A 55226-nucleotide genomic window follows, 5' to 3' on the forward strand; every position below is an offset into this window, starting at 1 on the left:
GGGCAAGCCGGCACAGTCACTCGCGCGTCGCACGGCAGCTTCGTGGACGAGGGCGAGCCTGACGCCCTCGCGTACGGGCTCGTTGGGCCACACCCGCAAGCCAAGTCACTTCTGTTCACTCAAGTCTCACTATTGACCTCTTACATCGCGGTGTGCCAATCTGCGTGATCATTCCGATCGGGAGTGTCTCTTCCGGCAGTCGGTCAGATACGAGTAGATATCTGGTGACGCATGGTGCAGCGCTCAGTTCCGCATCCCTCCCTCCCCCCTCTCATCGGCGACAGCACCCCTGCGACGGGGACCCTCGCACCTCCGTCCGGGACAGGCGTTGAGCCCCTGTCGCGGCTACCGGACGAGGACCTCGACACCCTGCTGATGATCCGACACTTCGAACTGGCCGTGCTGGAACTGTTCTCGCAGGGTCTGCTGCACGGCACCACACACACCTGCCTCGGGCAGGAGTACATTCCCGTCGCGCTCTACGCACTGCTGGACGAGGACGACTTCGTCTTCAGCAACCACCGCGGGCACGGCCACTACCTGGCCCGCTTCCGGGACCCGCACGGCCTGCTGGCGGAGATCATGGGGCGCGAGGGTGCCGTGTGCCACGGGGTGGGCGGCAGCCAGCACATCTACCGCGACCGCTACCTGTCCACCGGCGTACAGGGCGAGAGCCTGCCGGTGGCCGCGGGTGTCGCCCTGCACCTGCGACGGGCCGAGCCCGGACGGATCGCGGTGGTGCACACCGGCGACGGCACGTGGGGCGAAGGCGCCGTGTACGAGGCGCTCAACATGGCCCAGTTGTGGCAACTGCCCCTGCTGGTCGTGGTCGAGAACAACAAGATCGCCCAGTCCACCCCGACCGAGCGGCAGATGGCCGGCACCGTCCAGGCGCGCGCGGCGGCCTTCGGTATCCGGCACCACCACGTCACCTCTCATGATGTCACCCGGGTGCGCCGGGAGTTGTCCGGCCTGATCGACGACATCCGCACCCGACACCAGCCCCTGGTGGTGGAGTTCGCCACGAACCGCGTGGGCCCGCACAGCAAGGGAGACGACTCCCGCCCCGCCGAGGTGATACGGCACGCGGCCACGCACGACTGGTACCACCGGTACGAGGAGCATCACCCGGAGCATTTCGCCGCGGCGGACCGGACCCAGCGTCAGGCGATCGCCGAGGCCGTGCGCGAGGTCCAGGCCCGCCCCGCGTCCCGCTGGGAGCACGCATGACCAGGCCGGAGCGGGTGATCGGCAACCTCAACCGGGCCCTGCACACCCTCCTCGACAACGATCCCCGCGCCTACGTCATCGGCGAGGACATCGCCGACCCGTACGGCGGCGCCTTCAAGGCCACCCGGGGCCTGTCGGACCGCCACCCGGAACGGGTGATCTCCACGCCGATCAGCGAGGGCGGCCTCGTGGGCGTCGCCGCCGGGCTCGCCCTGACCGGCAACCGCCCGGTCGCGGAAATGATGTTCTCCGACTTCGCCGCCCTGGCCTTCGACCAACTCCTGAACTTCGCCAGCAAGTCCGTGTCGATGTACGGCCGCACCGTTCCGATGAGCATGGTGGTCCGCTGCCCCACCGGCGGCAACCGGGGCTACGGGCCGACCCACAGCCAGAGCCTGCAGAAGCACTTCATCGGCATCCCCGCGCTCAGCCTGCACGAGATGTCGCCGTTCCACGACAACGCGGACGTCCTCACCGCCATGCTCTCCTGCGAGCAGCCGTGCGTGCTGTTCGAGGACAAGACGCTCTACACCCGCACGATGCACCAGGGCGGGGTCGTGGACGACCTCTTCCGGTACGAGCTGCTCGACGACCCGAGCCGGACCGCGCGCGTGTTCCCCGTGGACTGCGCTGACCCGGACTGGACCATCCTGGCCCCCGGGGGCCTGACCGAGCGGGCCGTCGCCGCCATGCGCACCCTGCTGCTGGAGGAGGAAGTCACCTGCGAACTCCTGGTGCCCTCCCGGCTCTACCCGTTCACCGTCGAACCGCTGCTCGATACGCTGTCCCGCGCCCGCCGCATCTGTGTCGCGGAGGACAGCACGGCAGACGGCACCTGGGGCGAAATGCTCGCCCAGCAGCTGCATGAGCACCTGTGGCGACGGCTGGCCCGCCCCGTCCTGCTGCTCAGTGCCCAACCGAGCGTCATCCCCACCGCCGCCCACCTGGAGAGCACCGTCCTGCTCCAGGCGACCGCACTCCACCGTGCCCTCACGGAGGCTTCCCAGTGATCAGCGTCAAGCTGCCCACCCTCAACACCAACGACGCCGGCTACGTCTTGACCGAATGGCTCGCCGAGGACGGCGCACGCGTCGAGAAAGGGCAGCCGCTGGTGGTGATCGAGACCTCCAAGGCCCAGGAAGAGATCGAGAGCACCGCCGACGGCGTCCTGCACACCCTCGTCGCAGGCGGCGCCGACTGCCGCCCCGGTCAGACCGTCGCCCACCTCTTCGCCTCGGCGGACGAACGCCACGCCTATCTCTCCGCACCGGCCGTCGCCCCCACCGCACGGCCGGAGCCGGCAACCGATGCCGGCCTGACGCTCACCAAAGCGGCGCGCGCCCTCGCGGACCAGCACGGCCTGAGCGACGACGAACTGCGCGGACTGGGCCGCACCGTGATCCGCGCAGCCGATGTCGAAGCGCTGCTGCCACACCCCGCGCAAGCCGGTGCCCCCACCGACGACCGGCGACTGTCGGCGCAGCAGCGGGCGGTGGGCGCCGTGGTCACCGAGTCGATGCGCACCATCCCGGCCGCCGCCGCCTACGCCAAGGTCGATGTCGGCCAGGCCCAGGACCTCGCCCGGCAACTGCGCACGCGCACCGGCAGCGTCGTCTCCCTGCTCGGCCTCCTCATCAAGTCGGTGGCGGACCAACACCCGGCACACCCGAGCCTGTTCACCCGGCTCCTCGACGACGGCACCGTCCAGCCCGCCCCCTGCCCACACGTCGCGGTGGCCGTGGACGCCGGAAAGGGCCTGTACACCCCGGTCGTACACAACACCGCCGCGCTGAACGTCGCCCAGATCGCCGACGCGATATCAGGATTTCGCGCCAAAGCCGAGCGCGGCACTTTCCGGGCCGGCGAGCTCACCGGCGCCAACATCATGATCGCTCCGCACACCACCGACGGTGTGGTCTTCGCCACCCCCATCGTCTTCCCCGGCCAGACCTGCGCGCTCTCCCTGGGCGGCATCGACGAACAGCTCGTCCTGGGCCAGGGGGGCAGGCCGGAAGCCCGCCGGTTCGCATACCTCGGTCTGGTCTACGACCATCGCGTGGTCAACGGCCGCGACGCGATGGCCTTCCTTGGCGACCTCAAACAAGCACTGGAGTCTCCAGCCGCCCTCGCGGCCGGTGCCGAAGGCGACGAGGACGCGCCAGAGAAGGCGTGCGAGCCCCCGGCCTGACAAGGGGCCTCCACGCGCGCGGCGCGCCGGCCGGAGCACGGCGTCCGCGGCCCACTTCCCCGGCATCCGACTGCGGGTGCCGGGGAAGTGGCCGCTGCCCGACCGGTCTCCGTCAGGACCGGACGGCGTCCCTCCTGAACGACGGCCCGGCTGTCGGGCGGCCCGGGAACCTCCGGCGCCCTGGGGATCTCGACGCACGGTCATCGTCCCCAGGGGTCCTCCGCCCGTCCGAAGACCGCGAGCGCCACTTCACGTAGGCATGAGCGACCGCGGAGAGCACAGCCAGGCGTGTGCTTGGACAGACAGGTGGTGCCCGGCAGGTGTGGTCAACCGCGCGGGCGAGCACAGACAGGGGCCCGGCAGGTGCGGTCAGCCGCGCGGGCCCCCGGGATGCCTCATCCGGCGGGACGCGCGCCGATGACTGAGCAGACCGTGGCGTTGCGGTATCCGAGCCGGACCTGTTCGGGCAGGACGCGAACCGTGAAGTCCGCGGGGAGCGAGGCTACCTGAAGCCCCGGGGCGTCACCGTAGGGCTCGAAGCCGCAGCGGCGCAGCCGGTTGATCCAGGTAGTGGCCGCCTCGTGCCGCTCGAAACGCTGGGCGTCGGTGCGCGAGCCGACGATGTTCATGACCTCGCGGGCGAAGAACGTCTTCATGTGGTCCTTCTCCTGCCGGGTGGCAGACGCGGCCTCGATGGCGCGAAGGATGGTGCCGAAGAACCGCCATGAGTTGAAGAACCGCTGCGGGAAGGACACCTCATGGTGGTCGGTGTCGAACTCGTTCAGCACCACCCCGCACGGGTCCAGCATGCGCAACCGCTGGAAGAACTCGTCCCGGGCGTCGTGACCGGGACTCGGATCCTTCATGTGGTGGAGCGACAAAGAGGCGTTGACCACCAAGGGGACGTCAATACGGGACAGGCTCATCCAGTCGTCATCGTCGAGTTCCTCAGCCACCTTCGCCAGGGGGAGGAAGTCCAGTTCGACACCGTGCTCGGCCGTGGCCTTCCGCAAAGTGCGCTCGGCCGTGGCCAGGCTTTCCCGGTCGGGGTCCACACCGATGACCGTGCAGTGACGCAATCCCGGGCGTCCGGCCGCGAGATCGTGCAGCAGCGCGCTCTCCTGGCGGCCGTGCCCGATGCCGACCGACAGCAGGGCGAAGTCGTCCGCGGCGCCCACCTGTTCGGCGAGCAGCTCGTTGACGACCCGGCTCGTGTCCATGAACGGCAGGTGGGTGGTGAGCAGGTAGTACAGATCGATCTGCGGCTGGTCGTAGTCCTGTGTGTACAGGTTGGTCTCCGAGGGGCTGCCGTGCTCCTCGACGCGGTTGACCAGTGCGGCACGGTAGAGCTCGTACGCCGCGTCCTGCGGTCGTACTTCGGGCCCGATCAGCTTCTCCAAGGTCTCCAGCGCGGGACGGGCCTGGGCGGGGCGACCGGCGTGGATGTGGGCGACGGCGTCGCACAGCAGGGCGAACTTCTCCATGGGGCAGCTGCCTCCAAAGTGCGGGACGACCAGAACCGAACCGAGGCAACATTAGCAGTGTGATCATATGCCATGTCCATGGCTGCGCACGGCGCGAACGGCCTGGTTCCGCGCCCGGTTCGGCTGTCCTGCGCGGCGCATCCGAGGCGCGCCCGCCAAGTGCGGTAAGGGATCCGGAAGTTCATGCGTGGCAGGGGCATGGGCGCGGGGGCTGGGCGGGACGCGGCAGGGGCGGCCCGCCCCACCGCCTACCGTTCGTCCAGGAACGACGTGATGTGCCTGCCCTCCCGGAAGACCGGGTCGGCGAGGATGTCGCGCAGCAGGGGCACGGTGGTGTGCACCCCGGGGCCGGTGATGCGGAACTCGCCCAGGGCCCGGTCCATGCGGTCGAGCGCCCCGTCGCGTTCCGGGGCCCAGCAGATGACCTTGGCGAGCAGCGAGTCGTACTGCGGGGGCACCTTCCATCCGGCCCGCCCGTGGGTGTCCACCCGTACGAAGGGGCCGCCCGGGGGGACGAACTCCTCCAGGGTCCCGGGGGCCGGCGCGAAGTCGCGGGCGGGGTCCTCGGCATTGACCCGGCACTCGACGGCGACGCCGCGCGGGACCAGGTCCTCCTGGCCCATGCGCAGCGGCTCCCCCGAGGCCACCCGGATCTGTTCGCGTACCAGATCCACGCCGTAGACCGCTTCGGTGACCGGGTGTTCGACCTGGATGCGGCAGTTCATCTCCATGAAGGAGAAGCCCTCGTCGTGCACCAGGAACTCGAAGGTGCCGACCCCGGTGTAGCCGATGGCGCGGGCGCCGCGTACGGCCGCGCGGGCCATGGCCGACCTCAGCTGCGGGTGCAGCCCGGGGCCGGGGCTCTCCTCGATGAGTTTCTGGTGCCTGCGCTGGACAGAGCAGTCCCGCTCGCCCAGGTGCAGCACGGTGCCGTGGCCGTCGGCGAGGACCTGCACCTCGATGTGGCGGGCGCTGTCGCAATACCGCTCCAGGTAGACGCGGTTGTCGCCGAAGACGGCCTGCGCGGTGGCGCGGGTCTGCCGATAGGCGGGCAGCAGGTCGGTGGCGTGCCGTACGACGGTCATGCCGCGTCCGCCGCCGCCCGCCGCCGCCTTGATGATCAGCGGGTAGCCGATGCGGGCCGCCAGGTCGCCGGCCTCCGCGGCGCTGTCCACGGTGCCGGGGCTGCCAGGGAGCACGGGCAGTCCCGCGTCGGTCATCAGCGCCCTGGCCACGGCCTTGTCGCCGAGCCTGGCCAGTACCTCGGGGCGCGGCCCGATGAAGGCGAGGCCGTTCTCGGCGCAGATCTCGGCGAAGTCCGGGTCCTCGGAGAGGAATCCGTAGCCGGGGTGCACCGCGTCGGCGCCGGTGCGCAGCGCCGCCTCGATGACGGCCGGAGCCGAGAGGTAGGACTTGCGGGGCGCGCCGGGCCCGATCTGCACGGCGGCGTCGGCGGCCCGTACGTGGCCGCTGTCGCGGTCGGCGGTGGAGTGGACGGCGACGGTGCGGATGCCCATCTCGCGGCAGGTGCGCATGACGCGGATCGCTATCTCGCCCCGGTTGGCGACCAGGACGGTGCCGAATCCCATGGTCAGGCCCCCTCGGCCGGGTCGGCGGAGCCGGGCTCGGGGTCGGGGTCGATGAGCACCAGCGGTTCGCCGTACTCGACCGGCTCCCCGTCCCCGACCAGCACCTCGACGACGCGTCCGGCGCGGGTGGCGGCCAGCGGGTTCATCAGCTTCATCGCCTCGATGATGCCGAGCTGCGCTCCCGCCTCCACCCGGTCGCCGGGCTGGACGAACGGCGGGGCGCCGGGCGCCGGGGCGGCGTAGAAGGTGCCCACCAGCGGGGCGCACTCGCGGTGGCCCTCGAAAGCGGGTCCGCCCCCGGCCCCGGCGCCCCCCGCGGCGTCGGCGCCGGCGAGGTGCCCTCCGGCGGGGGCCGGGGCGCCGGGGGCCTGGTGCCCGTCCCACTCGACCTCGACGCTGGCGGCGCCCAGTGCGATGCGCACCCGGCGCGGCCGGTCGGGGCCCACGCGGACGACTTCGGCGATGCTCCGGCAGATGTCGGTGAGGGCGAGGCCGCTGTTGTCGTAGTCCAGCCCGGCGAACGCGTCGTCCCGCTGCGCCCGCGGACTCTCCTGGGTCAGCTCACTCATGTGTGCCTCTCGATCGGTACGGGGTTTGTGTTGCGGTCTCGCGCACGGAGCGGACGGGTCAGGGGCGCCCCCGAAGGGGCGCGGGGAACTGCGCTCCCCCAGCCTCCGGCCGGGAGGTACCCCCAGAGCCACACCCCACCCAAGGCCCGCATACATCGCACAGGGCACCCCCTTCCCGGAACGGCCGGCAGACCGGCAGACCGGCAGACCGGCAGACCGGCAGACCAGGACAACCGGAACGGCCGGCACGACCTAGCCGCCCTCAAGGCCGAAGGCCCGAAAGCGCCGCCTCCGTGCGCTCACCAGGCTCGCCTCCGAGCCCTCCGCGGAGCGCAGCCCCCGGAGGGCGACGACGACCGCGCGCCGCACGGCGTCGCTCATCGTCGTCGTGTCGGTGTGTCCGCCGCCCTCGGGCTCGGGGATCACCCCGTCCACGACGCCGAGGCGCAGCAGCGAGGCGGCGTCCAGGGCGAGTTCGTCGGCGGCGACGGCGGCCTCCGTCGCGTTCTTCCACAAGATCGCGGCGCAGCCCTCCGGGCTGATCACCGAGTAGGTCGCGTTCGCGCAGATCAGCACCTGGTCGGCGACGCCCAGTGCCAGCGCTCCGCCACTGCCGCCCTCGCCCGTGACGACGGTGACGACCGGTACCGGCAGCGAGCCCATCAGCCGCAGGTTCTCCGAGATCGCTCCGGCTTGCCCGGTCTCCTCGGCGGTGAGGCCGGGGTAGGCGCCGGGGGTGTCGATGAGGGTGACGACGGGGAGCCGCAGCTTGGCCGCCAGCCGCATCAGCCGGGCGGCCTTGCGGTATCCGGCGGGCGAGGGCATGCCGAAGTTGCGGTGGACGAGTTCGGCGGTGGTGTGGCCCTTCTGGTGCCCGATGACCATCACCGGCAGGTCGTCCAGCCGTCCGATGCCGCCGACGATGGCCGCGCACTCCTCGCCGGCGCGGTCCCCGTGCAGTTCCACGAAGCCGTCCAGCCAGGAGCCGATGTGCTCCAGCGCGGTGGGCCGCTGGGCCTCGCGGGCGAGCTGGACGCAGTCCCAGGCGGGGAGTTGGTCCAGGAGTTGGCTGTCCCGTACCACCGGGTCACTCTCGCCCGCGCCCCAGTCGGGGCCCGGCGTATCGGCGACGGCCAGCAACCTGGCCAGTTTGGGCCGCAGTTCGCCGCGCTCCCACACTCCGTCCACCAGGCCGTGGTCGCGCAGGAATTCGGCGGTCTGGAAGCCGTCGGGCAGCTTCTGGCGGATGGTCTGCTCGATGACGCGCGGCCCGGCGAAGCCCATCCGGGCACCCGGTTCGGCGACCACCACGTCGGAGAGGGTGGCGAAGGAGGCCGCGACTCCGCCGTAGGTGGGGTCGGTGACCAGCGTGACGGTCAGCAGCCCGGCCTCGTCCAGCTCGGCCAGCGCGTTGCTGGTCTTGGCCATCTGCATCAGCGACAGCGCGCCCTCCTGCATGCGGGCTCCGCCGGAGGCGGTGACGAGGAGCAGGGGGGTGCGATCGCGCAGCGCGGTCTCGGCCGCCGTGGTGACGGCTTCGCCCGCCGCGACGCCCAGGCTGCCGCCGAAGAAGCGGAAGTCCATGACGGCCGCTGTGACCGGGCGGTTCTCGATGCGGCCCCGGACTGCCAGTACGGCGTCCCGCTGGCCCGTCCGGTGCCGGGCCTGCGTCAGGCGCTCCGCGTAGGGGCGCTGGTCCACGAAGTCGAGGGGGTTGTGGGCGGTCGCCCCTACCGGCAGCTCTTCGACGCTCCCCTCGTCGAAGAGCTGGGCGATGCGGGCGGGCGCGTCCAATCTGGCGTGGGCCCCGCATTCGGGGCACACGTTCAGCAGCCGCTTGTACCGCCTGCCGTACACGAGTGAACGGCAGCTGACGCAGGAGACCCATGAGGGCTGTTCCGTCGGCAGTGCTGTGGAGGTTGTCATTGGTGTCCCCTGTCCCCGGGTTCGCCGAGTCCGGCACCGCCGGTCGGGTTCGTTCGTCGCTGGCCGCTCACCGCCGCGGTGAGGAGGGATCCCCCTGCGGCAGGGAAGGGTCTCCCCGCGGCGCGGGGTATTCGGCATCCACCTCGTAGATGCCGAACGGCACCTTCAGGCGGGTGTCGCGGTAGGGGCGCAGCGGGGCCGTGTCGTCCTTGTGGGCCGCGCCCTCTTCCCACGCGCGGAAGGCCGCCATGCCGGACCAGCGGCTCACGACGACGAGCGCGGTCGGGTCGGCCGGGGAGCGCAGCAGCTCGTTGCCGAGCAGGCCGGGCACCTCGGCCATCCGCTCGCTGACCAGGTGGTACGCCGCGCGCACGGCGGCCAGTTGCGCCTCGTCGTAGGCCGCCTGGTGGACGAGCACCCGGACTTCACCGCTCATGCGCCCTGCCCGCGAGGTGCCTCGCCGCCCGGATGGGACTCGCCGCCGAGATGGGCCTCGCCGCCCGGATGTGCCTTGCCGCCCGGATGTGCCTTGCCGCCGATGTGGGCGACCACGTGCATGGTGTGGAAGGAGCCCTGCGAGCGGTAGGGGTGCAGGCGCTCGCGGTGGGCCAGGTGGGCGTCGCTCGATTCGAAGGCGCGGAAGCCGGGCTCGTCCGTCCAGTCGCTGACGATGTAGTAGACGGCCTCCTCGTCGGTGGACTTGGACAGCCACTGGCCCAGGCAGGCGGGGTGGCCCGTGACGGCCTCGGTGCTGCCCCGCCAGACCTTCTCGAAGTCGGCCTCCATACCGGGGTTGACCTGCATGCGCAGCAACACCCGGTAGGCGCCCCCGGTGCCGGTGCCGGTGTCGGTGCCGGTGCCGGTGCCGGTGCTCATCAGGAGATCCCTCCGTCCACGCCGATGGTGGCGCCGGTGACATAGCGGGAGAGGTCGCTGGCCAGCCACAGGATGGCGCCGGCCACCTCGTCGGGGGTGCCGAGCCGGCCGAGCGCGGTCTTGGCGCTGTACCGCTCGATCATGAGTTTCTGCTGGTCCTCGGGCATCTTGTGCAGGTTCTCCGTCTCGACGACGCCGAGCGCGACGACGTTGAACCGGATGCCCTTGCTCCCGAACTCCTTGGCCAGGGAGCGGTTCAGGCCGACGAGCGCGGCCTTGGTTGCGGTGTAGTGGGAGCGCAGCGGGATACCCGCCTCGACGGCCTTGGAGCCGATGCTGATGACCGAGGAGCCCTCGCGCAGCAGCGGCAGCGCGCCCTGGGTGATCAGGTGGACGCCGGTCAGGTTGGTGTCCAGGATGCGCCGCCACTCGGCCAGCGGGAGTTCGGCGTACGGGATGTGGCTGATGGCTCCGGCGTTGTTGACGACGACATCGAGGCGGCCCCAGCGGGTGCGGGCCTCGGCGAGGAGCACGTCCACGCTGTCGGGGTCGGAGACGTCGGCGCACACCACGTGGTGGTCGCCGCCGGTCTCCTTGAGCGCGGCCTCCAGGGAGGGCACGGCTTCGCTGTCGTTCCGGTAGCAGGTGAGCACGTCGGCGCCGGCCGCTGCCAGGGCGAGCGCGATGCCCCGGCCGACGCCCCTGGTTCCGCCGGTGACCAGGGCTTTCCTGCCCTTGAGGCCGAGATCCATGAGATTCCTCCAAGTGAGTCGGGGTCTTCCGGGTGAAGGTGTCGGGAGCTTGCGTCACAGCAGGAGCGTGAGGGCCGCGCAGTTGACGACCAGGGCAAGGCCGGTCAGTGCGCTGCGCCGCTGGTTCCAGGCGCCCCAGCGCCATCGCGGGTCGCGTTCCGCGAAGTCGTCCGGCAGGTCGTCCGGGTCCAGCTTCTGGACCCATTTGTTGACGGGCACGTTCTTGGTGAGCGAGATGGTGATGGTGGCCGCCGCCAGGGCCGCCCCCGCGACGAACAGCGCGCGGGCCGCCGGGCCGGGGCTGATCGCCGCCAGCCAGAGGTCACCGGCCAGGGTGCCCAGCAGGCAGAGGGGCATGGCCGGGTCGTAGCGGGTGGCGAAGAACGCGTGGGCGTGTACGTAGCGGTCGGCGGGGAGCGCCGCCAGCAGGGGCCAGCCGCCGAGCTGGGTGCCGAGGAGCACCCCGGCGGCCAGGCCGTTGAGCAGCACCACCACGGGGGCGAGGTACGCGATCACCGCCGCACCGCAGCGGCTGCCTCGACCTTCTCCTTGATGAGCTTCATCTGCACGGCGGTGTTGCGGTTGAGGTGTTCGGTCATGCCCGCGTCGGTGACGGGCGCCGCTTCCTTCATGTGGAAGTCCTGGACCCAGCGCATCTTCACGCCGTCGCCCTCGGGCACGTACTCCCAGTAGATGTTCATGTACTCGAAGGGCCCGGTCTCCACCCGGTGGGCGTTCACCGTGCGCCCGGCCGGGTCGGGGAGGCGCTTGGAGACCCAGCTCCAGGCGTTGCCGTCCTCGTCGGGGTGCATGGTGAGGCGGAAGGTGATCTCCTTTTCGGTCTCCTCCAGCACTTCGACGGCGGCGTACTCGCTGAACAGCCGGGGCCAGCTCTTGAGGTCGTTGGTCATGTCCCAGACCAGGTCCATGGGTGCGTCGATGACGATGCTGTTGTCGGTGTGGCCCGCCATGTCGTCCTCGTCTCCTCTCACTTGTCGCTTCTGGCCGGATCGGTCACTTCTCGCCGGGTGCCGGGGCGTCGGGGTGGCCCAGCACGAGGGCCGCGTTGAAGCCGCCGTAGCCGCGTGCGACGACCAGCGCGGTGCGCAGTTCCCGGGGCCGGGGCTCGCCGAGTACGAGGTCGATCTCGTAGCCGGGCGCGGGCGCGGCCGGTCCCACGGTGTGCGGAATGGTCTGGTCGCGCAGCGCGAGCAGCGCGGTGGCGGCGTCCAGTGCCGCTCCGCCGCCGTAGAGCCTTCCGGTCAGGGTCTTGGGCGCGGTGACGGGCACGGCGCGCGGCCCGAACACCTCGGCGAGCGCGGCGGCTTCGGCCCGGTCGGCCGCCGGTACGCCGAGCGCGTCGGCGAACACCACGTCCACCTCGCCCGGCTCCAGGCCCGCGTCGGTGAGCGCGGCCCGGACCGTACGTGCCAGCACGGGGCCCCGGCCGGAGCCGGGCGGCGGGTCGAACCCGGCGGCGTAGCCCAGTATCCGGCCGTAGCGGTGCTGGGCGCCGCGTGCCTCGGCGGCGTCCGCGTCCTCGACGACGAGCAGCGCGCCGCCCTCGCCGGGCAGGTAGCCGCCGGCCTCGGCGTCGAAGGGCAGGTAGGCGCGTGCCGGGTCCTGCACGGTGGACAGCTGCCCGGTGCTGAGCTGGGCCGTCAGCCCGTAGGGGCACAGCGAGGCGTCGGTGCCGCCGGTCATCACCAGCTTGGCGCCGGTACGGACGAGCCGGCGCGACTGGCCGATGGCGTCCAGCCCCCCGGCCTGCTCGCAGCACAGCACCCCGCAGGGGCCGCGCATGCCGTGCCGGATGGAGATCTGGCCGGTGGTGGCGGCGTAGAACCAGGCGATGGACTGGTAGGCGCCGACCCACTCGGGGCTGTGCTGGTAGAGGTTCTCCATCTCATGCTGCCCGAACTCGGTACCGCCCGACGAACTGGCGGTGACGACGGCCATCTCGTACTCGGGCAGTTCGCCCGGCTGCACCCCGGCGTCGGCCAGCGCCGCCTCGGCGGCGGCCAGGCCCAGGTGGGTCCAGCGGTCGGTCTGCTGGATGAGCCTGCTGGGCACCCGCTCCTTGGCGGCGAAGCCGGGCACCTGGCCGGCGAGCCGGACGGGGTAGGGCGAGGGGTCGAACAGGGTGATGCGGCCGAGGGCCGAGGCGCCGTCCAGGACCGAGGCCCAGTGGGTCGCGGTGTCGGCGCCGGTCGGCGCCACGACGCCCAGGCCGGTGACGACCGGGGCGCGAACGGCGGTGGTGACCCCGGTCGCGGACATCGGCGCGGGCCCGGGGCCGGGGCGCGGTGCGGACTCGGTGGCGGTGGTCATGCGGCGCTCGCCTCCCTCTGGTGGTCCACGACGCCGGGCCTGGCCAGCGCCGTGGCGCTCTGGAAGCCGCCGAAGCCGCTGCCGACGCTGAGGATCACGTCCATGGGGTGCTCGCGGGCGGTCAGCGGTACGTAGTCCAGGTCGCATTCGGGGTCGGCCGTGCGCAGGTTGGCGGTGGGCGGGACGACCTGCCGCTCCAGCGCCAGGGCGCAGGCGGCCACCTCGATGGAGCCGATGGCGCCCAGCGAGTGGCCCACCATCGACTTGATGGAGCTGACGGGTACGCGGTAGGCGTGCTCGCCGAGGCTGCGCTTGAACGCGGCGGTCTCGTGGCGGTCGTTCTGTTTGGTGCCGGAGCCGTGCGCGTTGATGTAGTCCACGGCGGTGGGGTCGAGCCGGGCGCGGTCCAGGCACACCCTGATGGCCTCGGCCATCTCGCGCCCGTTGGCCTTGAGCCCGGTCATGTGGAAGGCGTTGCTGCGGCCCGCGTAGCCGACGATCTCCCCGTAGATCCGCGCCCCGCGCGCCTCGGCGGCCGACTTCTCCTCCAGGACGAGTACGGCGGCGCCCTCGCCGAGGACGAAGCCGTCGCGTCCGGCGTCGAAGGGGCGGGAGGCGTGTTCGGGATCGTCGTTGTGGGGCGAGGTGGCCTTGATGGCGTCGAAGCAGGCGGAGGTGATCGGGGACAGCGGCGCGTCGGTGGCCCCGGCGAGCACCACGTCGCTGGTGCCCTCCTCGATGAGCTGCACGCCGTGCCCGATGGAGTCCAGGCCCGAGGTGCAGCCGGTGGAGACCAGCGCCACCGGGCCCTCGGCGCCGACCTCCCAGGCGACCTCGACGGCGAGCGTGGAGGGCACCATGTAGCCGTACAGGTGCGGCACTCCGTAGGTGTGATCGACCAGCCAGTGCTTGCCAGCGTCCGAGAGCAGGACGTACTCCTCCTCCAGGCCCATGGTGCAGCCCACCGCGCTGCCGAGGCTCACTCCGGTGCGCGCGGGGTCGGCGGCGGCGAAGTCGTAGCCGCTGTCCTCGACGGCCTCCCGGGCGCTGACGACGGCGAACTGGGCCGCGCGGTCCATCCGCCGGATCTGACGGGGGCTCAGCCCTGCGGCCACCGGGTCGAAGTCGGCCTCGGCCGCCATCTGGGAGCGGAAGGGCGTCGGGTCGAACAGCGAGATACGGCGGGTGGCGGTGCGCCCGTCCGACAGGAGCTTCCAGAACGCCTCCCGCCCCACGCCGCCGGGCGCGACCACGCCGACTCCGGTGATGACGGCCCTACGGCTCACGAGGCACCGCCGACCGCGGGGTTGGGCTGCTCGGGCCGGCTGACCTGCTCGGTGTCCACATGGCCCAGGTCGGGCCGGGGCGCGAGCGGCGAGAGGTGGAAGGCGGCGTGCGCGGTCTCCGTGCCGGTGTTCACCAGCCGGTGCCGTACGCCGATGGGTATCAGCAGCGAGTCGCCGGGGCCCAGCGGCACCGCCTGGCCGTCCATCGTCATCTCCAGCCGGCCCGTGACAAGGTGCAGGAACTCCTCCGAGTACGGGTGGTAGTGCTCGGTGACGTGTTCGCCCGGCGCCAGGGTCAGCACCCCGCCGAAGCCGCTGGTGCATCCGGTGGTTCTCGGGCTGAGCGTGGTCCTGATGTCGCCGCCGCGCCGGGTGTTGGCCTCGACGTCGTCGGCGTGCACCCGGACGGTGCGCGTGATCTCGGTGGTCACTGACCCCGCCTCCTGAATCCCTGGTTCTCGGCTCGCATCTCGCGGGTCCGCGGCGCAGAGCACCGTCGCAGCCGCGCCTACACATCCGCTCGAACCGGCGTCGATGACCGACGCGGGCGGCCCTGCCCGCCCGCTCCCCAGCGGTGTTCGAGTCCGTGCCGAGCGGTGTGCGGCCAAATGCCCGGCCAGGGAGCCGAATCCGCGACCATCCAGGAGCAGCCCATGCCGTTCGCCGCGATCACCTACGACATCAAGGCGGGCTACGAGAAAGAGATCTCGGAGATCTTCGGGAACTTCCGCCGGGTCGGGTCGCCCGTGGTCAAGGGCGACGACGGGGAGGAGGCGGCGCGCATTCTCGCCACGGCCGTCTTCATCCGGGAGGACACGATGGTCCGGGTCATCGAGTACGAGGGCGACCTGGACACCATCGCCCGCCACATGGCGACCCAGCCCGGGGTCAAGGAGGTCGAGGCCAAGCTCGCCCCGTATCTGACCCGGCCCCGCGACACCGACACCGTCGAGGGCTTCGTGGCCACGTTCCGCCGCAGCCTCCTGACCTGCATGGCCCAGATGTCGGTCCGCGCTTAGGAGCGCGGGGCCGTGTCCTCAATGCGGCTCCCTCGCGCGGGCGCGCCCAGCCCCAAAGGGGCGCGGGGAACTGCGCGACCAGCCTGGGGGTACCTCCCTGCTCGAAGAGCTCGGGGGAGCGCCCGCAGTCTGCGAAGCACAGCCAGGGGCAGCCCCGCACAGCGCCCAGGAACGGCATGCCCTCATCTCCGCCTCCCCCCAACCCTCCGTAAGGAGCTACCGTGCTCACACGCAGAAGCATGCTCAGAGCCGGGGCCGCCACCGGCGTCCTCGCCGCCGTTCCGGCGAGCCTGGTCGTCGGGGGACGCTCGGGTACCGCGCGTGCGGCGGAGTCGCCGTTCTCGGTGCCGCTGAAGGTCATCACCCCGCTGAAGCCGGCCCGGTTGGCGGGCCACGACTTCTACCGGCTCACCACCCGCGAGGCCGATGTCACCCTGCTGCCGGGCACCAGGACCCGTATCCGCTCCTTCAACGGGGCGATGAGTCCGCTGATCGTGGCCCGGCGCGGCCGGCCCGTGGTCATCGAGCAGGTCAACTCGCTCGATGTGCCCTTCGCCATGCACCTGCACGGCGGCCACACCCCCGAAAGCTCGGACGGCCACCCGAAGAACGCGGTGCAGCCCGGCGAGCGGCGCGTGTTCCGCTACCCCAACGAGCAGCGCGCCGCCACCTTGTGGATCCACGACCACTCGCACCACTCGCACGCCGAGAACATCTACCGGGGGCTGGCCGCCACCTATCTCCTCACCGACGACGTCGAGGAGGGCCTGCCGCTGCCCAAGGGGCAGTACGACGTGACGCTCCAGTTGCGGGACGCCAAGTTCGGCGCGGACGGCACGCTGGAGTGGGACCTGCACGACTTCGAGGGCCGCCACACGCTCCTGGTGAACGGCTCGCCGCGCCCCTACTTCGAGGTGGCGGCGCGCAAGTACCGGCTGCGGCTGGTCAACACCTCCAACGAGCGGCCCTTCCTGCTGCAGCTCGGGGACGGCGAGGAGTTCACCCACATCGGCACGGACGGCGGCCTGCTGCCGGCGCCCGTACCCACCCGCATGCTCCAGCTGTGGCCCGGCGAGCGCCACGAGATCGTGGTGGACTTCGGCCGCTACGGGGTGGGCAGGAAGCTGGTCCTCACCAACACCTACCCGTACGAGGGCGAGGCCCCGGAGGTCATGCGCTTCGACGTGGTACGCACCGCCGCCGACCCCAGCGGCGTGCCCGACGCGCTGCGCCCCGTCCCGGACCTGGGGACCTCATCGGTGGAGCGGGAGTTCACCCTCTCCTTCAACCCGCGGACCGGCGAACACCTCATCAACGACAAGCCGTTCGACATCGACCGCGTGGACATCCGGCCCCGGCTGGATGCCACCGAGACCTGGAAGATCACCAACGCCGACACCCAGTTCGGCATCCCCCACTCGCTCCACCCCCACCTGGACGCCTTCCGCATCCTGGACCGCAACGGAAAGCCGCCCGCGGCGGGCGAGGCCGGGCTCAAGGACACGGTGACGGTGATGGCCGGTGAATCGGCCCGTATCCAGCTGAAGTTCACGGATCACGAGGGCCTGTACATGTACCACTGCCACATGCTGGGGCATTTGCAGATGGGCATGATGGGTCAGATGCACATAACCCGTTGAACCAGTACCCGTTGAACCAGTACCCGTTGAACCCGCCGGGCCGGCTACCCGCTGAACCGCCACCGGTCGAACCGGTGACCCCTGAATCCGTCACCCGTTGAACCGGTTACTCGCCGAACCGGTCGGGGAGGGCGTCGAGGGGTACGGCGACGCGCTGGTCGTGTTTGTCGGCGAGCCAGCGCTCGATGTCGAGCAGCCACAGTTCCCGCACCGTCACCAGGTAGAACCGGCGTGGCCCGCCGTCCCGGAATTCCGACAGCGGAAGGGTCCATTCCGCCCGGACGGCGGGATCGGGGAAGTTCACCTCGTAGTAGAGCCGATGGATTTCCGCCAGCCCGGATGCGTCCACCGCCCGGCACTCGCCGGTGAACTGGACTCCGTCCAGGCCGAACCCGGGCAGGCCGGTCATGAAGACCGAACCGGCCACCTGCGGCCGTAGCGCGATGTCGCGGGAGTGCCGGGCCCGGGTCAGGGAGTAGAAGAGCAGCCGCAGCGGCGCGCCGAGGGCGACGTAGTTGACGGTGGCCGCCCACGGTGTGCCGCCGTGGGCCGTCGCGAGCGTCAGGAAGCGGCCCTGGGCGAGAAGGCGGCGGCTGCGCTCGCTGAGCGACGCGTGTTCAGGTGCGGTCACGAGCCGGTCCCCTCCTCCCGCGTCCGGTCGAAGCCCAGGGATACGGGAGGATCGCTCAGCAGCGCGGCGTCCAGCAGCCGCCACCAGCCGGTCTGTTCGGTGCGCCGCTTCTCCCACACCCGGTCGCGGCCCCGCTGCGCGACCGCCCGCCGGTACTGACCCCAGGCTGCCTCGTCGGCGAAGGTCACGGTGTGCTCCAGCGTGTGTACGCGATCACCGATGGTCCGGACCGTCCAGCGGGTGGCCAGCACCGTCTCCAGGCCGTCGTAGAACCACTGTTCGCGCTCCTGTAACCACGCCCAGAAGGCCCCGGGGTCGCGTTCGGCTTCCTCGGTGAGTTCGATCTGGTAGACCATGTGCAGCACGGTTGATCTCCTCTCCCACCCGATGGCGCACGGGTGCGCGTTCGGGCATGCGTGGGGTTCACCTCTCCGGCCGTGCCGCCCTGCGGCGGCCTCCGGGGGCTCCTGGGGACTTCTGGGGACTTCCCCGCGCTCAGGGGCGCGGTGGGCCCGGGGGCTCAGGGGGCCTGGTCTCCCACGCGTCCCATTCCGTTCCCATCGCCTGCGGCCTGCTGCCGCACAGCTCGCGCCAGCGGCCCACCGTATGGTGGTTGTGCGCCGCAACCGCCTCCTCCGTGCGGACTTCACCCTCCGCGGGGAGCACCACCGCGGCCAGCGGGGCGAGCCGCGCTCCCCGGCGTACCTTGACCTGCTGGGCGGATACCGCCAGCCGGACGCGGCGGAAGCCGCACGCCGCCGCGTAGTCGATCAGAGCCCCGTAGTTGAGGGCGAAGTATTCGCCGGAGGGCTTCGCGTGCGCGTAGTCGAACCCGAAGTAGCGGGCGTACAGCCGGTCGTGGTGGGCGTAGCAGACAGTCACCGCGAGCGGATGACCGTCACGCAGCGCAAAGCAGCCCACCGCGCGTCCCAGCGCGCCGGATTCCTCCTGCGCGGCGAAGGAGCGGTCCATCCACTCCTGACCGGCACTGCTCCCGTAGCGCTGCCGGTTCTGGGCGATCAGCCGCGCCGCCTCGGACTCGGCCCCCTCGTCGAGCGGAAGCCATGTGAGGGTGGTCCCCGTCCGCCCGGGGGCCCGCAGCTCGGCTCGCCGCCGGGCCCGGTCACGCCGGGACGCGTGATGGAGCTGCTCGGCCACGCCGCCGACCGAAATGTCGATGTTCGCGTCCGCGTCGTGCAGCAGCGCACGTGCGCGCGGGTGCAGATGGGCCAGCTCGCGCGCGTCGTCGCCGGCGAGGTAGGGCAGTACGACACCGTCCCGGCCGTCCCGCTCGGCCATGGCGAGGGCGCCGTGCAGCAGCTGCTGGAGCACTTCGGCGCGGATCGGGCCGCGCGCGCACAGGAGTTCGTTGTAGACGGAGCGCCGCGTACCGAGCCACAGGTACCTCGGCGACCAGGAGGTATCGAGATCGGGGAACATCTCGGGCAGCGAGAAGAGCCCCGGTTCGTTGCCCTCGCCGGGCCAGGTGGGCACTGCCCCCACCAATCGGTTCCCGTCCCACGCCGTGAGGACGGGGTCGGGGCCGTGGGCCAGCTCCACTCCGCGCAGCCAGCGGTGGCTCTGGTAGAAGTTGTCCGGGCCCACCAGGGCGTCCCATACGTGCGGCGGTACTTCACCCACGCTGGAGAGCCGGCCGATGGTGAGGGCAGGAGTCCCGGGTCCGGCGGGGGCGAGCGTTTCAGCTGCCGGCTCGGCGCTTGTGGCCGACGACAATCGCGGCGTGCGGGCAATCGAGGTACGGCTGGAAGAATTCGCGGCTGTATTCATCGATCCCTTCCTGGGAGACAGTGAAATCAGGCCAGTTGATCTCTTCGCATCCGGCCTCGCGAAGTGCCCGCTCCACAGTGGCGCGGCTCCAGTAGTGCGCCGTGATGTGCTCCTGGTAGGGGCCGAAGCACAGTTCCAAGGTCACTTCGGAGGCATCGGCCCGCGGTTCCGTCTCCCACAGGCGCAGCCCATAGCGTGCGTAATAGCTGGAGTCCGCGTGGAAGGACGGGTTGACGGGCAGCGTCACGAACCGTCCGCCGGGCCGCAGGGCGCGCGCGGCGAGGGAGCACAGCTCCACCAGCGAGGCGTAGTCGGAGACATAGGGCAGGACATACACGCCCAGCGCCAGGTCGAAAGCCCCCTCGGACAGCTCGCCCGACAGGGGCTCCCGCGTATACCGCACGCCCAGCGGCTGCCGCGCCTCGGCCCGCCGAGCCACCTCCAGCATGCCCTCGGAGAGGTCGTACCCGAGCACCGGCCCCGCCCCGCGCCGCTTCAGCTCCCTGCTGTACAGGCCGGTCCCGCACCCGATGTCCAGCACCCGCCGGCCCTCCACCGGACCGAGGGCGCGGAAGACGCTGACCGACTCCATGTGCGCGCGCCAGGGCAGCGCGAACATGTCCTCATACACCTGCCCCAACGGGTCGAAGCGTTCGCTCATACGGCTGTCGTCTCCCTCGGTCCCCCGAAACCGGACTCCTCTCACTGCAACACCCGTGCGAACGCACCGGAACGGAAACGGGGGACGGGTCCGTGAACGCGTTGAATTCCCGCGGAGACGTGCGTGCCCCCTCCGTCAAACCCCGGCCACCGCGACGGCGTTCGCGGCCAGCGCCGCCAGCGCCAGCCCCGTCCGGAGCAGGTGCCAGCGGCGCCACAGGGGGCGGGGGTCTGTCCACTCGGGTGGTAGCGACGCGGGGTCCGTCACCGCCTTGACGCGGCGGTTGATCGGCACGTTGGCCAGGTGGGAGACGGCCGAGACCCCCAGCAGCAACACCGCCGCCGCGGCGAACAGGGCCCGGGGGGCGGGCTCGTCGGTCACGAAGGCGAGGGCCGTGGCCGAGGCCGTCGTGGACAGGACGACGGCGGGCATCGTCGGGTCCCAGTTGCGGCCCAGCAGCTTGTGCGCGTACACGTAGGTCGCCGTCGGCATCGCGAAGAGCGCGGGCAGCACGCTGAGCGCCACGGCGAAGAGGACCCCCGCCGTGACGCCGCTGCCGAGGAGAACGGCCACCCCGAGGACAGCGTCCACCCGCATCGGTCAGCTCCCGGCGGGGTGGGTGTCCACGGTCAGCTGGGCGACGGACCGCATCGTCGCGTCGCGGAAGTACGCCGCGAAGGCGGCGGGCGAGGAGGTGTCGCGCTCCTCGGAGAGGTAGGGCCGGAGCTTCTCCTCCAGCACATGCACCCCCTTCTGGGTGGCCATGTGCTTGCCGACGGCCGCGAAGTCGCCCTCGTAGTGGATGACGCGCACCATCACGTCGTCCTTGATGAACACCCCGGTGCCCAGCAGCCGTCCTGCCGCCCGGCCGTCGTCGCCGGGCAGTTCGGGGGTATCGACGCGCTGGAAGTCGGCGAAGATCTCCGCGATCTCCTCCTCATGGCCGGGCTTGACCCGGTAGGTGATCGCCGCGTATGGCATCAGATTCCTCCATCGACTGTGATCGTGGCCCCGGTGACATAGCGGGCGGCGTCGCCCGCGAGGTAGAGGACGGCGCCGGCCACGTCGGCGGGGCTGCCGAGCCGGCCCAGCGCGGTCAGCGCCGCGAGGCGTTCGGCGAGCCGGGGCGGCAGCGAGCCGCCGTCCGGGCCGGTCTCGGTGACGCCGGGCGCCACGGTGTTGACGCGGATACCGCGCGCTCCGACTTCCTTGCACAGTGCCCGTCCGAAGCCCACGAGTGCCGCCTTGGAGGCGGAGTAGTGGACGCCGAAGGGCCGGCCGCGCAGGGCGACCGAGGCGCCGACGTTGATGACGGAGGCGCCGTCGGCCAGCAGGCCGAGCACCGCGCGGCTGACGAGGTAGGCCGAGGTGACGTTGCTGTCCATCAGCCGGTGCCACTCGGCCTCCTCCAGGTCGGCGAACTTGCTGTGCCCGTCCACGCCGACGTTGTTGACCAGGACGTCCAGGCCCGCCAGCTGGGCGCCGCACGCCTCGGCCAGGCGCGCGGCACCGTCCTGGGTGCTCACATCGGCGCGCACCAGGTGGTGTTCGGCGCCGCTCGCGCGCAGCGCGTCCGCGAGCGTGCGGGCGTCCTGCCCGGTGGTGCGGTGAGCCACCACGAGGCGGGCCCCCGCGGCGGCGAAGGCCAAGGCCGTGGCCCGGCCGATGCCCCGGGTACCGCCCGTGACCAGCACCCGCTTCCCCGCCAGGCCGTGACCAGGCACGGGCCCGGCCTCGCGGGGCACGGCAGCGGGAGGCGCGGCAGCGGGAGGCGCGGCAGCGGGGCGCGCGGAAGGGCCGATATCGGGCCCGCCCGGCGCGGCAGCGGGGGCCTCGTCGGCGCTCATGCCGGCTCGGGCAGGCTCGCGTTGATCATTTTGAGCAGCAGCCGGGGCGTCTCGGCCTCGACCACGGCGTCGTCGGACAGCTCGACGCCGTACTCCCGCTTGATGACGCCGGTCACCTGAAGCAGCGCCAGGGAGTCGTACCCCAGCTCGATGAACGGCGTATCGAGGGCTTCCCCGGTGGTCAGATCGACCCCCTCGGACTCGCCCGCGCATGCGAGCAGCTTGTCGGCCAGCTCACGCTGGGTGAACTCGCTCACTGGATCCTGCCTCCCTCTTTCGTCCAGACGTAGAACGGGTCGGCCATCGCGTCCTTGGGCTCTTTCCAGTCCGGGTCGTAGGGCGACACGCACTGCGCGAGGCGGGTGTTGATGTCCTCGTAGAGCGGGTGGCTGCGGGCGCGGTAGAGGTTGGGTGTGATGTCGTCGTCCGCCTCGACGAGGTGGAAGTACAGGTCGTGGAACGTGAAGAGCGTGCGCCGCGAGACGCCCACCATGTGGGGCAGTTCGCTCGCGTCCGACTGCTGGAAGATGCTGGCGATGGAGTCGGCCTTGCCTGGCTCCATCCGCGCCACGATGAGTGTCCGGTGCGCCACTGTCGCCTCCTTCGGGAAAGGGCTGGGAGAGCCCGCGTCCGGCGGGCTGGAACCCCGCGTCCGGCGGGCGTCCGCGGACGGGATGTCCGCCGCCGCGGGCTGGCCGCAGCGTGCCAGCGGCCTCTACAGCCCCACTCGACCCCGGCCCGGACCGCGCCCGATGTCCGGCCGAACCGCCACCCGGCCCCTCGCCCACGGGCCCGGACGGCGGCCGTGGAGCGCGCCTTCCGGGAGGGCGACAGCGCGGCCCAGGAGTACGTCGAGCCCGGCCGGCTCCCGCGTGGAGCTGACCGGCCGGGACACCACCCGGCTCTCCCCCGTCGCCCCCGTGCTCGGCGCCCTGCTGTTCGGCGGCCGTCCGGGCGGCTGCTGGGCCCGCAGCCGGGCCGACCGCGGCATGACACGGAACGCGGTACCGACCTGGGCCCGAGCGGCGCTTTGAAGGGGCGCGGGCTGTGTCCCATATACGGCTCCGCCGCGCGGACGGCGCCCAGCCGGAGACGCGCCGCACCCTGCACAGCACAGCCAGGGGCCCTCGCTCAGCACATAAAAGAGGGCAACAAAACTGGCGCTAGTGCCGTGACCGGCGATGTTCGCCCGTGAAGGAGCGTCGTCGTGGGGGCACCGCCCGCGCGAGCGGAGCCGAGCGTGGGGCAGCGTGCGCTCGCAAGGCGGCCGGAAGTCCTTGGTCGGGGTCTCCCCTGCTCTGGGGGCACCTCCCGGCCGAAGGCCGGGGGAAAAGTTGAGAGCTTGGGGAAGGAGCTACCAGGGCTTTCGGCCAACGCCGCTGGGGGCGCCCCCTGCTCGTAGAGCTCGGGGGAGTACGTGCCGGGCGGCGCGACAGGGCACAGCTTGCCGGGAGGGGCACTAGCTACCCGCCCGCAGCGCCCGCAAGGGCCCCGCCGCCATACGCGTCGGCTCAAGCTCCGCGGAGGAGTCCAGCACGGCGCACTGGAGCCGCTGGAGGTCGGGCGAGGGGTCCAGTCCCAGTTCCCGCGAGAGCACCCCGCGCAGCCGCTGGTAGACCTCCAGCGCGTTGCCGCGTCTGCCCGACCGGTAGAGGGCGAGCATCAGCTGGGCCTGGATGCCCTCGTGCATGGGGTGCTGGGCCGCCAACCCGGCCAGTTCGCCGACCAGTTCGTGGTGTCTGCCCAGGATGAGGTCCACCTCGATGCGCTGGTTGAGGATGCCCAGCCGGGACTCCTCCAGTCTGGTGGCCTCGATCTCCAGGAGCGGGCCGCACTGCACATCGACGAGCGCGGGGCCGCGCCACAGCTCCAGGGCACGGCGGAACGAGGAGGAGGCGCCCACGAAGTCGCCCGCCTCCAGGGCCCGGTGACCGGCGCCGGAGAGGCGTTCGAACTCCAGGACATCGACCATGCCGCCCTGGGTGTCCAGCAGGTAGCCGCCCGACTCGGTCACCAGGACGCTCTTGGCGCCGTTGGGCAGGTCGGCGGGCGGCCGGTCGCCCAGCGCGGCGGCGATCAGGTTGCGCAGCTGGAGCACATAGGTCTGGAGGGTGGTCTGCACGCTGCGCGGCGGGGACTCGCCCCACAGCTCCTCCACCAGGGAAGTCACGGAGACCACCTGGTCGGGATAGAGCGCGAGCAGTGCCAGCACCTTTCTCGGCTTGACCGCTGTCGGGACGACGGAGACCCCCGATTGGACGACCCTGCACGGCCCGAGCACGCTGATGTCCATCTCCTGCTCCCTTCGGTTCACTTCGCACTACGCGGATAAATGGGTTATCCGCGCCTTGTTGATGCTTTCTCTGCTGTCGGTTCCGCCGCCGTCGGTTCTGCTGCTGTCGGTTCTGCTGCTGTCGGCTTGGCCGCTGTCGGCTCGGCCGCTGTCGGCCTTGCTGCTTCCGCCCTTGCCGACGTCGGCTCATGCGTCGCGCTGTGTGCGGCGTTGCCCTGGCGCGCGTGCCGGGGCTGCGGCGGGGTGCGGTGGCGCAGTTCGGCGGCGAGCAGTTCGGGCAACACGGCCTCCCTGACGAAGAAGTGGCCGCCCGGGACGGTGTGCAGCGCGAAGGTGCCGCCCGCGTAGTGGCGCCACTCCGCGACGGCGGCTGCGGTGACCGCCTCGTCCTCGGTTCCGGCGAAGGCGTGTACCGGACACCCGAGCCGCTCCCCCGCACCCTCGCGCAGGCTCGCCGCCAGGTGGAGGTCGTCGCGCGTGGTGGACAGCAGCGTGCTCAGCCGGCGCGGGCGCTCGAACAGGCAGGAGGGCAGCGCCCCGTAGCGGTTGAGCGCGCTCAGCAGACTCTCGTCCGACAGGCCCCGGTGCTCGGTCAGTGGTGTCGGCAGGTGCGGCGGCGGACAGGCGCCGAGCCCCAGCAGCACCGGCCCCGGCTGCCCGGTGCGCTGCCGGTGCTGGGCGAAGCGGTAGGCGACCAGCGCGCCGAGGCTGTGCCCGTAGAAGGCGTACGGCGCCTCCTCCAGCAGCGGGCCCAAGTGCGTGTCGAGTTCCGCCAGCAGCCGCGCCCCCTCGGTGATGCGGGGCTCGCGCAGCCGGGTCTCCCGGCCGGGCAGCCGCACCGGCAGGACCCGCACCTCGGGGGTGAACTCGCGCTTCCAGCGGGCGAAGGCCAGCGCCCCGGCTCCGGCGTGGTGGAAGCAGAAGAGCCGCAGCGCGGCGCCGGGTTCGCCGTCCTCGCCCGGAGCCGTCCGCCCGGGAGCCACGCCCAGATACGCGTTCATGTCCTCCCCCTTTCTGCGGTCCCGGATCCCGGGGCGGCGTCAGTGAGGGCCCGATCCTCACGACAGATACTGGACGACGGCTTGAAGGGGGGTGGAACGGGCGTGGGGGGCGCCTTCGAGCCGTCACGGTCGTGCGCCGGGCGCGCGTGCGGGCCGCCAAGTGCCGTGTTCATACCGGGTGTTGACCGCGTTCCGAAGGAGGTGCGAGTTCCGGAGACCGAGCGGAAGCCGGCGGGTGGGCGGGCGGCGGCGCGCCGCTCCTCCTCGGCGCCGACGGTTCAGCCGCGCGCCGCCCCGCAGCCGTGCACCACCGGGCACACAGGGCGCTGGGGCCGGGGGCCGCCTCCGTCACTCATCCGGCGATCCCGGCCGCCGCCTCGCCCGCTCCGGCGGGGTCGCTCCACGCGCTGAGCGCGTCCTCGCCCCGGAGGATGGCCTGGTGGAGCCGGTCGAGGCGGGGGGAGGGCTCCAGGCCCAGCTCCTCGACCAAGGTGGCGCGCAGCCGCTTGAAGGCGATGAGGGCGTCCGAGGAGCGGCCGTCCTGGTGGAAGGCGACCATCAGCAGCGCGTGCAGGTTCTCGTAGAGCGGGTAGCGGCCCCGCAGTGCGCACAGTTCGCCCAGCACTTCGCGGTGCCGGCCAAGCCGCAGGTCGGCCGCGATGCGCCGTTCGACGGCGCCCAGCCTGCTCTCCTCCAGCCTGGTGACCTCGATGGCCAGGTGCTTTCCGTGCGGCAGGTCGGCGAGCGCCGGGCCCCGCCACAGGGCGAGCGCGGCGGTCAGCAGGCGGGACGCCCTGGCCATGTCGCCGGACTCGAAGGCGGAGTGGCCCGCGCGGGTCAGCCGCTCGAACTCCAGGGCGTCGATGGCGGATTCGGGAACCTCCAGCTGGTAGCCGCCGTGCCTGGTGACCAGGATGTCCTTGTCGGTGTCCGGGCCGGAGCCCTGGCCCGCGCCCGTGTCCCGGCCCGCGCCCCGGGCCTTCCCGCTGCCCGCGCCCCGGTCCGCGTACCGGCTCCCGGGCTCGCTCAGCGCGGTGCGCAGCCGGCGGCGCAGCTGGAGGATGTACGTCTGGAGTGTGGTGGGCGCGCTGCGCGGGGGATCGGCGCCCCAGACCTCTTCCATGAGGTCGGGCACCGGCACGATGTGCCGGCTGTGCAGGGCGAGCAGGGCGAGGATCTGCCGCGGTTTGGCCGCGCTCGGCACGATCGGGACTCCCGCCGTCTCGGCGTGCAGAGTTCCCAGCACCCTGATGTGCATGTGGTGCCTCCCGTTGGCTGTCAGGCCGCACCCGGCCGCATCCCCGTTGACCGGGCCGGGTCCGGCGGATCCCCCGTGGAGAGACCCGTTCAGGAGAATCGCATCAGCTCCCGGGGGACGACAGTGAACAACTCACGACCTCGGTAGCGATATCGCGGCGGAGCGGACCATGAATTCTTCACATGGAGGTTCATGACGCCCCCACTGGCAAGCGGTTGTGGTCCCGCTCACACTGCTGATTGCGCCACCGACCCTCACGATCGGGCCACTCCCCACACCAGACGGTTACCCAGTGTTCCCACATGACGGGAGACGTCACGATGTCAGGTCACGCGCTCTCCAAGGTCACTGTCAACCACCCGCAGTCCGGGGCCGGTTCGGTGGACCAGGACTGGCGTTTCGCGGAACTGACCGCGCAGTGCTACCTCGACCCGGCTCTGGCCGTACGCTACGCCGTCGAACCGCACGGCGTGCTCGCGGAGTTCGGCATCCGCACCGAAGCGCACACCCCGGTCCCCGCCCTGCCGTCCGATACGGGGGGCGAGCTGACGATCACCAGCCTCGACCCGCACGACCCGGTACTGGTCGCGCCCCAGCTCACGGGATCCATGGTCTGCCGGGTCTCCGACGACCCCCGCGACCTCGCCCCCGTCCGGCGCGACACCCTGCGGTGAAGCGGTGGACGCCGCGCTCGACCGGGTGGCCTTCCGCCGCCATCTGACCCCTGTCGTGGTGCCCGGGGATGCGACCTACCTCGTCTCCGAGCAGGGCGTCACCGCCATAGGGAGTGACGCCGTCGCCGCCTTGGCCCCGCTCCTGGACGGCAGCCGCGATCTGGCGGCGCTGGTACGGGATGCCAGGGAGACGCTGAGCCCCGCCGCGCTCGGCGGGCTGCTGGCCCAGCTGACCCGGGCCGGCCTCGTGGACCGGTTCGCGCCGCCCCGGCCGGACGCCCGCCAGGGCCCCGGGGAGGGAGACCGGCAGGACGCGGAGGCCGCGTTCTGGGAGTGCGCCGGGCTGCACGGGGACCGGGCACGCGAGCGGATGGCCGCGGCACGGGTCCAGCTCAGGGACCTGACGGCCGGGTCCGGCACGGGAGGCGCACAGGCGCTCACCGACGCCGGGCTCACCCTCGCCGGCCCCGGTCCCGCCCCCGGTGGGAGCGGCACCGCCCCCGACCCGGGAGGCGGCCCCGCGGTCCCCTCGACCCCCGCGACCCCCGCCCTCACCGTCGTCCTGTGCGACGACTACCTCTCCCCCGCCCTGGCCGCGATCGACCGGGAACAGCGAAGAACGGGCACCCCGTGGCTGCTGGCCAAGCCCTCCGGGGTCACGGTGTGGATCGGACCCGTCTTCCAGCCGGGCGCGGGGGCCTGCTGGCAGTGCCTGGCCCACCGGCTGCGCCACCACCGGCAATCGGAGCTGTACCTGGGCGAGGCCCTCGGTATGGCGGCCCCGCCCGCCCCGCCCCGCGCGGCGACCGGCGCCAGCCACGCCGCGGCGCTGCACATGGCGGCCCTCCACGCGGCCAAGTGGCTGGCCGGGTTCCGGCACGAGAGCCAGCAGGCCGTGTGCACGCTGGACGGGCTGCGCCTGGTCGCCAAGCAGCACCGCGTGGAGCGCCGTCCGCAGTGTCCGGAGTGCGGCGATCCGCTGCTGGTCACCCAGCAGGTGCGGCGCCCCGTACGCCTCACCTCCCGTCCCAAGCTCGAACAGGGCGGCGGCGGGCACCGGGCGCTGCCCCCGCGGCAGATCCTGGAGCGGTACGAGTACCTGGTGGGCGAGGTCACCGGGGTGGTGCACACGCTGCGGCGCGATCCGCGCTGCCCCGAGTTCCTCAACTCCTATCTGTCCGGCTCAAATCCGGCCGTCACCGGCCGTGGCCTGGGCGGGCTGCGGCACGCGCTGCGCGCCCAGAGCGGCGGCAAGGGCGTCAGCGAACTCGACGCGAAGGTGGGGGCGCTGTGTGAGGCGCTGGAGCGGTATTCGGCCACCTACCACGGGGACGAGCCGCGGGAGGCGGCCCGGCTGAGCGAGCTGGGCGCGCGGGCCGTGCACCCCAACCGGTGCCAGCTCTACCACGAGCGGCAGTTCGCGGACCGGCTGCGCTGGAACGCGGCGCACCCGCCGTTCCAGTACGTGTGCGACCCGCTGGACGAGGACGCCGTCCTCGACTGGACCCCGGTGTGGTCGGTCACCCACGGCACACACCGCCTGCTGCCGACCGGAATGCTGTACTACTCGGCGCCGCAGCCCGCCGACGCCTGCTATGTGCGGGCCGACTCCAACGGCAACGCGGCGGGCGCCAGTTTGGAGGACGCCGTGCTCCAGGGCTTCTTCGAGCTGGTGGAGCGGGACGCGGTGGCCCTGTGGTGGTACAACCGCTCGCGGGTGCCGGGCCTGGACCTGGACTCGTTCGCCGACCCGTGGCTGACCGCGACCCGCGAGCAGCACGCGCGGCTGGGGCGCGAGATGTGGGCACTGGATCTGACCTCGGACCTGGGGGTACCGGCCGTCGCCGCGCTCTCCCGGGTCACCGAAGGGCCGCGCGAGGACATCGCGTTCGGCTTCGGCTGCCACTTCGACCCGGGCGTCGCGGTGCGCCGCGCCGTCACCGAGCTGAACCAGCTGCTGCCCGGCATGCTGGACGCGCGCACCACGGCCGAGGACCCCGAGCTGCTGGACTGGTGCACCCGCAAAACGGTGGCCAACCAGCCCTATCTGCTGCCCGATCCGGCAGCCCCCGCCCGGGTGTGCGGGGACTTCCCCTACACCCCGCGCGAGGACCTGCTCGACGATGTGCTGGCGGCCGAGGCGCTGGTGCGCGGGCACGGGATGGAGCTGCTGGTACTGGATCAGACGCGGCCCGATCTCGGGATTCCCGTCGTCAAGGTGCTGGTTCCCGGACTCCGCCACTTCTGGGCACGCTTCGCGGATGGCAGGCTGTACGACGTACCGGTGCAACTCGGCCGTCAGCCGGCGCCGACTCCGTACGACGGCCTCAATCCGATCCCGGTCTTTGTCTAGTAATGGCGCTCATGGTCGGCGAGAGCGCGCCTACGATCCGGGCAAAGGGGCGGCAAAGGTCACGGGGAGACGCACGGTGGCGAAGCAGGCACGCAACGAACCGTCGTGGAGAACGCGCAGCGGACAACCGTGGGGGAAACGGGCCTACGACGCGCTCCGAGGAGCGCGGCACCGGGACCTCGACGGCCCCGACACCCGCTCCGCCTCCCGTATCGCGCTGATCCTGCTGGTGGTGACGCTGTGCGGCTTCCTCAGTTCGGCGACGCTCCACCTGCTGACCATCGGCGGTTCCCTCCTCCAGATCCTGGGGGGAACCGCCGCCCTCATCGGCCTGTTCGTCACCCAGCTCATGCGCTCGGCCCCCCGCACGGTCCCGCTGCGCCGCAGGCAGGTCCACCTCCTGCTGTGGGTGCAGGCCGTGCTGGTGTACGCCCCGGTGGCGCTGATGGGGGCCTCGTGGGTGAGCCTGCCGGGGCTGCTCGCCGGCTCGATCCTGCTGTCCTTACGCCGCACTTGGGCATGGACGCTGACGCTCGCCGTGTGGGGCAGCGTCTTCTGGCTGACCTCGCTGTACGGCTTCACGGAGATGGAAGGCGTCTACATCAGCGTCTCCAGCATGACCACGACGGCGGTCGTTGTCGGGCTGACGCTGCTCTCGCAGATGGTGACGCGGCTGCGCGCGGCCCAGCGGGAGATCGCCCGGCTGGCCGTCGAGCAGGAACGGCTGCGCTTCGCCCGGGACCTGCACGACCTGCTCGGCTACAGCCTCTCGGCGATCACGCTGCGCAGCGAACTGGCCCACCGCCTGGTGGACGGTGACCCGGTACGGGCCAAGAGCGAGGTCACCTCCGTCCTGGAGGTCTCCCGGCAGGCCCTCGCCGACGTGCGGGCCGTGGCGCGCAGCTACCGCAACATCTCGCTGCCCGCCGAAATCTCCTCCGCCGTCTCGGTGTTCGAGGCGGCCGGGATCGAGGCCGAGGTGGACACCTCACTGGAGCGGATCCCCGACGCCGTGGGCACGGTCCTGGCGACCGTGCTGCGCGAGGGGGTCACCAACATCCTGCGGCACAGCAAGGTGCGCAAGTGCGCGATCACGGTCGACGGCGACGCGGGCCGCGCGGTGCTGCGCCTGGTCAACGACGGGGTGCAGCCGCGCCCCGACCCGGCGGACCCCACGACTCCGGCGCCCGACGCCTCGGGCGACACCGGCGGCGGCAGCGGCATCGGGAACCTGTCGGCGCGCGTCGGCGCGGTGGGCGGCACGCTGAGCGCCCGGGAGGGCGAGGACGGCTGCTTCCACCTGGAGGCACGCATTCCGCTGATCCCCGCCGCCCGCCCCGGCGACCCGGGCACCCAGGCGCCCCCGCTGTCCAGCGCGGTATGACCCCCACTGTCCAGCGCCGTGTGAGGAGGTGAGGGCGCTGGACAGCGCTGCGCGACGGGGGCCGGGGAGCTGAACGAGCAAGCCCTGTGCGCGGGCCGGTCGTGGCCCGTCACCCGCGCGGGACGAGCCACTCCTGAAGTTCGACGAGGTTTCCCTCCGGGTCCTTGAGGTGGGCGACTCGCATGCGCTCCGTCATAGGGGCCGGGCCGTGGACGAGTACGGCTCCGCGCGCGGCGATCTCTTCGCAGTAGCGGCCGAGGTCGTCGATCCGCAGCACGACAAGGGACCGGTAGCCGGACGCCTCAGCGGCGAGTTCGCCCAGGACCTGGGCCATCTGCGTACGGTCCTGCAAGGCGATGCCCGCGCCGCCGCTGTCGGGGGTGAACTTCGCGTACGGTCCGGCCTCCGCGGCGAACTGCGGCTTCAGCCCCAATACGTCCCGGTAGAAGCGGTAACAGCGGGGAAAATCCGTAACGAGCAGGCGGACCTGGGCAAGTTCCATCGGTGTCTCCTCACAGCCAGCCCTGTTCGCGGGCGATGCGCAGGGCGTCAACGCGGTTGCGCGCGCCGAGCTTGATGACGATCGCCGTCAGGTAGTTGCGCACCGTCCCCACCGACAGGAAGAGCCGCCCGGCGATGTCCGCGGCCTCCGCGCCCTCGGCGGCCAGCCGCAGGACCTCCGTCTCGCGCGCGGTGAGCGGATTCTCCCGCGCCGACCAGGCGTCCAGGGCGAGTTCGGGATCGATGACCCGTTCACCGGCATGGATGCGGCGGATGGCGTCGGACAGCTTGCTCGGCGGGGCGTCCTTGAGCAGGAAGCCGGAGACATGGGCCTCCAGCGCGCGGCGCAGATTGCCGGGCTGGCCCAGGCTGGTGAGGATCAGGGTGCGGCAGGAGGGCAGCTTCCCGTGCACCTCGGCGGCGGCGGTGAGCCCGTCCATGCCCGGCAGGTCGATATCGATGACGGCGACGTCCGGGCGGTGCGCGAAGACGGTGGGCAGGATGTCGCTGCCGGAATCGACCTCGGCGACGATCTCGATGTCGCTCTCGATGTCGAGCAGCGCGACCAGGGCGCCGCGGACCATGTGCATGTCCTCGGCGAGCACCACTGAGATCATCGTCGAGGTCCCCCGCGGACTCGGCCGGCTGCCGTGTGACAGTTCGGGAGGTGACAATACCGCCTCACGTCCAGGCCAACACCGGCTTGACCGCAACCCGAGGCCAGGGCTCGACAGTGGGCGCATGCCGCGACATTCCGTCCACACCGCGCGCACCGCTCGCGCGGAGCACGCCACTCGCGCGGGGCACGCCGGGCTTCCGGGAGCTGCAGGACCCCTGGAAGGTGCGGGGCCCCCGGAAGACGCCGGGCAGACCGCCCGCCCGTACCCGCCGCCCCGCGAGTCCGCCACCGAGGTGCCGTCCGCGTACGCCCGGCTGCGTGCCGAGGAGCCCGTCTGCCCCGTGACGCTGCCCAGCGGGGATACGGGGCACCTGGTCAGCCGCTATGACGATGTGCGTGCCGTGCTCGCGGACCCGCGCTGCTCGCGCGCGGCGACCGTACGGCCGGAGGCGCCCAAGCTGACGGCCGTACCGTTCGACGCGGGCGGGCTGTTCACCATGGATCCGCCCGAGCACACGCGGCTGCGAGCGCTGGTGGCCCGCGCCTTCACCCCGCGCCGGGTGGCGGCGATGCGGCCCGGGATCGCGCGCCTGGCCGGGGAGTTGGCGGACGCGACGCGCGCGGCGGGCGCGCCCGCCGACCTCAACGAGACCTTCGTCTTCCCCTTCCCCGTCGCGGTCATCTGCGAGCTGCTCGGCGTCCCGTACTCCGACCGGGAACGCTTCCGCACCTGGTCGGACGCGGTCGTCTCGCTGACCGCGCACTCCCCCGAACAGATGCGGCAGCACAAGGGCGCGCTGCTGGCCTACCTCCAGGAACTGGTGGCCGAGAAGCGGCGCCGGCCCGGGGATGATCTGCTGAGCGCGCTCGTCCTCGTACGGGACGAACGGGGTGCGCTGAGCGAGCGCGAACTGCTCACCATGGCCATGACGTTGCTGATCGCGGGCCACGAGACGACGGTCGGGGTGCTGGGTGCCTCCGTCCTCACCCTGCTGCGGCGGCCGGAGCGGATGGGGCTCGTCCCCGGGACGGAGGCGGGCCTCGCCGCGCTGACGGAGGAGCTGCTGCGGGTCAACCCGATCGGGGACGGCGGCCCGCTACGGGTCACCACGGCGCCGGTCGAGGTGGCGGGCACGGTGCTGCCCGCCAACAGTGCGGTGATCGCCGCCGTTTGCTCGGCCAACAGGGACGCCACCCGCTTCCCCGAGCCCGACCGCTTCGACCCGGGCCGGTACGGCACCTGCGGCTCCGGCTCCGGCGGTGCGGCCCCGGACCGCCCGGGTCCGGCCCCGCACCTGGCCTTCGGCCACGGCCCGCACTTCTGCCTGGGAGCGCCACTGGCCAGGGCCGAACTCCAGGTCGCGCTAAGGACGTTGGCGGAGCGCTTCCCCGCGCTCCGGCTGGCGGTCCCCGCCGAGGAGATCACCATGCGCCCCGGCCTGCTGGTGAACCGGCTCACCTCGCTGCCGGTCACCTGGTGACGAGGGCTCCCGTCTTGACCCTCGTGACGAATGCCGCGAACGCGGCAGCGGGGAACGCGAGAACGGGCCCCTCCGCGACCTTGCTGTCCCGCACAGGGACGACGCCCGCCGCCACGGCTGCGGCGGGAGACCACTCCAGGCAGTTGCCGCCCTCGGGGCTGCTGTAGCTCGACTTGACCCACTGGGTCGGGACAATCGTCACGGGAGTCTCTCCATCTGCTCGGTGATCACACGCGCGCTCTCGCGCGCGGAAAGAGCTTCGCTTGTCAGTTCATCGTAGGTCCGCAGTGCTGTCCGCACACGATCGAAATCCTCGATGATGCCAGCGGTTCGGTAGTTCTCGACGCAAACAGAAACTGCCTGGTTCGGGGCGGTGAGGAGCGTCACCGGCCAGTCGCACAGCAGGTGGGCCGGCGCGTCCAGAGGAAGGACCTGGATGCGCACAGTCGCTCGCTTTCCGGCATCCAACAGGACTCCGAACTGGCGGCGCATGACCTCTGGAGGGCATGGACGTCGAAGCAGGACCGACTCACAGAGCACCACACGGACATCAGGCGGGGCCTCCCCATCCAGGACCTCCCGACGCCTCGTCCTGCTGGCTACGAACGCCGCCACCTCATCGTCCCCCGCCCGGGGCGAACCTCCCCTGAACAGGCAGCGGGCATAGTCGGCCGTCTGGAACAGGCCCGGGATGATGGTCGGGGACCATTCCCGGATCTCCACGGCGGCCCGCTCAAGGGCCATGCGCCGTCGGTACAGCGACGGGAAGGAGGCGGCAATGATCTCCTCGTACAGCCGCTTGAAGAGGCCGTCCGTCGCGAACACTTCGTCCAGCAGGGCCGGAAGTTCCGCCGGGATCGGGCCCATGCATGTCTCCACGCGGGAGATCGTGCTCTTGGAGGTGCGGGCCATCCGTGCCAACTCGGTCTGTGTGAGCGGGTGATCGGGGTACAGCTCGCGTGCGCTCCGGCACTCCTCGGCGAACACCCTGCGCGGGTCCCGCGCGTCGCCCGCACCCTCGGCGTCCCCGGCGCGCCCCTCATGCGCCGTTTCTTCCCCCATTACTTCCCCCTGACCGTAGGTGTGGTCATGCGTCACAGCGGTGTGGTTTACGACGGTCAGCGATACGCGCATATGCCCAGGTGACCAACGCCCGTATCGGGCACCGAAACCCTCCTCACCGTAGCGGTTCGCAGCCCATCGTTGTCACCGGACGACCGCGGAGCGTGACAAAGGTCGGGTGCGTCTGCGAGGTGCGCCGACCCGCAGAGCAGCCATTTCGGGACGCGGAAGAGGCGGAGAAGAGGGTCACATGGCAATGGAGTTGGCCGAGGAGGAGCAATACGGGCCGGTATGGGAACCCGTACCGGCCCCCGGTTGCGACGTGTGCGAACTGCTCGCCCAGGACCGGGAGAGTGCCCGGACGCAGGGGCACGGCCTGACGGTGCGGAGCTGCAACGCCGTGATCGCGGGACATCCGCACGGGCGGGAGGGCCGGACGGCGGGCACGGAGAGGACGCGACGGTGAGCAAGCCACCCCACCTTCGCCGCGCGAGCGGCACCGCGCGCGGGGGAAGCATCGTGGACAAGGACCGCCGCGCGGAGTCCGCACAGGCCCACCGCCGCGCCGACCTTCTGGAGCGCATGCGACGGCGGACCGGCGCCCCGGCGGAGGAGGACGGGCGTTCGCGGTGAACCGTTGCCCCTCCGGAGACGTTGTCTCGCAGGGCACGCCACGCCAGAAAGGCGCGGGACAGTGAATGACGCGCCCGACCTGCGATCACCATGGGGGCAACCAGACCATGCCGAAGTCATATGCCGAGCAGGACCCGTACGAGAAGGTACGGAACAGCCGAGCGACCCTTTCCGCCAGAGGGAGAACCTCCGATCCGGAGAAGGAATTCTGGCGGACCCAGGTCTGCCTTCCCCTCTTCAGGGTGGCAAGGGATCGGGCACGCGAGGCACAAGTACAACCGAAACTGCTCATCGATTGGTGCAAGCAGATCGAGCAACAGGCGAAGGAGGCACGGACGTCGGGGGTGGCCCCCTACGACTTCATGCTGAGGTACGGGCAGGAGGCGGCGGACAGTTTCGCTCAAGCCCAGCTGGAGAATGAGGAGAAGCAGCGCATAAGTCGGGAGACGGCGGAGCAGGAGGCGGCGTCAGCCCTGCCACCGGCCCCGGCTGCGCCCATCGGTGGCCCCGCGCAGGCCGAAGTACCGTCGGCCCCTTCCGGTGGCCCGGGTTCCTCCGAGTTCGCAGCCGCTGCGAGGGGCCGACAGTCGGCCTTCGGGCCGGATGGCCGACACCTGCCTCCGCTCGGGCGTGACCTCGGGACGCTTCGGCCCGTAGGAGGTCTGTCGGCTGCCTTCGGACCAACAGGAAGGAACTTGCCGGTTCCCCACGGGTACGACCTGCCTACGGCTGCGGCAGCGTATCCTCCGGCAGCGACATATCCGGGGCAACGTCCTGGGCAGTCCCCGTCGTCGCCGAAGCCGGGACCGAGGCGAGGCTGAACGGGGCCGAACGGCCGTCGGCGACCACCCCCGTACCCGTCACCCCCTGAACCGGTGACGCAGGCTCACCCACAGCGACTCGCCGGACACCGGCCGCCGCAGCTCGCCGGACACCAGCCGCCGCAGGCGGTCACGTGGCCCGTGAAGCTTCGCCACCCCGGCTCCAGGGCGGGGAGCCCGGCCCCTTCGGGGCACCCGGCCTTCACGGACGGCCCCTTGGGTCGGGTCAGTCGCCCTTCAGGGTGTACTTGCAGCCCTTGGTGCTCGTGCCGCCCGCGTTCTCGGCGACCTGCTTGCCATCGACCTCGATGGCGCACGACGGATACACGTACTGACCGTCGGGGCCCGGCACCGCCTGTGGCGTGATGTACAGCGGGATTCCCAACTTCAGCTGGGCGCCCTTGAGTTCGACCTTGACGGCCTTCTTCCAGGGCAGGGTGACCTTTCCGAAGTGGTTGGTGTCCGCCATCCAGTCGATCTGCGGTGTGCCCTCGCCCTTGGCCTCCAAGGTGACCTCATGGGTCTGGGGCGGTCCCCATTTGTCCTTCTTCTTCGCCGAGGACTTGTGCTTCTCCGACGCGGATTCTCCGCTGTCGCTCTTCGCCGATCCGCCGTCCAGGACGCCGCATCCCGTCAGCAGAACCGCCGACATCACCAGTGCCGCCGCACCGACAGCCTTGCGCATCTTGCCCCCTTGCGAGAAGTCCACCCCGCCGGTCAAGCGGGGGCACGCTGAGCGATGATAGCGGCACAGCCAGTTCGCGCAAGCAACTGGCCCACGGAGCAGCCCGGTTCGGCCCCCCGGCCGACCGGCCGCACTCTCCCCGCAGCCGGTTGACCAGCAAGATCACGGATCACTGCCGCGGCGGCAGGTCGCGCTGGTACCGGACGCCCGGCTTCCCGCCGAGGTCTGCCGGATCGACCGGGCCGACCAGGACGAATCCGGCCTTGGTCAGCACCTTCCGGGACGCGGCGTTCTCGTTGGCCGTGGCCGCGCGCAGGGTGCGCAGCCCGTGCCGCGACACCGCCAGCCGGCACAGCTCCCGGACGGTCGCCGTCGCCACGCCCCGGCCGGTGACATGCTCCGCGACGCGGTAGCCGAGGTCCGCGCTCCGGTCCTGGATGTCGACCAGGTTGAACCTGCCCAGCACCGAACCGTCCTCGGCGAGGAGTACGTGAAAGGCGCAGACCCCGGCCTCCTGCTCGGCCAGCAGGGCTTCGAACCGGCTGGTGAACTCGGCGAAGAACGCGTCGCCACGGTCGGGGACGGAGGCGGCGAACCAGGCGCGGTTCGCCAGCTCGAAGGCCAGGACCGCCGGGGCGTGCTCAGCGTGCAACTGCTTCAGCTCGGACACCGCCCGACTCTATCCGGACGGCGGCCCGGACGCTCGGGGTCCGCTCCGTCGGATTCGCGTGCGTAAATACCCTATGAGGCGGTCCGGTCCGGCCTCACCGGCGTGAGCCGTCCGCCGCCCGGGGGCCATATCCGCACGCCCGGTCCACCCCGATATGGGCCAGCCAGCCGCAGCCCGCCGCGCACAGCTCACCGCTGCCGAGGAGCCGGGCGGCGCCCAGCAGGGCCAGAGGGACACCGGGCGAGTGCAGGGCGTTGTACGGGCGTACCGCGTAACGCGGCAGCGGGTCGAAGGCCGGGGCGGAGGCGATGCCGTACAGCAGGGCCACGTCCGGGAGGAGGGCGCAGGTCCACAGCGCACGGCGGCTGCGGGGGCCCGGGGCACGCGCCCCCGCGCACAACGCGGCCACGCTGACCGCCGCGCTCAGCGCACGGCCCCCAGGGCTGCGCCAGGTCCAGCCGTTCATCCGCGCACCCGCCTCCCGCGCCCCCCGCGCCTCCCGTGCACCCCTCCGCCTCGCGGGCCGGCCGGACGGCCCCCCGCGAGCCCCGGTACCGCGCGCCGTACCGGGTGAACGCCCAGACCGCGCAGGGCCGAGCCCAGCAGCGTGGCGCGCACGCGCGAGATGCCCTGGGCCCGGGCGTGCAGGGGGGCGAGGGCCCGCAGTTCGGCCAGAGAGGGCGGTGGCGGTGCGCTCATCGGGGCTTCCCCTCCTCGGGGACGGCGGCAAGGGGGACGGCGGCAAGGGGGACACCGGCGGCGGCGGCGGCTGCGGCTGCGGCACGCGGCAGCGGGCGCTGTCCCGGAAAGTAGGCGGGGGCCAGTACCCGGCGCTGGAGTGTCCGGCTGGAGTTGAGGGCGCGGTAGACGGATCTGCGCACCACGGCCGCCGCCGGTGCGGCCAGGGTGAACATCCGCTCCTGGCGCAGTTGCAGAGCCCGCGAGCGCGCCACGTCCCGCTCCCGGCCGCGCTGGAAGCGCTCCAGTACCCCGTCCGGCACGGTCCTGCCGACCGGTCGGGCGGCGCCGTTCTCCAGCGCGTCCGCGACCAGGGGCGCGAGCGCGACGGCGTCGGCGAGCGCGTGGTTGACGCCTTGGCCGAGGACGGGCGAGAGGGTGTGCGCCGCGTCGCCGATGAGGACGACGCCGGGCGCCCACCAGCGCGCCACCCGCGTGGTGAAGATGTCCAGCAGCACGGTGTCCGACCAGTCGCGCAGCCCCTCGGAGAGGACGTCGGCGGCTTCGGGGGCCAGCTCGGCGAGGCGGTCGCGGAGCACGGCGGGCCCGGCTCCTCCCGAACGCAGCGCGCGCAGCCCGCCCTTGGGGATGTTGAGGCCGATCCGTACGGTGCCGTCGGTGCTGGGCAGGAACAGCCCGTGGCTGCCCCGGCTGATGCGTACCCGGTAGGCGCGGCGGTCCCAGCCCTGGGGGGAGGCGAGCTTGAGCCAGATCACGTCCCGTTCCAGCGGGGTGCGCCGGGCGTGTACGCCGAGCCCGGCCATCCGGCGTACGTCGCTGTAGCGGCCGTCCGCGCCCACGGTCAGCGCGGCCGTGATCTCGACCGGCCCCCCGGGCGTGCTCGCGCGTACGCCGGTCACGGTCCGGCCCGCGCCCAGCAGTGCGATGGCGGTGGCGGGCGCCAGCACGGTGCACCGGCCGGGCAGGGCGACAGGCGCGGCGAGCGCGAACCGCAAGGCGGGCTGGGCGATTTCGACGGGGTGGCGGTAGGCGTAGGGGAAGTCCGCGAAGCGGACGTCCAGCACGCGCCGTCCGGCGTCCTGGATCTCCAGCCGATCGACGCGGTGTACGGCCCCCGCGGCGCGCAGGCCGCCGAGCACGCCGAGTTCGTCCAGCAGGCGCACCCCGTCCGGGGAGACGGACTCGCCCCGGAAGGCGGGCCCGGCGCTCCTGGCCGGGTCGCGCCGCTCCACCACGACGGCCTCCCGGCCGAGCCGGGCCAGCGCCCGTGCGAGGGCGAGCCCGCCCGGCCCGCCACCGACGACACACACTTCGGTGCGGATCCTCCGCGGGGTGCCGCCTCCACGGGTCCGGTCCCCACCGGTCCGGTCCCCACCGGTCCGGTCCCCACCGGTCCGGTCCTCAGCGCTCATCCGGCGTCCCCCGCCGCGTCGGACACCAGCGCATCGATGAGCCCGGCATCGAGCATCGTGGCGGCGGCCGTGTCACTGGTGTCGCCGAAACCGGCGTCGTAGAGGGCGACGCTGACGGTGTAGGCACGGTCCACCAGGCAGGTGTGGAAGGCCCATTCGTCGCCGGTGCCGGGCGCCCCGTCCGGCCTGAGCACCTGCTGCACCGCGCGGTCTCGCGGGCCGAAGCCGAACTCGGTGAAGCGGAAGCGCATGCCCTGGCCGATGGCCTTGCTGTACGCCTCCTTCAGCGTCCACAGCCGTACCAGCGCGGCGTTGCGCCGCTCCTCCGCGATCTGGGCGAGGGTGTGGCTCTCGTACGGCGTGCACACCTGGTGCTCGGTGCCCAGGCCCAGCATGGGGCGGTCCTTGGCCTCGGCGTCCACGCCGATCCAGCCGCGCCGGGTGAGGCCGGCGAGCAGCAGGTTCTCGGTGTGGCTGAGGCTGATGTCGATCTGGTCGAGGCCGCGCATGTAGGGGCGTCCGCCGGGCTTGTAGGCCAGCTCGACCGATTCCACGGACGCTTCGACGACCGCGCAGGCGACATGCTTGAGCAGCAGCCGGGAGGCCACGAACCGGGAGCGGACCTGATGGTGGGTCATCGACCGGAAGCGGGCGTAGTCCCGTCCCAGCACCGGCCGCAGCCCGGGATCCTCCAGGTCGGGCGGCAGCCAGTCCGCCAGCCGCGCGTGCACGACGACGCTGCCGTGCCGCGCGACGGCCTCCCGTACCCGGTCCCAGGGTCCCTCGGGCCCGCTCATCCGCACCGGCCGGGCGAACGCCGCCGTCGCCCGCCGGTTCACCGCGGGGCCCGGGAACAGGAGGGCGGCGGGTGCGGGACGTGGGGCACCGGAGGGGGCGGGCTCAGACATGGGGCGCCTCCACGGTGAAGCCGGCCTTTATCCACTTGCTGGACTCGATGGCGATGCCGAGTGCGCGCTGTCCGGGCCGTATGCGGTCGAGCAGCCGCTCCAGTTGCAGGAAGACGAGCGCGTTTCCGTTGTTGCCCGTCTCCGCGACACAGGAGACCTCCCGCCACTTGAGGCCGTGGCTCAGCTCTCTCGCGATCCGCTCGGTCATCCGGCCGCCGAGCTGCGGCGGGAGCAGGTGGTCGATGCTCCCGGGCGGCCATCCGCAGGCGTCGAGCAGCTCGTCGCGCACCTCCAGGGCCATGACGGGCACCCGCTGTTCGACGGCCTTGTAGTCCTCGGTGGCAGCGGGCCGGTCCGACGCGCGGTCGGCGGCGCCGAACCACTCCACCCGCTGCCCCGGCGGCAGGCCCAGCCCGTCGAGGCGGTGCGTGACGTGCGTGAGCGCGGCCCGGGTGCGAGCGTCACGGGGGCCCGGCGCCGCGCCGACGAGGGCCGCGCCCGCACCGTCCCCGAACAGCACGTAGTTGACGAGGGTGCCCGGCGGCAGCCGCCGGAAGTCCTGGCGCAGGTCGAGGTGTCTGGCGCACACGTCACCGCCGACGACCAGCCCCGGGGCGCCGCCCCCCGCCCCGTCGGCCAGCAGCGCGCGGGCGAGCGCGAACGCCTGCACGGCGCCCGTGCACCCGGACTGGAGCTGGTAGACGGGCGTGCCGCCGATGCCGAGGCGGTCGGCCAGCAACGCGGCCGTGGTGGGCATCAGCGCGTCGGGGGTCGCGGTGGCCAGCACGACGAAGCCGACACCGTCCGGCTCCACCCCCGCGTCGGCCAGCGCCCGGTCGGCGGCGTCGGTGCACAGGTCCTCCAGCGTCCAGCGGACCTGTCCGCCCGCCAGATCGACGGCGAAGTGCCGGGCCCTGGTGCCGATGAAAGCCTCCATCCACTCCGAGGCGATACCCAGCGCGGCGGCCAGCGTCTCGTTGTCCACGGGCTCGCCGGGCAGCGCCGTGCCCACCCCCAGCAGGTGCAGGGCGCCGCCCCGGCGCGCGGTGCCGCCGGGGGGCATCAGAGGACCGCCGGTGCCAGCAGGCCGCGCACGTGATCGGCGAGGGACCCGACGCTCACCAGGCTGGGCAGCAGCTCGGGCAGCGACAGCTCGCCCAGCTCGGGAAAACGCGTCTCCAGGCGGTACTTCAGCTCCATGAGCATCACCGAGTCGAAGCCGAGGTCGTCGTAGAAGCGCAGCTGAGCACCGAGCGCGTCCGCCTCGCCTCCCACGATCCGCGCCACCACCTCGCGCACCCCGGCCGCGACGTCGGCCCCGGCCCCGGCCCCGGCCCCGGCCCCCTCCCGAACACCGGCCCCGGCCTCCCCCCGGACACAGGTCCCGGCCTCCCCCCGGACACAGGTCCCGGCCTCCTCCCTGGCGCGGGCCGGCTCGTCCGCATCCCCCGTCATCGCGGGGGCATCCCCCGCCGTGGCCGGGGCGCCGCCGGGTGCGGGCGGCTGCTGTCGCCAGGAGCGCCAGCGGGTGGCGAAGCGGTGTGCGGGCATCCGTACGGTGCGGCGGTCGCCGGGTGCGTACAGCGCGTCCCATTCGGGGTCGAGCCCGTCCTGGTAGAGGCGGGCCAGGATCTCGGCGGGACGGCGCGGCCCGGAGGCGGCGTCGCGGCAGACGGGCAGCGCCGGGATGCCACGCGAGGCCGAGATCCTGCGCAGCAGCCCCGTGAGCACCGGCTTGGGGCCGATCTCCACGATGTGGGTGGGCGGTTCGGGCCCCGCGCACAGCGAGCCGACCGCCTCCTCGAAGCGCACGGTCGCCCGGATCTGCGCCGTCCAGTAGGCGGCGTCCAGTGCGCTGCCCTCCGCCGGCGGACCGCCGTACACCGTCGAGTGGAACGGCAGCCGGGGCGCCGCGCCCGGCACCCGCGCGGCGGTCCGCGCGAACCGGTCGAGCACCGGTTCCATGAGCGGCGAGTGGAAGGCGTGCGAGACGGCCAGCGGGGTGCAGCCGAACCCGCCGCGCTCCAGTTCGGCACGCAGCCGCGCCAGTGCGGCCAGGTCGCCGGAGAGCACGGTGGCGCCCGGCCCGTTGACGGCGGCCACGGACACCAGCGGCTCGCACTCGGCCAGCCCCTCGGCCTCCCGTACCCGGGCCCGGGTCGCCAGCATGCCGCCGCCCTCGGGCAGCGCCTCCATCAACGCGCCGCGTACCGCGACGAGTTGGGCGGCCCCCGGCAGATCCAGCGCACCGGCCGTCACCGCCGCGGCGAACTCCCCGACGCTGTGCCCGATCACGGCGGCGGGCCGCACGCCCAGCTCGCACAGGGTCATGGCCAGCGCGTACTCGACGGCGAAGAGCGCGGGCTGGGTGCTGCGGGTGCGGTGTACGCGATCGCCGCCGCCGAGGATCAGCTCGCGCACCGGCTCGACGGTGCAGGGCCGAAGGGCCTCCGACGCCTCGTCCAGGAAGCGGCGGTAGAGCGGCGAGGCCGCGTACAGCTCCGCCGTCATCCCCGGATACTGCGCGCCCTGCCCGGTGAACGCGAACGCCACGACGGGCCGTTCGCCGGGCCCTTCGGGGGGCGCTCCGAGGTGTCCTCCGGCGGCCCCGTCGGGGGAGCCTCCGGCGGGTCCGTCGGAAGGTGCCTCCGACCCGGCCCCCGCGCGCAGCGCCGCCGTGAGTTCGTCCGGCGTCGCGGCGACGGCCGCGAAGCGGCAGGGCAGCGCGGCGCGCACGCGGTTGCTCGTACGGCACAGCGCCGCCAGATCGCGCTCCGGAGTGCGGGCGGCGGCCTCCGCCTGGACGGCGAGGTTGTCGCGCAGGGCCTCGGGGGTGTCCGCGGAGAGGGTGAACACGGCGACGGGCGGCGGTACTTGGCCCGCGTCCGATGCGGGCCGCCCCGACAGGTCCGCGTCCGATGCGGGCCGCCCCGATGTCGGCACGGGCGCCGGTTCGCGTGCGGGCGCCGGTTCGCGTGCGGGCGCCGGTTCGGGGCCTGGCACGGGCGCCGGTTCACGTGCGGGTGGCGGGCCGAGGACGAGGTGGGCGTTGGTGCCGCCCATGCCGAAGCTGGAGACCCCCACCCGGCACCCGGCGCCCTCCGCCGCCAGGTCCAGCGGCGCGGTGACCAGTTCCATGCCGCGCCGGGCCAGCGCCAGGCGCGCGTTCTCCTCGCCCGCCGCCGGGCCCGGCGGCACTACGCCCTCGCGCAGCGCGAGAACGGCCTTGATCAGGCCCGCGATACCGGCGGCCCCCTCGGTGTGCCCGAGGAGGGCCTTGACCGAGCCGAGAGCCAGCGGGCTCTCGCGCGGGCCGCGCCGTGCGCCGAGCGCGTCGTCGAGGGCGAGCACCTCGATGAGGTCGCCGAGCGCGGTGCCGGTGCCGTGCGCCTCCACGTAGCGGACGCGCCCCGGTTCGGCCCCGGCGCGCTCGCGGGCCGCCGTGATCACCTCGCGCTGGGCGGCCCGGTGCGGCGCCATGATGCCGTTGCTGCGCCCGTCCTGGTTGACGGCGCTGCCGTGGAGGACGGCGTGCACCGGGCCCCCGTCCCGCAGCGCGTCGGCCAACCGCCGCAAGGCCACCACGCCGACACCCTCGCCGCGTCCGATGCCGTCGGCCGCCGCCGCGAACGGCTTGCAGCGCCCGTCGGCGGCGGCCAGCCCGGACTGGCGGTAGATCTGGTCGAGCGCGGTGCCGATGACGAGGTTCACACCGCAGGCGAGCGCGAGATCGCACTCATCTGCCAGCAGCGCGGTGCGGGCCAGGTGGACGGCGACGAGCGAGGAGGAGCAGGCGGTGTCCACGGTCAGGCTGGGCCCGCGCAGGTCGAGTTGGTAGGCGAGGCGGTTGGCCAGCATCGCGCGCCCGCTGCCGGTGCCGGTGCGCGGTGTGATGCCGGCGGGGTCGGCCAGGGCGAGCGGGGTCCAGTCGTCGGACATGGCGCCGACGTAGGTGCCCGTGCGGGTGCCCGCCAGCTGTGGCGGCGGCACTCCGCAGTCCTCGACGGCCCGCCAGGCGCACTGGAGCAGCAGGCGCTGCTGGGGGTCCATGGCGGCGGCCTCGGCGGCGGCGATTCCGAAGAAGCCGGGGTCGAAGGCGTCCGCGTCGGTGAGGAAGGCGCCGGGGGCGCCGTTCCGGAAGCGGGAGGCGGGCGGCGTGCCGACAGCTGGTCGCCCGCTGGTCAGCAGCCGCCAGTAGCCCTCGGGCCCGTGCGCGCCGGGAAAGGCGCAGTCCAGGCCGACGACGGCCACGGCGTGCGGGCTCGTGGTGCGGGGACTCGCGATACGGGGACTCGCGGCGTGCGGGCCCGCGGCGCCGGGGCCCGGGGTGCGGGGGTCCGGGGACGGCACGGTCACACCTCCCCGGGGCCGGGGGCGCCGTCCGGCCGCGCGGCGGCGTACTCCTGGGCCAGGTGGCGGGCGAGTGCCTCGACGGTGGGGTGGTCCCAGGCGACGGTCGGCTCCAGGTAGAGCGCGAACTCCTCCTCGATGTCGCCGTAGAGGCTGAGCGCGGCGACCGAGTCGAGGCCGTACTCCGCGAAGGGTGTGCGCGGGTCGATCCCGTGCGCGGGGCGCTGCAGGAACTCCCCGAGCCGGGCGGCCAGCCAGTCCGCGAACTCGCGCTCCCCGAACCGGCCGCGCGCCCGCCCGGGGGCCTGGGGCCGGGCACCTGCGGGTTCGGGGAGCTGGGCCCCGGTGGAATGCGGCACCATGTGATGCTCCTCAGCAGCGTTTCGACGGCGCGCGAGCCGTCAGCCGGCTATCGGGGTGTCGTACAGGTCGTAGCTGCGGGCCTCGTGGTGGCGGGCCAGCACCTCGTCCAGCAGCGTCTCCTCCCAGCCCTCGGGCAGCTTCGGCAGCGGTCGGCCCAGGCGTCTGCCCAGGCGGACGAGGGCGACGGCGAGCCAGCAGGGGTCGGCGAGGAATCCGGTGGAGCTGCCGGTCCCCGCCCCCGGCCCGGCCCCCTCGCAGCCCTCCGGGTGGTCTCCCTGGTGGCGCCACACGCCCAGGCAGGCCGCAGCGGCCAGCAGCAACGCGTAGCGGTCGGCGATGGCGTAGGCACGCGGACTGGCCAGTACGGTGCGGTCCTTGGCGGGCATGGCGGCGCACTCGCGCTGCAGGCCGCGCAGTTCCTCCTCCATCTCACCGGCCAGCGCGGCCAGCGGCTCCGCGTACTCCCCCAGCCGCTCCCCGCACTCCTCGCTCAGCGTCCGCGCCACCCCGTCCAGCGAGCAGGCCAGCCCGTCCGACCCGGCGGCCAGCCCCAGCCGGCCGGGGTCCAGCGGCGGCAGCGGGTCGTGGACGCGGAAGAGGCCCCGGGGCGCGGGCTCGCCCCGGAACCAGGCGGTACGGGCCAGCCGGGGCAGCTGGGGGATGATCGTGGCCTGGCAGGCGGCGGTGCCCGCGTGGCCGAGGCTGATCATCGGCAGGTCCCGTACGTGCTTCTGGAAGGCGCCGTACTCCCCGCCCCGCACATAGAAGTTGGCGCCGAGCACGATCGACAGGTCGTAGGTGGTCTCGGTGAGCAGCTTGGGCAGCAGGTATTTCACGGCCGCCGCGTACACGCTGGTCTCCCCCGGCAGCAGGTGGACGGCGCGGGTGGCGGCCAGCGCGAGGCAGTCGCAGATCAGCAGGTCGGTGAAGGCGCCGACGAGGGTGGCGCGGGCGTGCGGGATCTGGAGCACCGAGCGGTTGTAGAGCTGCCGGTCCAGGGCGAAGCCGACGGCGGTGCGCAGCGCGGTGTCGCCGCCGCCCAGGATCATGGAGGGGACGACGCTGCGGGTGATCTGGAAGGAGCGCAGGGCGAGTTCGACGCCGTCGCCCACCTCGCCGACCAGCGCGTCGGCCGGGACGGGGCAGTCGGTGAACTCGATGCCCGCGTTCTGGCAGCCCCGTACGCCGACGGTGGCGTAGCGCGGCAGGTAGCGCAGCCGGCCTGCCGGGAGGCGGTCCTTCTCGATGAGGAGCACCGAGTGGCTGCGGCTGCCGGGGGCCTCGTCGGTGCGGCTGAAGAGGACCAGTGCCTCGGCGCGTTCGACGTTGTTGATGACGTGTTTGGCGCCGTCGAGGACGAAGCCGCCGGGGGTGGGCGTTGCGCGGAACTCGTTGCGGACGAAGTCGTTGCCGTGCGCCAGCTCGTGGTAGGCGATGGCGAGCCGGCCGCCGCCCAGCAGCAGTGCGGCGACCCGGCGCCGCTGTTCGCGGGTGCCTGCCGCCCAGACGGCGACGGCGGCGAGGAAGGAGGTGACGCCGTAGCCGAGGCCGAGGCTGGCGTCCCGGCGGAAGACGCCGCGCACCACCCGGCCCAGGGTGTCGATCCGCTCCAGCCTGCCGCCCCACTCGGCGGGCACGAACTCGGCGTTGAGCCCGAACGCGGTGAGCGCGTCCTCCGCTTCGGCGAGCAGTTCGCCGCGCTCGTCGGCGGCCAGCAGCGCGGTGAGTCCGAGCGGGTTGTCCGGGTCGGCGGGGTCGCCGAGGCGGCGCTCCAGGTCGGCCACGCGGTACCGGACGCGCACCTCTTCTTCTTCAGCCTCGGTCGGCTCTTCTTCTGTTGCCTGGGTCGGCGTCAGCATGGCGGCCCCTCCGCTGTGCGGCACGGGAGCAGCGAGAACAGCTCCCCGGCCGCGTACTGTTCGGCCATCCGTTCCAGCAGCCGCTCATACAGCGGCTCCCGGACCTCCTCCTGGGCGCCCAGGGGCCGTGGCAGCGGCCCCGTGCTCCCGGGCACAGCGTCCTCCAGGCGGCTCAAGAGCCGGTCCAAAACCGCTTCCAGCCAGACGGGATCTCCGTGCCCGAGGCCCGGGTTGTGCTGCCACAGGCCCAGGGCGCAGGCGGCGGCGAGGCAGGCGCTGTAGCCGCGGGCGAGGTCGAAGCTCTCCACGGGTGCGCCGCCGGGCAGCAGCCGGGCCGCGCCCATCCGCGCGTGCAGCTCGCGGGACGCGGCGCGCAGGATACGGGCCTGCCGCGCCGCGAGGGCGAGCCGCTTGTCGTGCGCCGCGGCCGTCTCCAGCGCCGCCGCGCAGGCGGGCAGCGCGGCGGCCAGGGTGCTGCCGTGCCGCGCGAACAGGCTGAGCAGGCCGGGCCGTAGCTCGGGCAGCGGCTCGCCCAGGCCGAAGGTGACCCGGTGCGCGTCCGGCTGGGGACGCCTGCCCGCTTCGGCAGCCGGGTCCGGGGCCGGTGCCGCGTCCGCGTCCGGGGCCGGTGCCGCGTCCGCGTCCGGAATCGGGGCCGGGGCCGCGTCCGGAGGGTGCCTGGCGAGAGTGCGGAACTGGGCGGTGAGCGCGTACAGGTTCACCATCGTGTTGCCGTCGAAGATGCCCACGATGCGGTGGTCGCGCTCCAGCTTCTGGAAGCGGCCGTGCGCGTGGTGGTCGCTGAGGAAGGAGCGCGCGCCCAGCACCCCGCGCAGCCGTCCGAGCAGGCCGTCGACCACCGTGGGGACGAGGTACTTGGCGACGGCGGAGGTCACGCTCAGCTCGCCGGGCAGGGTGTGGATGCTGCGCGCCGCCACGATGCTGAGGGCCTCGGCGGCGAGCAGGTCGGCGTAGCTCTCGGCCAGCGTGCGCCGCGCCATGGGCAGGTCCAGCAGCCGCCGCCCGAACAGCTCGCGCCCGGCGGCGAACCCGTAGGCCAGCCGCAGCCCGTGGTCGGCGGCGCCCAGGGAGAGCGCGGTGCACAGGGAGCGGGTGATCTGGAGGGACTTGAGGACGGTCTCGGGCCCCTCCCCCTCCCGGCCGACGAGGCAGCCGCGGCCCACCGGCGCCCCGTCGAAGGCGATACCGCTGATGTCGGCGCCGCGGATACCCAGCGTGCGCACCTTGGGCAGGGTGCGGTAGGTGCCGGCGGGCAGTTCGTCCTTGTCCACGAGCAGCAGGCTGAAGCCGCGCGGCCCGCCCTCGGCGCTGGTACGGGCCAGCAGGCACAGCAGGCGGCCCCGGGTGGCGTTGTTGATCAGCCACTTCTCGCCGCTGATGCGGTAGCCGTCCGGGGTGTGTTCGGCCACGACCTCTCCCGCCATCAGGTCGCTGCCGTGCGTGCGTTCGGTGAGCCCGAGGGAGACGGACTCCCCGGAGCACACCAGCCCGGCCAGCCGCTCGGCGCCCGCGCGGTCCTCGGCCACCCAGACGCTCACGGCGCCGAGGAAGGTCTTGCCGTGCCCGACGGCGGTCGTCAGATCGCGCCGGGCCAGCGTACGGACGATCTCCAGTAGTTGGGGCAGCCCGGTGAGGGCCCCGCCGTACTGGGCCGGTACGTAGTAGTGCCGCACGCCGAGCCGGTCCAGGGCCGCGCAGGCCGCCCACGGAAACTCCTCGGCGGCGTCCGCGCGCGCGGCGGCGGCGTAGCTGAACGGCCCGGCCCCGTCGCCGGGGTCCCCCAGCCACCGGTCGAGCCGCTCGGCCAGCGCCCAGCGGGGGGCGGGGACAGGGGCCGGGGCGGAGGCGGGAACAGGAGCGGGGGCGGAGGCGGGAACGGAGGCGGGGGCGGGGACGGGGGCAGGGACGGCCCGCACCGGCCGCCCGGCTTCCGCGCGCTGGCGCAGCACGCTCACGCGCGCTCCCCGAGGCCGGGAGCGGAGCCGGACGAGGGGGCGGAGGTGGAGCCGGGCGAGGGGGCGGAGGCGGAGCCGGGCGAGGGGGCGGAGGTGGAGCCGGGCGAGGGAGCGGGGGCGGAGGCGGAGGTGTGCGGGGGCTTGGGGGCGCCCGTCGCCGCCTCGACCAGTTTGCGGACCTCGGGGGCGATGACCTCGTGCAGGGGCTGGATCTGGCCCTCCAGGAACATGCGGCGCATCGCACGGCGCTGGAGCTTGCCACTGGTGGTCCTGCGCACGGTGCCGGGGCGTACGAGCACCACGTTCTCGGCGGCGACCTCGAACTCCCTGGCCACGCACTGCTGCACGGCCGCCGCCAGCGAGGGCAGTTCGGCGTCGAAGTCCCGGCCGGTGCGCACCTCTTGGACGACGACCACGTGGTCGCGCTCGGACTCGACGGCGAAGGCGGCGCTGGAGCCGAACAGCGCGCTGACGCGCTGCACGCTGCGCTCGATGTCCTGCGGGTAGAGGTTGCGGCCCGCGATGATCACGATGTCCTTGAGCCGGCCGGTGACGAAGAGTTCACCGCCGTCCAACACGCCCAGGTCCCCGGTGCGCAAGAAGCCCGAGGCGCCGTCGCTGGTGGTGGCGTGGAAGGCGTGCGCGTTCTCCATCGGTCTGTTCCAGTAGCCGTGGCCCACGCCGTCGCCGCGCACCCAGACCTCACCGACCTGGCCGGGCGGAAGCTGTGCGTGGCTCTCGGGATCGACGACGCGCACCTCGCAGCCGTGCGGGACACCGGAGCTGACGAGGGTGCGCGAGGCCCGCGCCGGGCGGGCCGCGCGCATCAGGTGGTGCTCCAGGTCTGCGGCGTCCACGGTGCGCTCCCTGGCGGGCTCGTCCGGGACGCCGCCGGTCACCAGGAGGGTGGCCTCCGCCAGCCCGTAGCAGGGGTAGAAGGCCGAGCGCCGGAACCCGGCGGGCGCGAACCGCTGCGCGAAGGCGTCCATGGTCTCGGCCCGTACCGGCTCGGCTCCGTTGACGGCGGTCTCCCAGCGGGACAGGTCGAGCAAGCCGATCTGTTCGTCGCCGACCCGCCGTACGCACAGCTCGTAGCCGAGGTTGGGGCCGCCGCCCGTGGTGATGCCGTAGGTGTCGATCATGTTCAGCCAGCGGGCCGGGCGTTTGACGAAGGCCGTGGGGCTCATCAGCACGCCCCGGCTGCCCAGCCACAGCGGGTGCAGCAAGTGGCCCGCCAGGCCCATGTCGTGGTGGAAGGGCAGCCAGCCGCCGACGACCGAGCCGGCGCCGGTGCGCATGGCCTGCTGGATGGCCTCCTGATTGGCGAGCATGTTGCGGTGGGTGATCATCACACCCTTGGGGTCGCTCACCGAGCCCGAGGTGTACTGGAGGTAGGCGACGTCGTCGGGGTAGAGCCCCGGCTCGTGCCAGTCGCTCTCCGCGCCCTCGGAGGCGGCGGCGCGTTCCGCGCGGTCCGTGGCCAGGCACACCACCTCGGAGTGGCCGATGGTGGCGAGCAGTTGGGAGATCCCGGAGGCGTTGGCCGCGTCCGTCATCAGGTAGCTGACGGCGGCGTCCTTGACGATGTTCGCCACGCGCTCGATGTTCTGGCGGGCTCCGGCGGGCGGTGGCGCGGGCACGGCCACGGCGCCGGCCAGCAGGCAGCCGAGAAAGCTGACGGCGAACTGCTGCCCGTCGGTGTGCAGGATGAGCACCCGCTGCCCGTGGCAGCCGCGCTCCTGGAGCCAGGCGGCGAGCCGCAGCGCGCGGCGGCCCAGTTCGCCGTAGGTGAGGGAGTCCGCCTCCAGCCGGTCGCCGTCGTGGCCGGGTCGGACGAACTGGTAGACCGTCTCGCCGGACAGCTCCGCCATCCGCTGTACCGCGAGTTCGGTGAAGTTCCTGGGCACAGCCATCATCGCCCCCATATCCCCGTTGGCGGCCCGCCGTGGGGCGGGACCCCTTCCGGATGACCGCGAACCCGTCATCCTTGGCCAGAGCTTGACCCTGTTCTCTCAAGCCCGCCTCTATTCCACGTGGACCTCGGGGAACGGGAGGCCCGTACCTGCTCGTCCGTCCCTTGCTGCCGCTCCCGGGCCTGCTCCCCTCTCAGCTGCGGCTCGCTCATGTACGGCACGACCCACAGCTGCCCGTACGTCGAAAGCGCCCTCCACACCACACCCAGCACCTTGCGGACCCACACCATTCGGACCTCCCGGTGACGACGTCCACCGAGGGTGGGGCCGGCGGCTCGACAACGGCTCCAGAAGCGCACGGGGTCCGCCGCCCACGCGCTGGGGAGCTGGGGGTGGGGGCTCGGGGCGGGAGGCTCGGGGTGGTGTCGGCGGCGTCACCGGTTAAACCAGTGACGTTTGTGCGGTGCGGGCGGGGGGCGACGGGACGGGCGGCACTCCGAAGGGCGACCTGGGGTCGAACCCGGTGGGGAGTTCGCGTACGTCGCCCCCGGCCCCCGACGCGGGCTATCCGGCACACCCAGATGCACGGCCTCCGCCGGGATCCCCAACGCGACAGTGTCGGTGATCCCGGCAGCCCACTTGCAGGCGCTCGTCGTGGTGAGCGGCGCGACAAGCATCGCGTCAGCCTTCGGCAGCCCGCCCGATTCACCCGGCACCGTGTACCGGTGCCGTACAGCGTGCCCGGTCAGCGCCCCCAACTCGGCCACACGAGACGCCCACCAGCCCACAGCGGTCGGAGACAGAATCAGGCAGGTGTCCCACCCGGCGGCCTGTGCGGCACGCACACCGTCATCGATGTACTGCGCCGGGCCTGCCGCACAGGCGATCAGGTAGAGCACGGGCTTCGCCATGCGGTGAGTCCACAGCGCCGGGCCAAGCCACGCGACTCGGGGCCTGGCGAGGGTCGCTCCCCTGTGCCCGCCTCCGACGCGGAGGCCGACCGCCGATGATCGCTGGTGCGGACACGGGGCGTGCTGGTGAAGGGCCGTCCGGGAGTGTGGACCCGTAGGCTGCTGGCGATGATTACCACCATCGTCTTTGACGTCGGCGAAACCCTCACGCGTGATGACCGCCATTGGGGACGGTGGGCCGACTGGCTCGACATCCCGCGACACACGCTGTCCGCTCTCGTCGGCGCCGTCGTCGCACAGGGCCGTGACAACGCTGACGCACTCAGACTGATTCGTCCCGGAATCGACCTGCGGGCCGAGCGCGCCGAGATGGAGCGCGCAGGGCTCAGCGAGTTCCTGGACGACTCGGATCTGTACGAGGATGTACGTCCCGGTCTCGCTGCCCTCCGCGACGCCGGCTACGCGGTCCACGTCGCGGGTAACCAGACCGCACGGGCCGGGGGGCTCCTCCGCGCCCTCGACCTCCCGGCCGACAGCATCTCAACGTCTGCCGAGTGGGGCGTCGCCAAACCGGATCCGGACTTCTTCGAGCGTGTGATCCGGGTAACGGGCGCCGCGCCGGCCTCGATCCTGTACGTGGGCGACCATCCGGCCAACGACATCGTTCCCGCCAAGCGCGTCGGGCTACGTACCTGCCTGATTCGACGGGGCCCTTGGGGTCACTTGTGGGCTGACGAGCCGGATGTCACCCCGGACTGGCACATCGACAGCCATCACGACCTGCTTCCGCTCCTCGCATCGTCCGGGGCCTGATACTCCAAGGGGCCCAGAACCCCGGCCGGTCAGCGCTACCGTGCTGTCGCCTGCACAAACCGAGGGAACCCGCATGGTCCCAGACCCAATGCGCGATGTAGGCCGCAACATCGCGGCCCTGCGCCGCATGGCCAACATGACACAACTCGAACTCGCGGCTGCCGCAGGCGTCTCGTACGCGATGGTGCGCGCCGTGGAACGGGGCGCTCGCCACCCTAGCGATGACGTCCTCGACGCGTTTGCAGGTGCGCTCGGCGTGGACCCCAGCCGTCTTCTCGGGCACCGGGGCCGAACAGACTCACGCGTCCACGACATGGTTCCCCGCCTGTCGAAGGCCATCGCGGCCTACGACCTGCCGGAGGATGGCCCGGTACGGCCGCTGCACGAACTGCGCGGTGCGGTGGCCGAGCTGGTCAACTGGCGAGTGGGAGCGCAATACCTGCGGATTGCTCGTACCGCTCCGTTGCTGCTGGAGGAACTGTCCCGCGCTCTGGTCATGGACCAACGAGAAGAGACGGAAGTTGCCCGACTGCTGGTGTCGGCCTACCGGGCTGCGGACGCGGTCGCCTACAAGTTCGGCCACAGAGACCTTTCGGCACGGCTGGTCGAGTTGATGAGGTGGGTTGCGCCAATGGCCGTAGATCCTCTGCTCGACGCGATAGTTGCCTACGTACGAACCGAGACGTTCTTCGCGGCGCGCGCTCACGGTCCCGGGCTGCGCGCGCTGGAGCAAGCCGTCGACGCGGCTCCCGCACCCGACGACGTTCCGAGCAAGGCGGCACGGGGCTCACTCCATATGCGGGCCGCGGTCATCTCTGGGCGCGCTGGACACGCGGATGCTGCGGTGGCGCACCTGGCTGAAGCTCACCGTCTGGGCGATGAGGTGCCCGAAGGCGTGTATCAGGGGACGGCGTTCGGACCGTCGTCGGTACGCATCCATGAGGTGTCGGTTGCTGTTTCCCTGGGCGATACTCACCTTCGGCGCGCATTGGACATCGCCCATGAGTGGACCCCTCCCCGGGACATTCCGGCCGAACGCCGCTCGGGCTTCTGCATCGAGGTCGCGCGAGCCCAACTGTGGGCGGGTCTACGGGACGACGCGTTCGAGTCCCTGAAGGAGGCGCGGCGCTTCGCTCCGCAACACACCCGCGAGCACCCTTGGGTTCGAGAGGACGTTGCCACCTTGCGGAGGCTCAAGCGAGCTGACCGCGAGGATCTGTCGAACTTCGCCGACTGGTGTCACGCGGTCTGACCACAGCGGTCTGACCACAGGGGGGCGAAGACCGCTACAGGCTGTAGCAGTTGTAGCGGTCTTCACCCGTCAGCATCTGCATGTCCGCAATCGACAGGCAGATGGGACCGGCATGAGTCAGGTCGCGCCTTCAGCACCCGTCGCGACACAGCAGACGGTGGGATTCGCCCGACTGCACGGTGAATCGGGCATAGCGTGCGGCGTGGTGACCGGAAAGCCGGCGCCCGCTGACGAACTCCGAGGAACCCACATCCCGGGGGTGCGGCGGTGACGACGATGACGATCCGCGTCTCCCGCGACTCCGGCCGCACTTGGAGCCCGAAGCGGCGGGTCCGCGAGGACGAGACCACTCAGCCCATGCCGCTCTCGCGGCCGTTGGCGTACCCGCCGTGCGCCTGCCCCCGCTGCCGCAGGGGGGCGTGAGCGCAATGCCACGTGACCCGACCGCCGCACCGTGGCGGCAGGGATGGTGCGGCCGATGCCCCGTCTGCGACAAGCCGCTGACCGTCGTGAAGCTGACCGAAAAGCACCACGGCGGCGTCCCCACCACCATCATCCGGTGCCGCTGCGGCTGCACCACCAAGAAGAAAGCCCGCCCGTGACCGAGCATCGCTACGACCCGCACCGCGCCCTCCTACGCGTCCTGGCGCGAGCCCTGTACCCGCACGGCGGTGGCCCCCTCGCGGTCCGGTCGGAACTCCTGCGCGCCGCGTGGAAGACCAGCCCCGAGAAGGCCCGGGCCCACGTACTGGCCGACCCCGGCGAACTGGACAGACAGTTGCACACGGCCCTGGAGCTGGTGGCCGCCCGACCGAAGCCGGTGAATCTGTGACCGGCCCCGCACCGCTACCGCGCGACCTGGACCACCTCGTCCAGCCTGGATTCCGCTGCCGCTGCGACCAGCGCGTCCCACAAGTGATGGCCGTGGCCTACGTGATGGGCCAGTCCGGGCCCGGCTGCACCGTCAAAGCCTGCGTCCCCCATGCCCGGCAGATGGCCGACCACCCGCTGGCCCCCGACTGGCTCAAGGCCGACCTCGATGCACTCGACACACTGCGGGGCCTCTCGTGAGCACGCCCCTCCTCGCCAGCACGTCCCTCCTCGCCAGCACGTCCCTCCTCGCCCTGGCCGAACCGCTCATCTATGTGTCCTTGCCCGTGAAGGCGAGAATTTCGCGCGTCACGGCTTCGGGGTTCTCCTCGGCGAGCCAATGCCCCGACTTGGGGATCTCGACGGCGCGGGTGATGCGGGTCAGCTTCGGCTCCAGGGTCGGCCGGGTGGCGGCGAGCGAGCCGGTCGCGGTGAGCAGCAGCGTGCGGGTGTTCACGGAGCGGGCCGCGATGTTGTCGCGCTCGTCCTTATCCAGGGTGCGGTACAGCTCGAATCCGGCGTGCAGCACTCCGGGGCGGCTGTAGGTGCGGAGGTATTCGTCGGTTTCCGCCCTGGTGAACGGGGATTCGGTCCGCGTGCCGCCGAACGCCGATCCCCCGAAGGCGACTTGGGGATAGAAACCCGTCA

Annotated in this window: 57 protein-coding genes and 1 pseudogene (1 of these 58 cut by a window edge); 16 read left to right on the top strand and 42 right to left on the bottom strand. The window is 72.4% G+C overall.

What is annotated here, in order from left to right:
* Nucleotides 1-375 precede the first annotated feature (375 nt).
* The 3 genes from ABD339_RS04755 to ABD339_RS04765 are packed head-to-tail and all read left to right on the top strand — an operon-like array spanning nt 376 to nt 3418.
* A complete protein-coding gene (locus ABD339_RS04755; RefSeq protein ID WP_344562476.1) occupies nt 376-1230 on the top strand; it encodes a thiamine pyrophosphate-dependent dehydrogenase E1 component subunit alpha in 855 nt (284 codons plus the stop codon).
* Nucleotides 1227-2240: an alpha-ketoacid dehydrogenase subunit beta gene (locus tag ABD339_RS04760; protein WP_344562478.1), complete on the top strand. Its 1014-nt coding sequence runs from the start codon at nt 1227-1229 to the stop codon at nt 2238-2240. Before ABD339_RS04755 ends, ABD339_RS04760 begins: the two co-directional genes overlap by 4 nt.
* Nucleotides 2237-3418 carry a 2-oxo acid dehydrogenase subunit E2 gene (locus ABD339_RS04765; protein ID WP_344562480.1) on the top strand — a complete coding sequence of 394 codons (1182 nt, stop codon included), beginning with the start codon at nt 2237-2239 and terminating at the stop codon, nt 3416-3418. Before ABD339_RS04760 ends, ABD339_RS04765 begins: the two co-directional genes overlap by 4 nt.
* Before the next feature lie 395 nt (nt 3419-3813).
* Here ABD339_RS04765 and ABD339_RS04770 read toward each other — a convergent pair whose 3' ends face one another.
* The 12 genes from ABD339_RS04770 to ABD339_RS04825 all read right to left on the bottom strand — a co-directional run bounded on the left by ABD339_RS04770 (nt 3814) and on the right by ABD339_RS04825 (nt 14662).
* A complete protein-coding gene (locus ABD339_RS04770) occupies nt 3814-4902 on the bottom strand; it encodes a GRAS family protein (RefSeq protein ID WP_344562481.1) in 1089 nt (362 codons plus the stop codon).
* 248 nt (nt 4903-5150) lie between these two features.
* On the bottom strand, nt 5151-6491 hold the full coding sequence (locus tag ABD339_RS04775) for an acetyl-CoA carboxylase biotin carboxylase subunit (protein WP_344562483.1): 1341 nt from the start codon (nt 6489-6491) through the stop codon (nt 5151-5153).
* 2 nt (nt 6492-6493) lie between these two features.
* Nucleotides 6494-7060, bottom strand: coding sequence for an acetyl-CoA carboxylase biotin carboxyl carrier protein (locus ABD339_RS04780; protein WP_344562485.1), 567 nt, complete (start codon nt 7058-7060; stop codon nt 6494-6496).
* Nucleotides 7061-7312: 252 nt separating this feature from the next.
* Nucleotides 7313-8986, bottom strand: a complete 1674-nt coding sequence (gene accD, locus ABD339_RS04785) for an acetyl-CoA carboxylase, carboxyltransferase subunit beta (protein ID WP_344562487.1) — start codon at nt 8984-8986, stop codon at nt 7313-7315.
* A 67-nt stretch (nt 8987-9053) separates the two neighbouring features.
* Nucleotides 9054-9422, bottom strand: a complete 369-nt coding sequence (locus ABD339_RS04790) for an antibiotic biosynthesis monooxygenase family protein (protein WP_344562489.1) — start codon at nt 9420-9422, stop codon at nt 9054-9056.
* Nucleotides 9419-9862, bottom strand: coding sequence for an antibiotic biosynthesis monooxygenase family protein (locus ABD339_RS04795; protein WP_344562491.1), 444 nt, complete (start codon nt 9860-9862; stop codon nt 9419-9421). Before ABD339_RS04795 ends, ABD339_RS04790 begins: the two co-directional genes overlap by 4 nt.
* Complete coding sequence (locus ABD339_RS04800; RefSeq protein WP_344562493.1) at nt 9862-10614, bottom strand: SDR family NAD(P)-dependent oxidoreductase; 753 nt, start codon at nt 10612-10614, stop codon at nt 9862-9864. The genes ABD339_RS04795 and ABD339_RS04800 overlap by 1 nt, the downstream gene beginning before the upstream one ends.
* 54 nt (nt 10615-10668) lie before the next feature.
* Entirely contained in the window at nt 10669-11130 is a 462-nt protein-coding gene (locus ABD339_RS04805; protein ID WP_344562495.1) for an anthrone oxygenase family protein, read from the bottom strand.
* Nucleotides 11127-11585, bottom strand: coding sequence for an SRPBCC family protein (locus tag ABD339_RS04810; RefSeq protein ID WP_344562497.1), 459 nt, complete (start codon nt 11583-11585; stop codon nt 11127-11129). Before ABD339_RS04810 ends, ABD339_RS04805 begins: the two co-directional genes overlap by 4 nt.
* A 43-nt stretch (nt 11586-11628) precedes the next feature.
* Nucleotides 11629-12894, bottom strand: coding sequence for a ketosynthase chain-length factor (locus ABD339_RS04815; RefSeq protein ID WP_344563060.1), 1266 nt, complete (start codon nt 12892-12894; stop codon nt 11629-11631).
* Between the two features lie 47 nt (nt 12895-12941).
* Complete coding sequence (locus ABD339_RS04820) at nt 12942-14231, bottom strand: beta-ketoacyl-[acyl-carrier-protein] synthase family protein (RefSeq protein ID WP_344562499.1); 1290 nt, start codon at nt 14229-14231, stop codon at nt 12942-12944.
* Complete coding sequence (locus ABD339_RS04825; RefSeq protein WP_344562501.1) at nt 14228-14662, bottom strand: cupin domain-containing protein; 435 nt, start codon at nt 14660-14662, stop codon at nt 14228-14230. The genes ABD339_RS04820 and ABD339_RS04825 overlap by 4 nt, the downstream gene beginning before the upstream one ends.
* 222 nt (nt 14663-14884) lie before the next feature.
* Here ABD339_RS04825 and ABD339_RS04830 point away from each other — a divergent pair, with 222 nt between their 5' ends.
* Together ABD339_RS04830 and ABD339_RS04835 are read left to right on the top strand one after the other, a co-directional pair.
* Nucleotides 14885-15250 carry a SchA/CurD-like domain-containing protein gene (locus ABD339_RS04830; RefSeq protein ID WP_344563061.1) on the top strand — a complete coding sequence of 122 codons (366 nt, stop codon included), beginning with the start codon at nt 14885-14887 and terminating at the stop codon, nt 15248-15250.
* A 221-nt stretch (nt 15251-15471) separates the two neighbouring features.
* Nucleotides 15472-16890, top strand: a complete 1419-nt coding sequence (locus tag ABD339_RS04835) for a multicopper oxidase family protein (RefSeq protein WP_344562503.1) — start codon at nt 15472-15474, stop codon at nt 16888-16890.
* A gap of 106 nt (nt 16891-16996) precedes the next feature.
* On the opposite strand, the gene ABD339_RS04840 is transcribed toward ABD339_RS04835, so the two are convergent.
* The 12 genes from ABD339_RS04840 to ABD339_RS04895 all read right to left on the bottom strand — a co-directional run bounded on the left by ABD339_RS04840 (nt 16997) and on the right by ABD339_RS04895 (nt 26369).
* The gene (locus ABD339_RS04840) at nt 16997-17521 is read right to left on the bottom strand and encodes a pyridoxamine 5'-phosphate oxidase family protein (protein ID WP_344562505.1); all 525 of its coding nucleotides are present in this window, start codon (nt 17519-17521) and stop codon (nt 16997-16999) included.
* Entirely contained in the window at nt 17518-17886 is a 369-nt protein-coding gene (locus tag ABD339_RS04845) for a hypothetical protein (RefSeq protein WP_344562507.1), read from the bottom strand. The genes ABD339_RS04840 and ABD339_RS04845 overlap by 4 nt, the downstream gene beginning before the upstream one ends.
* A 130-nt stretch (nt 17887-18016) precedes the next feature.
* Nucleotides 18017-19162 carry a peptidogalycan biosysnthesis protein gene (locus ABD339_RS04850; RefSeq protein ID WP_344562509.1) on the bottom strand — a complete coding sequence of 382 codons (1146 nt, stop codon included), beginning with the start codon at nt 19160-19162 and terminating at the stop codon, nt 18017-18019.
* A 58-nt stretch (nt 19163-19220) separates the two neighbouring features.
* Entirely contained in the window at nt 19221-19970 is a 750-nt protein-coding gene (locus ABD339_RS04855; RefSeq protein ID WP_344562511.1) for a class I SAM-dependent methyltransferase, read from the bottom strand.
* A gap of 135 nt (nt 19971-20105) precedes the next feature.
* Entirely contained in the window at nt 20106-20567 is a 462-nt protein-coding gene (locus ABD339_RS04860; RefSeq protein WP_344562513.1) for an anthrone oxygenase family protein, read from the bottom strand.
* Between the two features lie 3 nt (nt 20568-20570).
* Nucleotides 20571-20951 (bottom strand): TcmI family type II polyketide cyclase, encoded by a 381-nt coding sequence (locus ABD339_RS04865; protein WP_344562515.1) that lies wholly within the window; start codon nt 20949-20951, stop codon nt 20571-20573.
* The gene (locus tag ABD339_RS04870; RefSeq protein WP_344562517.1) at nt 20951-21817 is read right to left on the bottom strand and encodes an SDR family NAD(P)-dependent oxidoreductase; all 867 of its coding nucleotides are present in this window, start codon (nt 21815-21817) and stop codon (nt 20951-20953) included. The genes ABD339_RS04865 and ABD339_RS04870 overlap by 1 nt, the downstream gene beginning before the upstream one ends.
* Nucleotides 21814-22074, bottom strand: a complete 261-nt coding sequence (locus tag ABD339_RS04875) for an acyl carrier protein (protein WP_344562519.1) — start codon at nt 22072-22074, stop codon at nt 21814-21816. Before ABD339_RS04875 ends, ABD339_RS04870 begins: the two co-directional genes overlap by 4 nt.
* Entirely contained in the window at nt 22071-22409 is a 339-nt protein-coding gene (locus ABD339_RS04880) for a TcmI family type II polyketide cyclase (protein WP_344562521.1), read from the bottom strand. Before ABD339_RS04880 ends, ABD339_RS04875 begins: the two co-directional genes overlap by 4 nt.
* 867 nt (nt 22410-23276) lie before the next feature.
* Nucleotides 23277-24110 carry an AfsR/SARP family transcriptional regulator gene (locus ABD339_RS04885; protein ID WP_344562523.1) on the bottom strand — a complete coding sequence of 278 codons (834 nt, stop codon included), beginning with the start codon at nt 24108-24110 and terminating at the stop codon, nt 23277-23279.
* A 44-nt stretch (nt 24111-24154) separates the two neighbouring features.
* Complete coding sequence (locus ABD339_RS04890; protein WP_344562525.1) at nt 24155-25111, bottom strand: thioesterase II family protein; 957 nt, start codon at nt 25109-25111, stop codon at nt 24155-24157.
* Nucleotides 25112-25463: 352 nt separating this feature from the next.
* Nucleotides 25464-26369, bottom strand: coding sequence for an AfsR/SARP family transcriptional regulator (locus tag ABD339_RS04895; protein WP_344562527.1), 906 nt, complete (start codon nt 26367-26369; stop codon nt 25464-25466).
* Nucleotides 26370-26671: 302 nt separating this feature from the next.
* On the opposite strand from ABD339_RS04895, the gene ABD339_RS04900 reads away from it, so the two are divergent.
* From ABD339_RS04900 to ABD339_RS04910, 3 genes are all read left to right on the top strand, one after another.
* Nucleotides 26672-27043: a hypothetical protein gene (locus ABD339_RS04900; protein WP_344562529.1), complete on the top strand. Its 372-nt coding sequence runs from the start codon at nt 26672-26674 to the stop codon at nt 27041-27043.
* 4 nt (nt 27044-27047) lie between these two features.
* Nucleotides 27048-29396 (top strand): TOMM precursor leader peptide-binding protein, encoded by a 2349-nt coding sequence (locus tag ABD339_RS04905; RefSeq protein WP_344562531.1) that lies wholly within the window; start codon nt 27048-27050, stop codon nt 29394-29396.
* Between the two features lie 76 nt (nt 29397-29472).
* Nucleotides 29473-30780 (top strand): sensor histidine kinase, encoded by a 1308-nt coding sequence (locus ABD339_RS04910; RefSeq protein ID WP_344562533.1) that lies wholly within the window; start codon nt 29473-29475, stop codon nt 30778-30780.
* A gap of 109 nt (nt 30781-30889) precedes the next feature.
* On the opposite strand, the gene ABD339_RS04915 is transcribed toward ABD339_RS04910, so the two are convergent.
* Both ABD339_RS04915 and ABD339_RS04920 read right to left on the bottom strand, forming a co-directional pair.
* Nucleotides 30890-31282 (bottom strand): VOC family protein, encoded by a 393-nt coding sequence (locus ABD339_RS04915; RefSeq protein ID WP_344562535.1) that lies wholly within the window; start codon nt 31280-31282, stop codon nt 30890-30892.
* 10 nt (nt 31283-31292) lie between these two features.
* Nucleotides 31293-31898, bottom strand: coding sequence for a response regulator transcription factor (locus ABD339_RS04920; RefSeq protein WP_344562537.1), 606 nt, complete (start codon nt 31896-31898; stop codon nt 31293-31295).
* Nucleotides 31899-32022: 124 nt separating this feature from the next.
* Here ABD339_RS04920 and ABD339_RS04925 point away from each other — a divergent pair, with 124 nt between their 5' ends.
* A complete protein-coding gene (locus tag ABD339_RS04925) occupies nt 32023-33381 on the top strand; it encodes a cytochrome P450 (protein ID WP_344562539.1) in 1359 nt (452 codons plus the stop codon).
* Here the strand turns inward: ABD339_RS04925 and ABD339_RS04930 are convergent.
* Nucleotides 33371-33583 carry a DUF397 domain-containing protein gene (locus tag ABD339_RS04930; RefSeq protein WP_344562541.1) on the bottom strand — a complete coding sequence of 71 codons (213 nt, stop codon included), beginning with the start codon at nt 33581-33583 and terminating at the stop codon, nt 33371-33373. The two genes, ABD339_RS04925 and ABD339_RS04930, sit on opposite strands and share 11 nt — an antisense overlap.
* A complete protein-coding gene (locus ABD339_RS04935; RefSeq protein ID WP_344562543.1) occupies nt 33580-34515 on the bottom strand; it encodes a helix-turn-helix domain-containing protein in 936 nt (311 codons plus the stop codon). The genes ABD339_RS04930 and ABD339_RS04935 overlap by 4 nt, the downstream gene beginning before the upstream one ends.
* Before the next feature lie 178 nt (nt 34516-34693).
* Between ABD339_RS04935 and ABD339_RS04940 the strand changes: the two genes are divergently transcribed.
* Together ABD339_RS04940 and ABD339_RS04945 are read left to right on the top strand one after the other, a co-directional pair.
* Nucleotides 34694-34909 (top strand): hypothetical protein, encoded by a 216-nt coding sequence (locus tag ABD339_RS04940; protein WP_344562547.1) that lies wholly within the window; start codon nt 34694-34696, stop codon nt 34907-34909.
* Nucleotides 34906-35076 carry a hypothetical protein gene (locus ABD339_RS04945; RefSeq protein ID WP_344562548.1) on the top strand — a complete coding sequence of 57 codons (171 nt, stop codon included), beginning with the start codon at nt 34906-34908 and terminating at the stop codon, nt 35074-35076. Before ABD339_RS04940 ends, ABD339_RS04945 begins: the two co-directional genes overlap by 4 nt.
* Nucleotides 35077-36123: 1047 nt before the next feature.
* Here ABD339_RS04945 and ABD339_RS04950 read toward each other — a convergent pair.
* From ABD339_RS04950 to ABD339_RS05010, 13 genes and pseudogenes are all read right to left on the bottom strand, one after another.
* Nucleotides 36124-36582, bottom strand: coding sequence for a hypothetical protein (locus ABD339_RS04950; RefSeq protein WP_344562549.1), 459 nt, complete (start codon nt 36580-36582; stop codon nt 36124-36126).
* A gap of 169 nt (nt 36583-36751) precedes the next feature.
* Nucleotides 36752-37252, bottom strand: coding sequence for a GNAT family N-acetyltransferase (locus ABD339_RS04955; RefSeq protein WP_344562551.1), 501 nt, complete (start codon nt 37250-37252; stop codon nt 36752-36754).
* 94 nt (nt 37253-37346) lie between these two features.
* Nucleotides 37347-37718 (bottom strand): DUF4260 family protein, encoded by a 372-nt coding sequence (locus ABD339_RS04960; RefSeq protein WP_344562553.1) that lies wholly within the window; start codon nt 37716-37718, stop codon nt 37347-37349.
* Entirely contained in the window at nt 37715-37951 is a 237-nt protein-coding gene (locus ABD339_RS04965) for a hypothetical protein (protein ID WP_344562555.1), read from the bottom strand. Before ABD339_RS04965 ends, ABD339_RS04960 begins: the two co-directional genes overlap by 4 nt.
* Complete coding sequence (locus tag ABD339_RS04970; protein ID WP_344562557.1) at nt 37948-39261, bottom strand: FAD-dependent monooxygenase; 1314 nt, start codon at nt 39259-39261, stop codon at nt 37948-37950. The genes ABD339_RS04965 and ABD339_RS04970 overlap by 4 nt, the downstream gene beginning before the upstream one ends.
* 98 nt (nt 39262-39359) lie before the next feature.
* Nucleotides 39360-40271: a 4'-phosphopantetheinyl transferase family protein gene (locus tag ABD339_RS04975; RefSeq protein ID WP_344562559.1), complete on the bottom strand. Its 912-nt coding sequence runs from the start codon at nt 40269-40271 to the stop codon at nt 39360-39362.
* Complete coding sequence (locus ABD339_RS04980) at nt 40264-41334, bottom strand: beta-ketoacyl-[acyl-carrier-protein] synthase family protein (protein ID WP_344562561.1); 1071 nt, start codon at nt 41332-41334, stop codon at nt 40264-40266. The genes ABD339_RS04975 and ABD339_RS04980 overlap by 8 nt, the downstream gene beginning before the upstream one ends.
* Complete coding sequence (locus ABD339_RS04985; RefSeq protein ID WP_344562562.1) at nt 41334-44621, bottom strand: type I polyketide synthase; 3288 nt, start codon at nt 44619-44621, stop codon at nt 41334-41336. The genes ABD339_RS04980 and ABD339_RS04985 overlap by 1 nt, the downstream gene beginning before the upstream one ends.
* A gap of 2 nt (nt 44622-44623) precedes the next feature.
* The gene (locus tag ABD339_RS04990) at nt 44624-44983 is read right to left on the bottom strand and encodes an acyl carrier protein (protein ID WP_344562563.1); all 360 of its coding nucleotides are present in this window, start codon (nt 44981-44983) and stop codon (nt 44624-44626) included.
* A gap of 39 nt (nt 44984-45022) precedes the next feature.
* Nucleotides 45023-46843 carry an acyl-CoA dehydrogenase family protein gene (locus ABD339_RS04995; protein ID WP_344562564.1) on the bottom strand — a complete coding sequence of 607 codons (1821 nt, stop codon included), beginning with the start codon at nt 46841-46843 and terminating at the stop codon, nt 45023-45025.
* Entirely contained in the window at nt 46837-48819 is a 1983-nt protein-coding gene (locus ABD339_RS05000) for an acyl-CoA dehydrogenase family protein (RefSeq protein WP_344562566.1), read from the bottom strand. The genes ABD339_RS04995 and ABD339_RS05000 overlap by 7 nt, the downstream gene beginning before the upstream one ends.
* On the bottom strand, nt 48816-50732 hold the full coding sequence (locus ABD339_RS05005) for an AMP-binding protein (RefSeq protein WP_344562568.1): 1917 nt from the start codon (nt 50730-50732) through the stop codon (nt 48816-48818). The genes ABD339_RS05000 and ABD339_RS05005 overlap by 4 nt, the downstream gene beginning before the upstream one ends.
* Nucleotides 50733-51301: 569 nt before the next feature.
* Nucleotides 51302-51643, bottom strand: a pseudogene (locus ABD339_RS05010) (flavoprotein); the annotation flags it as partial.
* 168 nt (nt 51644-51811) lie between these two features.
* On the opposite strand from ABD339_RS05010, the gene ABD339_RS05015 reads away from it, so the two are divergent.
* The 5 genes from ABD339_RS05015 (at nt 51812) to ABD339_RS05035 (ending at nt 54779) form a co-directional block, all read left to right on the top strand.
* Nucleotides 51812-52456, top strand: coding sequence for an HAD family hydrolase (locus tag ABD339_RS05015; protein ID WP_344562569.1), 645 nt, complete (start codon nt 51812-51814; stop codon nt 52454-52456).
* 88 nt (nt 52457-52544) lie between these two features.
* The gene (locus ABD339_RS05020) at nt 52545-53708 is read left to right on the top strand and encodes a helix-turn-helix domain-containing protein (protein ID WP_344562571.1); all 1164 of its coding nucleotides are present in this window, start codon (nt 52545-52547) and stop codon (nt 53706-53708) included.
* Nucleotides 53709-54136: 428 nt separating this feature from the next.
* Nucleotides 54137-54310 (top strand): hypothetical protein, encoded by a 174-nt coding sequence (locus ABD339_RS05025; RefSeq protein ID WP_344562573.1) that lies wholly within the window; start codon nt 54137-54139, stop codon nt 54308-54310.
* On the top strand, nt 54307-54540 hold the full coding sequence (locus ABD339_RS05030; RefSeq protein ID WP_344562575.1) for a hypothetical protein: 234 nt from the start codon (nt 54307-54309) through the stop codon (nt 54538-54540). Before ABD339_RS05025 ends, ABD339_RS05030 begins: the two co-directional genes overlap by 4 nt.
* The gene (locus ABD339_RS05035) at nt 54537-54779 is read left to right on the top strand and encodes a hypothetical protein (protein WP_344562577.1); all 243 of its coding nucleotides are present in this window, start codon (nt 54537-54539) and stop codon (nt 54777-54779) included. Before ABD339_RS05030 ends, ABD339_RS05035 begins: the two co-directional genes overlap by 4 nt.
* A gap of 70 nt (nt 54780-54849) precedes the next feature.
* Here ABD339_RS05035 and ABD339_RS05040 read toward each other — a convergent pair whose 3' ends face one another.
* Nucleotides 54850-55226: the final stretch of an alpha/beta fold hydrolase gene (locus ABD339_RS05040; RefSeq protein WP_344562581.1), read on the bottom strand. It continues 697 nt past the right edge of the window; the window shows 377 of its 1074 coding nt (coding positions 698-1074); the start codon falls outside the window, past its right edge — the gene reads right to left on this strand; the stop codon is at nt 54850-54852.

The organism is Streptomyces axinellae (assembly GCF_039532135.1).
Taxonomy (GTDB): Bacteria; Actinomycetota; Actinomycetes; order Streptomycetales; family Streptomycetaceae; genus Streptomyces; species Streptomyces axinellae.

What these genes read in the sequence shown, in the direction of transcription:
- ABD339_RS04870 (WP_344562517.1), bottom strand. Translation starts at nt 21,817, where the DNA reads ATGAGCGCCGACGAGGCCCCCGCTGCCGCGCCGGGCGGGCCCGATATC.
- ABD339_RS05015 (WP_344562569.1), top strand. Translation starts at nt 51,812, where the DNA reads ATGATTACCACCATCGTCTTTGACGTCGGCGAAACCCTCACGCGTGAT.
- ABD339_RS05005 (WP_344562568.1), bottom strand. Translation starts at nt 50,732, where the DNA reads ATGGCTGTGCCCAGGAACTTCACCGAACTCGCGGTACAGCGGATGGCG.
- accD (WP_344562487.1), bottom strand. Translation starts at nt 8,986, where the DNA reads ATGACAACCTCCACAGCACTGCCGACGGAACAGCCCTCATGGGTCTCC.
- ABD339_RS04940 (WP_344562547.1), top strand. Translation starts at nt 34,694, where the DNA reads ATGGCAATGGAGTTGGCCGAGGAGGAGCAATACGGGCCGGTATGGGAA.
- ABD339_RS04980 (WP_344562561.1), bottom strand. Translation starts at nt 41,334, where the DNA reads ATGCCCCCCGGCGGCACCGCGCGCCGGGGCGGCGCCCTGCACCTGCTG.
- ABD339_RS04890 (WP_344562525.1), bottom strand. Translation starts at nt 25,111, where the DNA reads ATGAACGCGTATCTGGGCGTGGCTCCCGGGCGGACGGCTCCGGGCGAG.
- ABD339_RS04865 (WP_344562515.1), bottom strand. Translation starts at nt 20,951, where the DNA reads ATGCCATACGCGGCGATCACCTACCGGGTCAAGCCCGGCCATGAGGAG.
- ABD339_RS04830 (WP_344563061.1), top strand. Translation starts at nt 14,885, where the DNA reads ATGCCGTTCGCCGCGATCACCTACGACATCAAGGCGGGCTACGAGAAA.
- ABD339_RS04810 (WP_344562497.1), bottom strand. Translation starts at nt 11,585, where the DNA reads ATGGCGGGCCACACCGACAACAGCATCGTCATCGACGCACCCATGGAC.
- ABD339_RS05020 (WP_344562571.1), top strand. Translation starts at nt 52,545, where the DNA reads ATGCGCGATGTAGGCCGCAACATCGCGGCCCTGCGCCGCATGGCCAAC.
- ABD339_RS04995 (WP_344562564.1), bottom strand. Translation starts at nt 46,843, where the DNA reads ATGCTGACGCCGACCCAGGCAACAGAAGAAGAGCCGACCGAGGCTGAA.
- ABD339_RS04960 (WP_344562553.1), bottom strand. Translation starts at nt 37,718, where the DNA reads ATGAACGGCTGGACCTGGCGCAGCCCTGGGGGCCGTGCGCTGAGCGCG.
- ABD339_RS04990 (WP_344562563.1), bottom strand. Translation starts at nt 44,983, where the DNA reads ATGGTGCCGCATTCCACCGGGGCCCAGCTCCCCGAACCCGCAGGTGCC.
- ABD339_RS04915 (WP_344562535.1), bottom strand. Translation starts at nt 31,282, where the DNA reads ATGGAACTTGCCCAGGTCCGCCTGCTCGTTACGGATTTTCCCCGCTGT.
- ABD339_RS04800 (WP_344562493.1), bottom strand. Translation starts at nt 10,614, where the DNA reads ATGGATCTCGGCCTCAAGGGCAGGAAAGCCCTGGTCACCGGCGGAACC.
- ABD339_RS04965 (WP_344562555.1), bottom strand. Translation starts at nt 37,951, where the DNA reads ATGAGCGCACCGCCACCGCCCTCTCTGGCCGAACTGCGGGCCCTCGCC.
- ABD339_RS04935 (WP_344562543.1), bottom strand. Translation starts at nt 34,515, where the DNA reads ATGCGCGTATCGCTGACCGTCGTAAACCACACCGCTGTGACGCATGAC.
- ABD339_RS05025 (WP_344562573.1), top strand. Translation starts at nt 54,137, where the DNA reads ATGCCACGTGACCCGACCGCCGCACCGTGGCGGCAGGGATGGTGCGGC.
- ABD339_RS04950 (WP_344562549.1), bottom strand. Translation starts at nt 36,582, where the DNA reads ATGCGCAAGGCTGTCGGTGCGGCGGCACTGGTGATGTCGGCGGTTCTG.
- ABD339_RS04885 (WP_344562523.1), bottom strand. Translation starts at nt 24,110, where the DNA reads ATGGACATCAGCGTGCTCGGGCCGTGCAGGGTCGTCCAATCGGGGGTC.
- ABD339_RS04755 (WP_344562476.1), top strand. Translation starts at nt 376, where the DNA reads ATGATCCGACACTTCGAACTGGCCGTGCTGGAACTGTTCTCGCAGGGT.
- ABD339_RS04895 (WP_344562527.1), bottom strand. Translation starts at nt 26,369, where the DNA reads ATGCACATCAGGGTGCTGGGAACTCTGCACGCCGAGACGGCGGGAGTC.
- ABD339_RS04815 (WP_344563060.1), bottom strand. Translation starts at nt 12,894, where the DNA reads ATGTCCGCGACCGGGGTCACCACCGCCGTTCGCGCCCCGGTCGTCACC.
- ABD339_RS04855 (WP_344562511.1), bottom strand. Translation starts at nt 19,970, where the DNA reads ATGAGCGAACGCTTCGACCCGTTGGGGCAGGTGTATGAGGACATGTTC.
- ABD339_RS04760 (WP_344562478.1), top strand. Translation starts at nt 1,227, where the DNA reads ATGACCAGGCCGGAGCGGGTGATCGGCAACCTCAACCGGGCCCTGCAC.
- ABD339_RS04920 (WP_344562537.1), bottom strand. Translation starts at nt 31,898, where the DNA reads ATGATCTCAGTGGTGCTCGCCGAGGACATGCACATGGTCCGCGGCGCC.
- ABD339_RS04770 (WP_344562481.1), bottom strand. Translation starts at nt 4,902, where the DNA reads ATGGAGAAGTTCGCCCTGCTGTGCGACGCCGTCGCCCACATCCACGCC.
- ABD339_RS04775 (WP_344562483.1), bottom strand. Translation starts at nt 6,491, where the DNA reads ATGGGATTCGGCACCGTCCTGGTCGCCAACCGGGGCGAGATAGCGATC.
- ABD339_RS04900 (WP_344562529.1), top strand. Translation starts at nt 26,672, where the DNA reads ATGACGGGAGACGTCACGATGTCAGGTCACGCGCTCTCCAAGGTCACT.
- ABD339_RS04975 (WP_344562559.1), bottom strand. Translation starts at nt 40,271, where the DNA reads ATGTCTGAGCCCGCCCCCTCCGGTGCCCCACGTCCCGCACCCGCCGCC.
- ABD339_RS04860 (WP_344562513.1), bottom strand. Translation starts at nt 20,567, where the DNA reads ATGCGGGTGGACGCTGTCCTCGGGGTGGCCGTTCTCCTCGGCAGCGGC.
- ABD339_RS04925 (WP_344562539.1), top strand. Translation starts at nt 32,023, where the DNA reads ATGCCGCGACATTCCGTCCACACCGCGCGCACCGCTCGCGCGGAGCAC.
- ABD339_RS04780 (WP_344562485.1), bottom strand. Translation starts at nt 7,060, where the DNA reads ATGAGTGAGCTGACCCAGGAGAGTCCGCGGGCGCAGCGGGACGACGCG.
- ABD339_RS04795 (WP_344562491.1), bottom strand. Translation starts at nt 9,862, where the DNA reads ATGAGCACCGGCACCGGCACCGGCACCGACACCGGCACCGGCACCGGG.
- ABD339_RS04790 (WP_344562489.1), bottom strand. Translation starts at nt 9,422, where the DNA reads ATGAGCGGTGAAGTCCGGGTGCTCGTCCACCAGGCGGCCTACGACGAG.